Raw genomic sequence first — 57,252 nt, 5'->3', positions numbered from 1 at the left:
ATGCCGACGACCGCCGCCTGCCCGGCGTTCGCCTACACCCCGGCCCGCGGCGCGCCCGTCGTGGAGAAGCTCCTCGCCGCCGGCGCGATGCTCGTCGGCAAGACCAACCTCGACCAGTTCGCGACCGGGCTCACCGGGTCCCGCTCGCCCTACGGCGCCGTCGAGAGCGTCTACGGCGGCGGTCTCATCGCCGGCGGGTCGAGCTCCGGCTCCGCCGTCGCGGTCGCCTCCGGCGTCGTCGCGTTCGCCCTCGGCACCGACACCGCCGGCTCCGGCCGGGTGCCCGCCGCGCTCAACGGCATCGTCGGGCTCAAACCGACCCGCGGGCTGCTCAGCACCGCCGGCGTCGTGCCCGCCTGCCGGTCCCTCGACTGCGTCTCGATCTTCACGCTCGACGCCGCCGACGCCCGCACGGTCCTGGACGTGACGCGGGGACCCACGGCCGGGGACCCCTGGTCGCGGGCGGCCACCGGTGAAAGCCTCCCACCGGCGGCCGTCCGCCTCGGCGTCGCCCGCCCCGGCGCCCTCGACTTCGACGGCGACCACGGCCAGGCGGAGCGCTACGTCGCCGGCTGCCTCGCCGCCGCGCGGCTCACGTCCGCCACCACCCAGGTCGGCATCACGCCGCTGCTGACGGCGGGGGGTCTGCTGTACGAGGGGCCGTGGGTCGCCGAACGCCTGGCCGACCTCGAGGACTTCCTGCGCGAGCACGGCGCCGGCGTGCTGCCGCTCACCCGCGGCATCCTGGAGGGCGGTCACGCGTTCACCGCCGCCGACACCTTCAGGGCACAGCACCGGCTGCAGGTGCTCAAGGAGGAGACCGCGCGGCTGTTCGCCGCGATCGACGTGCTGATCCTGCCGACCGTGCCGACGACGTTCACCCTCGACGAGATCGCCGAGGAGCCGTTGCGCCGCAACGCGGTCCTGGGCCGCTGGACGCAGTTCGCGAACCTGCTCGACCTCGCCGTCGTCGCCGTGCCCAACGGGACCACACCCGACGGCCGGCCGGCGGGCCTGTCGCTGATCGGCCCGGCGTTCGCGGAGGGCACCCTGCTCGGGCTCGCCGCCGCGTTCATGGGCGAGGCGCCGCAGGTACACCATGCGAGACCGACGACCGTGGACCTCGCCGTCGCCGGTCATCACCTGCGCGGCGGGTCGCGCAACGCCGAGCTGGTCGCGCTCGGCGGGAGGTTCGTGCGCACCACCCGGACCGAGGCGTGCTACCGGCTGCACCTGCTGCCGACGGGCGTGCCCGGCCTCGTGCGGGTCGGTGCCGGGCAGGGCGCGCACATCGAGGTCGAGATCTGGCGGCTGCCGACCGCGGCGGTGGGCGCCCTGCTCGGCAGCGTCACGGCGCCGCTGTCGATCGGCTACCTGTCCACAGTGGACGGCACAACGGTGCAGGGGTTCCTGTGCGAGGCGTACGCGGCCGGCACCGCACAGGACATCACCGCGAGCGGGGGCTTTCGGGCACACCGGCAAGAGGAGGGACAATGAGTGCAAGCATCGGCCCGGTCGGCGGCGCCAGGCCCTACGCCTGGCCGTACGACGGCTCGGTCCCGGTCGAGCGCACGGCGCTGCTGTGCATCGACTGGCAGACTGACTTCTGCGGCCCGGGCGGCTACGTCGACAGCATGGGCTACGACATCGGCCTGACCCGCGCGGGGCTGCCGGCGACCGCGAAACTGCTCGACCACGTGCGCGGGCTCGGCATGCTCGTCGTGCACACCCGGGAGGGCCACGACCCGGACCTGTCGGACCTGCCGCCCAACAAACGCTGGCGGTCCGCGCGGATCGGCGCCGAGATCGGCGCGGCCGGCCCGTGCGGGCGGATCCTCGTCAAGGGCGAGCCCGGCTGGCAGATCGTGCCGGAGGTGGCGCCGGCACCCGGCGAGGTCGTCGTCGACAAACCCGGCAAGGGCGCGTTCTACGCCACCAACCTCGACCTGGTGCTGCGCACCCACGGCATCACCCACATCATCCTGACCGGCATCACGACCGACGTGTGCGTGCACACGACGATGCGTGAGGCGAACGACCGTGGCTACGAGTGCCTGATCCTGAGCGACTGCACCGGCGCCACCGACCCTTCCAACCACGACGCCGCCCTGCACATGGTCACCATGCAGGGCGGGGTCTTCGGCTGCGTCGCCACGTCTGCCGACGTGATCGCGGCGACCGTGTCTTCGTAGGAGCCTCGATGGCCACAGTGGACGCACTGCCAGGACCCTTCACCTTCGACCCGGCCACCACCGCCGTGCTCGTCATCGACATGCAGCGCGACTTCATGGAGCCCGGCGGCTTCGGCGAGACCCTCGGCAACGACGTCGCGCAGCTGCGCCGCGTCATCGAGCCGACGGCGGCGCTGCTGGCGGCCTGCCGCGCGACCGGCCTCACCGTCATCCACACCCGCGAGGGGCACCTGCCGGACCTGTCCGACTGCCCACCGGCGAAGCTGCACCGCGGCGACCCCAGCCTGCGCATCGGCGCGCCCGGCCCGATGGGCCGCATCCTCATCCGCGGCGAGCACGGCCACGACATCATCGATGAGCTCGCGCCGGCCCCCGGCGAACTCGTCGTCGACAAGCCCGGCAAGGGCGCGTTCTACGGCACCGAACTCGGCGAGGTGCTCACGGCAGCCGGGATCCGCAGCCTCGTCGTCACCGGCGTGACCACCGAGGTCTGCGTGCACACCACCGTGCGGGAGGCCAACGACCGCGGCTACGAGTGTCTCGTGCTGTCGGACTGCGTCGGCTCGTACTTCCCGCAGTTCCAGGAGGCGGGCCTGGCGATGATCGCCGCGCAGGGCGGCATCTTCGGCTGGGTCGCGCCCTCCACCTCGTTCATCGACGCACTGCAACCCTCTCTGCAGAGGACGTGAGGCATGTCCACTTTACGAGTCCCGTGGTGGGTCCGCGGCGACACCAACGCGTTCTTCGGCTTCGGCGTCAACGTGCTCGTCAACGTGCTGACGCTGACCTCGTTGTGCCTGTTCGTGGTGAAGCTCAGCGAGGGCGACGTCTTCCAGGCGATCCTGCCCGCGCTCGGCATCGCGCTCGTCGCCGGCAACGTCTACTACACGTTCCTGGCCCGGCGCCTCGCCCGCAGGGAGAACCGCACCGACGTCACGGCGCTGCCCTACGGGCCCAGTGTCCCCCACATGTTCATCGTCATCTTCGTCATCATGCTGCCCGTGTACCTGAAGACGAACAGCCCGACGATGGCCTGGAAGGCGGGCGTGGCCTGGGCGTTCATCATCGGCGTCATCGTCGTCATCGGGGCGTTCGTCGGCCCGTACATCCGCAGGTACGCGCCGCGGGCCGCGCTCCTGGGCACCCTGGCCGGCATCAGCATCACGTTCATCTCGATGCTGCCCGCCGCCCGCATGTGGGACCTGGCATGGGTCGCGCTGCCGGTGTTCGCGCTGCTCCTGATCGGCCTGCTCACCGACACGAAGCTGCCCGGCAACTTCCCGATCGGCCTCGCCGCGCTGCTCGTCGGCACCGCGATCGGCTGGGCCGGCGGCGCCATGGACGGCAACGCGGTCAGCGCCGCCGTCGACGACATCGGCTTCGCGCTGCCCGGCCTGCACCTGGACCTGCTCACCTCGGGCCTGTCCGACGTGGCGCCGCTGCTGGCGACCGCGATCCCGCTCGGCGTCTACAACTTCACCGAGGGCATGTCCAACGTGGAGAGCGCCGCGGCCGCCGGCGACAACTACAACCTGCGCAGCGTCCTGCTCGCCGACGGCGCCGGGGCGATCATCGGCGCGGCGCTCGGCTCGCCGTTCCCGCCCGCCGTCTACGTCGGGCACCCCGGCTGGAAGAAGGCCGGCGGCGGCAGCGGCTATTCGATGGCGACCGGCATCGTCATCGCGGTCCTGTGCTTCCTCGGCCTGTTCGGCTTCCTCGGGGCGATCTTCCCGCTGCCGGCGATCGTGCCGATCCTGCTGTACATCGGCCTGCTGATCGGCGCGCAGGCGTTCCAGTTCTCGCCCAGGGCGCACGCCGCGGCGGTGATCGCGGCGCTGATCCCCAACATCGCGCAGTGGGCCACCAGCCAGATCGACAACTCCCTCGCGGCGGCGGGCACCACCGCGGCGAAGGTCGGCGACGCGGCCCTGGCCGGCAACGGCGTCATCTACAGCGGGCTGCTGACCCTCGGGCAGGGCGCGATCCTCGCCGGGCTCGTCTTCGGGTCGATCGTCGCGTTCATCATCGACAAACGCTTCGTCCACGCGGGGATCTTCGCGCTGTCGGGGGCGGTCCTCGCCTTCGTGGGACTGATCCACGGGGAGAAGGTCGCCTGGAACGCCAACGGCCAGGTCGCGCTCGGCTACCTGTTCGTCGCGGTGGTGTGCGGGCTGTTCGCCCTGAGCCGCCCGGAGCCGCGGGCCAAGGACGCCGACGAGCTCGAACTGGACCGCCTGCACGGCGAGAGCGAGCCGGCCCTCGCCGCTGCCGCCCCCACCGATCCCCCGGCCACCGCGGTCCCGGCGGCCGGTCCTACGGCCTCCTCCACCACCGGTGAGCCGGCATCGGCGGTCTAGCCTCACCAACGGCGCGGTGGTCCCCTCCTACCCGGGGACCACCGCGCGAGGAACGTCGCGCAAGCCGCTTGCAGCAGAGGGGACCGCCGTGCGGATCGACCGGGACGACATCGTCGCCGAGGTGACGGCGGCCTTCGTGGCGTACGAGAAGGCGCTCGTCGCCAACGACACCGCCGCCCTGGCCGAGGCCTTCTGGGACTCGCCGGCCGTGGTGCGCTTCGGCATCGCCGACCGGCAGACCGGCGCCGGGGAGCTCCGGGCGTGGCGGGCCGCGCAGGCGCAGCTGCCACCGGGGCGGCGGCTGTTCGGCACCCGGGTCACCACGTTCGGCACCGACCTGGCGACCGTCACCACGATGTTCGACTACCCCGGCGGCGAGGACCGTCCCGGGCGGCAGTCCCAGACCTGGGTCCGCCTCCCGGAGGGCTGGCGCATCGTCCACGCCCACGTCTCGCAGTCGCAGTAGGCCCCCGCGTCACGACGCCCGCCGCCACCCGGCCCTGTCCCCGGTTCCTGCCCGGCAGACCGGTGGCGCCCGGCCACGCCCCTCGGTCCGAGCACGGCCTCGACGTCCGGCCACGCCCCTTGGCCCGGGCCCGACTTCGGCGCCCGGCCACGGCCCTTGGTCCGAGCACGGCCTCGACGTCCGGCCACGCCCCTTGGCCCGGGCCCGACTTCGGCGTGCGGCCACGGCCCCTTGGTCCGAGCGCGGACACGGCACCCGGACCTCGGTCGGCGGCTCAGTGCGCCGCTGAGAGGTGGCCCCGGCCCTGGTGGGTGAGCTGGTAGGCGGCGACCAGAAGCAGGGCGCCGCTGACGATGGCGTACAGGCCGATCGCCCACGCGATCGCGACGGCGCCGGCGGCCGGGCGGACCACGACGAAGAGGCCTGCGACCACGGAGATCGCGCCGACCAGGGCCAAGGTCCAGCCGCCGTGCTGGCGGGTGGCGAGCCACAGGTCGGCGACGCCGGTCACGATCGCCCACGCGCCGACGAGGACGGCGAGCACCACCACCGTGATTCCCGGCCAGACGAGCGCGAGCACGCCGGCGGCCAGGCCGAACAGCCCGGCGACCACCCGCGCCACGCGTGGTCCGGTGCCGTCGGCGAAGCCGGTGACCGGGTTCGTCGCGCCCGCGGAAGGGCGCATCGCGTGCACGATCTGCTCGATGCCGGTCGCGACCGCGAAGATCCCGAACAGCAGCGCGAGCGCGATCACCGTCACCCCGGGCCAGATGACCGCGAGGATGCCGAACACGATGGCGAGGACCCCGCGCACACCGAGCAGCCACGCTTCTCTTCTGAGCATCATGCCCTCCTAGCGAGTCGGTCTTCGAGTTCGTCGATCCGGTCGAGCAGGTCCAGCACCACGCCGACGGCGGCGTAGTTGAGCGTCAGGTCGTCGTGGAGCCGGCGGATGCGGGCCACGGTGGCCAGTTCCCGCACGGCGAAGCCGGGTGTGCCGCCCGGGCCGGCGGTGACCTCCACCAGCCCCAGCGTGACCAGCCGTGCCACGAGTTCGGGATGCAGCCCGGCCGCGGAGGCGAAATCCTCCAGGGGCAGCCGCGCCGCTCGTACGAGTGCAAAGCTCATGCCGTCACCTCCGCTCCGCTCCGGCGCCGGCCTGAGCCAATGCTGAGCCCATGATGAGCAACCCTCCGCTCCGCTCCGGGTAGCTCATGCCGTCACCTCCGCTCCGCTCCGGGTTGCTCGTGCGGGTTCCGGGGGTCGGTCGTGGACGCCGCGGCGAGTTCCGCGTAGAGCCGCCGCTCGCGCTCGGAGAGGTCCGGCGGGAGGACGATGTGGACCTTGACGTACAGGTCGCCGGCGGTGCCCCGGGGATTGGGCAGACCCTTGCCGCGCAGCCGCAGCCGGCGCCCCGACGACGAGCCGGGGGGCACGTCCATGCGCACCGGCCCGCCCGGCGTCTGGACCGGCACGGGCGCGCCGAGCGCCGCCTCCCACGGCGTGACCGGCAGCTCGACCATGATGTCCCGCCCGCGGACCCGGTACCGCGGATGCGGCGACAGCCGCACGACGAGGTAGAGGTCCCCGGGCGGCCCGCCGTCGCTGCCGGGCCCGCCCTGCCCGGCGAGCCGGACGCGTTGGCCGTCGGCAACCCCCGCCGGGATGTCCACTGTGTACTGCCGCGGCCGCCCGGCCGGTCCCGGCAGCGTGATCGTGCGCCGGCCGCCGTGGTAGGCGTCCTCGACGGCGACGGCGAGCTCGGCCTGGCTGTCCGCGCCGGCCTTTCCCGGCGCCCGGTCCCGTGGGCCCGGCTGGTTGTACGGGGGCTGACGACGCCGCTGCCCGGGCCCGGACCCGCCGAGGCCGTCGCGGAAGAGGCTGCCGAGCCAGTCGTCCGCGGTGCCCCCGCCCGAACCGCAGCTCGCGTCGTAGGCCCGGCGCCGCCGCGGGTCGGACAGCACCTGGTAGGCCTCGGCGATCGCCTTGAAGCGTTCCTCCGAGCCGGGTTCGCGGTTCACGTCCGGGTGGTGCAGGCGGGCGAGGTTCCGGTACGCGCGCCGGACGTCCTCCCGGCGGGCGTTCCTCGGCACGCCGAGGTCTGCGTAGTAGTCGCGGGTGTCAACCGTCATCGGTCCCCCCAACTGGTGCGCCGACCGTGTCGACGGGTGGCCGGCCCACAGCTTGCACCGCGGACCGGCCTCGCGTCGCGGCCCGAACGGCCGCGGTCTCAGCTCATGCCGCTGCGACCGACCTGCCCCGTGCTGCCGGTCCCGGTGCCGCCGGCCTGCTGGCTCGCCGGTCCGGGCCGGGACTGGCCCTCACGCATCTGCTTCGCCTGCGCCGCGGGCGTTTCCGCGGGGTCCTCGGGCCGGTTCCGCGACTGCTGCTCCAGCCGGCCGGCGCTCTGCGGGCCCGCACCGGCGCTCTGCTGTTCCAGACTGCGTTTCCCGCTCTGGGAAGCGCCCTTGACCGTGATACGGCGACTCTGCTCGCCGCGCGCCTTCGGCGCCGTGATGCTCAGCACGCCACTGTCGAGGTCCGCCTCGACCCGGTCTTCGTCGATGTCGCCCGGCAGCGCGACGAGGAACTCGAACTCGCCCTCCTGCCGCGCGTGGTGGTGCAGCGTGCCGGTGCGGCTGCGGGCACGGTAGCTGCCCGCCACCCGGATCTCGTTGTCTCGCAGGTCGATCCGTACGTCGGCGGCGTCGACGCCGGGGAGGTCCAGGTCGACCCTGTAGGCGTCGGCGGTCTCCTCGATGTCGACCGGCACGCCGCCGATGCGGGGCAGCGCCGCCGCCGGGAACGTGAACGCTCGGGGTCGGGTCACCAGGAATGCCATCAGGAGGTCTCCCAACGGTGAGGGGATGTACGCGGCCATGCTGGGCGCCGCCCGGGTGACGTCGTCCCACCCACCGCGGATGAGCGCGGGCAGTTCCGCCGTTCGCTCCCTGCTGGTGATGGTGCTTCACCTGTGCGCTGGGCAGCGTTCGCCGCATGTATGAAGACGTGTTCATCGCGGAGATCCGCGAGAAGACCGGCCTCGCCACCGCCGAGGAGACCCGGCGCGCGGTCCGGGGTGTGCTCCACGCCCTGGCCACCCGCCTGCCCGACGGCTGGGTGCACCACCTCGCGGCGGAGCTGCCACCGACGCTCGCCGAGCCGCTGTGGTCCTATCAGCACCTGTACGACCAGGAGGTGCACGTCGACTTCCTCGCCGACGTCGCCGCCCGCGCCGCGGTGCCGGCGGCCCTCGCCGAGCGCCTGGCCCGCGCGGTCTTCGCGGCCATCGCCAGCGCCGGCGACCCGGCCCTGCTGCGCCGCGTCTACGCCCCACTGACCAGCGACGTCCTGGCCCTGACCGAGTCCGACCGTTCCCTGCTGCCCGTCTGACCCAGCGAAGACCCCGTTCACCGTCCACCTGTCCACCAGCTCATCCGCGAACGGGGTCTTCGGCAAGCATCGACCGGTGGCGGTATCGTCGCTCGGATGGCGGCCGTATGCGGGATCGACGACTGTGGCGTGCTCGCGATCGGCCGGTGCCGGGACTGCGGGACCGCGTTCTGCATGTCGCACCAGGGCCGCAACCCCGCGACCGGCGACGGGTACGCCGCGCTGTGCGAGCCGTGCGCCACCCGCCGGCACGCCGCGACGGCCGGGACCAGCGACGTCGCCCCCGTGCAGCGCCCCGCCGACGAGCAGCGCTGGGTCATGTCCGGCCAGGCGGTGCGCGACCTGGTCGCGAAGGGTGTGCCGCCGCTGCCGGTGATCGAGCAGCGCCGCCGCACCGTGAAGCTGCGCTTCGGCGGCGAACGCGTCGAGATCGACGAGATCGAGGTCGGCACCGTGTGGGTCCTCGGCAGGTTCGAGTGGACCCAGCCGGTCGACGGCGTCGCCGAGACCCGCGAGCGGACCACCGGCCTCCTGGCGGAGCCCCGCGGCGGCTACCCGGTCACGGCGTTCCGGCACGCGGTCGCCCGCTGCCGCGTCACCGAGCTCGGCGCCACCCTGGTCCGCGACGGCGGCGCCGAACTGGAGACCCGCGCCTTCCCCCTGATCGCCAGAACCGCCCGCCGCCTCCTGCGCGAATGACGGATGCGCGACCGGCGAGGTGCGTGAACGGCGGGATGACGCAATGACACGCCCGCCGAGTTGACCCGTGCGGCGGCGGTACGCCAGTGTGGCAGCCATGCTCTCGTGGGGGCGCTTCCGGCGCTCGGCGCCCGACCTCGCCGCGGCCGGTCGCGTGCTGCTCTACCGCAGCAGCGTCGGCCTCGCCTACCTGGGCACGGTGCGCGCCGACGGCGGGCCGCGGGTGCACCCGGTCAGCCCGCTGCTCGTCGAGGACGGCCTCTTCGCGCTGCTGATGGTGTCCCCGAAGCTCGAGGACCTGCTCAGGGACGACCGGTTCGCGCTGCACACGTTTCCCTTGCACGACGGTGAGGACGCCTGCTACCTGACCGGCCGGGCCAGGTTCCCCCGGGACGAGGCGCTGCGCCGCAGTGTCGCCGCCGCGTTCCTGGCCGAGCGGTCCATGGCCGGCCCACCACCCGGCTTCGGGCAGAACGTCCTGGTCGAGCTGCTGGTCGGCACGTGCGTGCTCAGCCGGGAGGGTGAGCAGATCACCTGGGCGGCGGCCGGACCCCACCGGTTCGAGGTCGGCCGCCACCGCAGGGATCAGCGCCACGAGACGAGACCGTACTTCGTGCGGTAGGTCGTCAGCCGGCACGAGCCGGCGACCGTCGTGTCCGCCAGAGTCGGCTCGTGCCCGTCACGTGCGGCACTCGGATCACCGGATCGTGATAACGACACCCATCGCTGAACAGAGGTTCAGCCACTCGTGTCGCCCGACCTGGACTAGGCTCGCCCGGGTGATCGTCGTCCACGCCACCTGGCTCGACGGACACCTGTGTCTCTGGGCCGAGGACCCCGACCTGCCGCCCGCCCAGCGCCGCGGCGGCCGCCGCCCCAAGGTCGCCCCGCACCCGTTCGCCGTCCGCGGCCTCCGCCTCGACGCCGACACCGGCGTGCCGGCGACCAGAACACTCACCCTCCCCACCCGCGGCAACCTCCCGGAGGCGTCACCCGCGGCCCTCGGCCGGCTGGAATCCTCCGACGCCCCCCTCCAGCTCGGCGACTGGGCCGTCGACACCGTCGAATACGGCCCCGACGACGCCTACGCGCTGCTGCGCTCCACCGCCGTCGCCATCGCCGCCGACGACGGCACCGAGGACTTCGTCTTCGGCGACTCGGTGCGGGCCATGGCAACCGTCGCGTCCTTCGCCGCCTCCCTCGTCCGCCGAGGAAGAATGCTGCCCGGTCTCGTCGACGAGGAGGCCCGCTGGGTCCCCGTGCTGACCGGCAAGGACGCCGCCTACACGAGATCCCTCGCGCTGTCGCTGCCGCAGTCGGTGCTCGGCGCCTCCGGTACACGGGCCGCACTGCTCACCGAGCTCCTCGACACCCTGGTCGACGCCGCCGCGCGGGCCGTGCTGCCCGCCGCGACCCACCGGGTCACCGGCGTCGCCGGGGCCTGGCTGACCGCGCTCACCGGCACCGGCCGCACCGTTGCAGGACCGCCGGCCGAGCTCGACGCCCTCCGGCAAGACCTGCGGGCCTGGCAGGCCGACGCCGTCGGCGGCGCGGTCCGCGCCTGCTTCCGGCTCGTCGAGCCACCCGAGCCGGGCACCATCGAAGAAGCCCTCGCGGGCGACGACGAACCCGTGTGGCGCCTCGAATACGCGCTGCAGGCCGCCGACGAACCCAGCCTCGTCGTCGACGCCGGCACCGTCTGGCAGGCACCCGGCCCCCTCGAACTGTCCCAGTGGCAGGTCCCGGCACCGCAGGAGACCCTGCTCGCCGAGCTCGGGCGGGCCAGCCGCCTGTACCCGGCGCTCGAGGACTCGCTGCGCACCGCCATGCCCGACGGCCTCACCCTCGACACCGCCGGCGCCCATCAGCTGCTCAGCGAGCACGCGCCGCTGCTGGCCGGTGCCGGATTCGGGATGCTGCTGCCCGGCTGGTGGCGCAGACCCCAGGCCCGGCTCGGCGCCAGGCTCACCGCCCGCAGCCCCGCCACCCAGCCCGGCACCGTCGCCACCGCCAGCGCCGTCGGGCTCGGATCCGTCATCGACTACCGGTGGGAGCTCGCCATCGGCGGCGACGCGCTCACCGAGGAGGAACTGCGCCGGCTCGCCGGCCTCAAGGCACCCCTCGTGCAGCTGCGTGGGCAGTGGGTCGAGCTCGACCCTCGCCGCGTCGCCGCCGGCCTGGAAATCATGCGCAGGCAGGCACCTGCTGGTTCAGGGGACGCCGAGATGACCGTCGCCGACCTGCTGCACCTCGCCGGCGGCGACACCGAAGGCCCCGGCGGCCTGCCGGTCGTCGAGGTCACCGCCGACGGATGGCTCGGCGACCTGCTGTCCGGAGACACCGAACTGCGCGTCCCGGCCGCGGAGCCACCCCCCGCCTTCAACGGCAGTCTCCGCCCGTACCAGCTGCGCGGCCTGAGCTGGCTGAGCTTCCTCGAATCGGCCGGGCTCGGCGGCATCCTCGCCGACGACATGGGCCTCGGCAAGACCGTGCAACTGCTGGCGCTGCTGGCTCGCGACGCGCCCGGCCCGACGCTGCTCGTGTGCCCGATGTCGCTGGTCGGCAACTGGCAGCGGGAAGCGGCGAAGTTCGCGCCGGGCCTGCGGGTCCACGTGCACCACGGCGCCGAACGGGCCCGCGGCGCCGACTTCCGCGCCGCCGTCGCCGCCTCCGACGTCGTCATCACCACCTACTCGATCGCCGCCCGCGACGCGACCGCGCTGAAATCCCTGTCATGGCACCGGCTCGTCCTCGACGAGGCGCAAGCCGTCAAGAACGCCGCCACCAAACAGGCGACCGCCGTCCGCGGGCTCCCGGCCCGGCACCGCATCGCGGTCACCGGCACGCCGGTGGAGAACCGGCTCGCCGACCTGTGGTCCATCATGGACTTCGCCAACCCGGGCCTGCTCGGCAGCGCCACGAAGTTCCGCGAACGCTTCGCCGAGCCCGTCGAACGCCGCGGCGACGCCGAGGCCGCCGCCCGGCTGCGCCGCATCACCCAGCCCTTCGTGCTGCGCCGGCTCAAGACCGACCGCAGCATCATCTCCGACCTGCCGGAGAAGCTGGAGATGGAGGTGCTGTGCAACCTCACCCGCGAGCAGGCGTCGCTGTATCAGGCCGTCGTCGACGAGATGCTCGGCAAGATCGAGCGCAGTGAGGGCGTCGCCCGGCGCGGGCTCGTCCTCGCGACCATGACCCGTCTCAAGCAGATCTGCAACCACCCGGCGCACGCCATGCGCGACGGCAGCCGCCTCGCCGGGCGCAGCGGCAAGCTCCTGCGCCTGGAGGAGATCCTCGACGAGGTCCTCGCCGCCGGGGAACGGGCCCTCGTCTTCACCCAGTACGCGGAGTTCGGCGGCATGCTCCGCGCCCACCTGTCCGCCCGGCTCGGCCGCGAGGTCGCCTACCTGCACGGCGGCCTCGACAAACCCGCCCGGGACGCGCTCGTCGCCCGCTTCCAGGCCGCCGCGCCGTCCTCGCCGCCGGTGTTCGTGCTGTCGCTCAAGGCCGGCGGGACCGGCCTCACCCTGACCGCCGCCAACCACGTCGTGCACGTCGACCGGTGGTGGAACCCGGCGGTCGAGGACCAGGCCACCGACCGCGCGTTCCGGATCGGGCAGCGCCGCGCCGTGCAGGTCCGCAAGTTCGTCACCGCCGGCACCGTCGAGGAGAAGATCGCCGCGATGATCAACGAGAAGCGCGGCCTCGCCGCGAAGATCGTCGGCACCGGCGAGCAGTGGCTGACCGAACTGTCCACCAGCGAGCTGCGCTCCCTCCTCGCCCTGGAGGCGGGCGCGGTCGTCGAGTAGCGCCCTTCCGACGGACTAGACTGCACCGATGTTCGTGATCACGCTCAGCTATCTGGTCGACGTCGAGCAGATCGACGAGGCGATGCCCGCGCACCGCGAGTGGCTCGACGCGCAGTATGAGGACGGCGTCTTCCTCGCCTCCGGCGCGCAGGTCCCGCGCAAGGGCGGCGTCATCCTCGCCGCCGGGCTGCCCCGGCTGGAGCTGGAGGCGCGGCTGTCGCTCGACCCGTTCATGCAGAAGAACCTCGCCGCCTACGAGGTCGTCGAGTTCGTCCCCCGCGTGGTCAGGCCCGGCCTGGAGGCCCTCCAGGCATGACGACCCCGGACTACTGGGGATCCCGGACGGTCAAGGTCGAGGGCGGGATCCGGGCCCGCAGCACCCGCGGCGACATCGGCGAGAGCTGGTGGAGCAAGCGTTTCCTCGGCGTCCTCGAGTCGTTCGCGCTCGGCACCCGCCTCACCCGCGGCCGCAACTACGCCCGCGCCGGGCAGGTCCTCACCCTGACCGTCGAGCCCGGCACCGTGGCCGCGGTCGTGCAGGGGTCGCGGCCCACGCCGTACCAGGTGAGCATCGCCCTGCGCGTCTTCGACGACGACGTGTGGCGGCGGGTCGAGGCCGCCCTCGCCGCGGAGGCCCTCGGCGCCGCGAAGCTCCTCGCCGGCGAGATGCCGCCGCACGTCGAGGACGTGTTCGCCGCCGCCGACGCACCGCTCTTCCCCAACCGCGTCCACGACCTCACGATGCGCTGCTCGTGCCCCGACGCCGCGGTGCCGTGCAAGCACCTCGCGGCCGCCTTCTACCTCCTCGCCGAGCGCTTCGACGCCGACCCGTTCCAGATCCTGCTGTGGCGGGGCCGGAGCCGCGACACGCTCCTCGCCGGCCTGCGCGCCCTGCGCACCGGCGTCGTCCACGCGGGCACCGATGCCGCGCCCGCCGCGCCGGTCCTGACGGGCGCCGCGCGGGTCCTCGCCGACATGGACGAGCCGGAGGTCGAGCTGGAGCGGTTCTGGTATCCGCCGGTGCCGCTCGCCGATCCGGAACCCGCCGCGGTGACCGGACGGGACCTCCTGCTGCGCCAGCTGCCCACCCCGCCGGCGTCGCTGGGCGGCCGGGACCTGCTCACCGCATTGCGCGGCTGGTACCGGTAGGTCCGTTCACGTTCGGGTAGGGTCGCGGACATGACCGGTCCGTACCCGCCGCAGCAGCCGGATCCGCTCCAGCCTGGGCAGTCCGCCGGACCGGACGCCGACCCGCTACCGCCCGGCACACCGCCGCTCCCGGGCCCGCCGCCGCAGCCCGCCGCACCACAGCAGCCGCCCGCACCGCAGCCATTTGCCGCACCGCAGCCATTTGCCGCACCGCAGCCATTCGGAGCCCCCCAACCGTTCGGTGCACCGCAACCGTTCGGAGCCCCGCCACCCGCAAGCGCCCCACCCGCAAGCGCCCCACCCGCAAGCGCCCCACCGGCCGGCGCACCGCAGCCGTACGGGACCCAACAACCACCCGGCGCACCGCAGCCGTACGGAGCCCAACAACCACCCGGCGCACCGCAGCCCCCGTTCGGAACCCAACCACCCGGCGCACCGCAGCCGTACGGAGCCCAACCGCCCGGCGCACCGCAGCCCCCGTACGGGACCCAACCACCCGGCGCGCCACCGCAGCCGTTCGGGGCCCAACAACCGCTGGGCGGGCCGCAGCCGTACGGGAGCGGGCAACCGCACGGCGCGCCCCCGCGGGACAAGCTGGTCGTCCCGCTCATCGTCATCGTCGTGACGCTGCTCCTGCTGTGCCTGGCCGGTGCCGCCGGCGCCGTCTACTTCCTGCGGGAGGAGCCCGGCGCCGACAAGACCTCCGAGATCGTCGGCGGCTGACCGTGCGGCGGCGTGCCACGGTCGCGGCGCTGTGCCTCGCGGCGGCCCTCGCCGGCTGCGGTGCTCCCGCCGGCACCGACGGCGACCTCGTCAACGGCTGGTCGGCGCTGCCCGCCGCCTCGTACTCCCCGCCCGCCGTCGGCGCCTGCCTGAAGGGCGCGGCCGGCGCGTTCGAGCCGTCGGCGGCGCCGCTGCAGGCAGGCGACTGCGCCGAGCCGCACGCCGTCGAGGTCGTCGGCGGCGGCCCCGTCCCCGACGCCGCCGCGCCGCCCGCCTGGGACAGCGACGCCAGCCGCGCCGCGTACGTCGAGTGCGACAAGGCCGCCACCGCATACCTCGGCGGCGACTGGCGCACCGGCCGGCTGTTCCCCGTCTTCCGCATGCCGGCGGCGGCCGTCTGGCAGGCCGGCGGGCGGCATTACCTGTGCGGGATCGCCGAGGCCGCCGACGACCTGTTCGCGCCCCTGGACCGCACCGGCAGCGTCAAGGGCGGCATGAGCGGCGAGGCCCGGGACAAGCCGCTCGCGCTCACCTGCGTCCAGCTGTCCGGCGGCGACATTTCCGGCAAGGGCTTCTACGGCACCGTCGACGGTGTCAAGCCGGTCGACTGCGGCGCTCCGCACGACACGGAGTTCGTCGGGGCGTGGACGGCCCCCGCCGGCGACTACCCGTCGCAGCAGCGGCTCAAGGAGCTCGCCGGGGACGCCTGCTACCTGAAGATCGCCCAGTTCCTCGGGATCTCGCAGACCGCGCTGTACCAGCGGGGCGACATCTACACGTTCTGGACCGGCCTCACCGCGAACCAGTGGGCGCTCGGCGACCGCACGGCCCACTGCTTCCTGAACGTGTCGACGAAGACGCCGCTGCGGGCCTCGATCCGCGACCTCGGCACGAAGAAGCTGCCATGAGGTGCCGGCGCTGCCCGGACCCCTGCTATCCGGCGGAGCCGGTGATCGCCTGGCGGAACACCTTCGAGCGGTGGGCGTAGTTGTCGAAGCGGCCGTAGCTGGGCGCCGCCGGCGACATCAGCACGACGCCACCCGCGGGGGTCACCTTGCGGGCGAGGGCGACCGCTTCGACGAGGCTGTCGCTGACGTACGTGGTGAGCAGCGGCAACCCTTCGAGGAGGCCGACGAGGCGCGCCCCGCTGTCCGGCATGCCGATCACGGTCGTCGGCGCGGTGGCGGCGGCGAAGTACGAGCGCAGCGGCGAATAGTCGACGCCTCGGTCCTCGCCGCCGAGCAGAACCGTCAGCGGCCGGTCGCGGAACGCCTCGATCGCGTGGATCGCCGCCTGCGGGATCGTGGACAGCGAGTCGTCGACGAACGTGAGCCCGGACGGGTCCTCGATGCGTTCGAGGCGGTGCGGCAGCCCGGCGAACGCCCCGAGCGCCGCCTCCAGGTCCGGTGCCGACGCCACCACGTCGACGCCGTGGGCCCGCAGGACGCCGAGGGCGATGCAGAGGTTGGCCTCGTTGTGGGTGCCGAGCAGGCGCAGCGCCGTGCGGGGGAACAGCCGCGTGCCGCCGAGGCGGAACACGCCGTCGCGGACGTGGAAGGAGTCCTCGCCGCCGACGACGTGCAGCGGCAGGCCGGTGAAGCGGCGGCCGAGCTCCTCCAGCACGGACGTGGACCCGGCGTGCACGACCACGGCCTCGGGGCCGTTGGCGACGAGGTTGAGCTTCACCCGGTAGTACTCGTCCTCGCCGCCGGTCCAGTCCAGGTGCTCCGGGAACAGCGACGTGACCGCCGTGACGCGGGGCGAGTCGTCGAGGTCGGCACACTGGTACGCCGACAGCTCCAGCACATAGGCGGGCGCGGCCGGCAGGTCCAGCACCGGGATGCCGATGTTGCCGCCGAGCTCGTTGGGCCGGCCGGCGGCGGTGAGCAGATGGCTGACGAGGCTGCTCGTGGTGCTCTTGCCCTTGCTGCCGGTGACGCCGACGGTCTCGGCGCGGTGCGCGGCCATCCACAGGGCGGTGCCGCCGGTGACCCTGACCCCGGCCTCGCGCAGCAGCACCATCCACGGGTGGGTCTGCGCGACGCCGGGCGAGCGGACGATGACGTCGGCGGCGCGCAGCGCGTCGAACCCGGCGGGTCCTGCGTGCAGCGGCGCGAGCGCGGCGAGCTCCGGCGACCAGTCCTTGGTGAGGAAGTTCTGCCGGTCGTCGACGGCGACCAGCGACGCGGGCCCGGCGGGCGCGATCGCGCGGACGGCGGCGACGCCCTCCCGGCCGGTGCCCCAGACGGCGACGCGCCGGTCGCGCAGGTCAGCGAGCTGCACCGAGACCCTCCAGGGCGGCGAGGTAGACCGGCGGGACCAGGTTGGGTCCGTCGCCGCGGAACGTGGCCTCGACCTCGGCGTCCGGCGGCAGCGCCGCCCCCGCGGTCAGCTCGGCCGTGAGCGCGGAGACGATGAGGGTGTCCTTCCACTCGTCCTGCTCCGCGAGGAGGCGCAGCGCGACACGGGACTCCTCGATCTCGCCCACGCACTCGAACGGCTTGTGCGCGGTGAGGCCCATCAGCTCGCGGTACCCCGGCAGCTGCGTGGCGTCGGCGAAGATGTCGGTGCCGAAGATGCCGAGCAGGCGCTCCCGGCCGGTGAACGGTGCCATGGCGAGGAACACGAACCGGCACTTCGGGCAGTGCCCGCACCACCGCTCGGTCGCGTCGCGCTGCTTGAAGGCCGCGTTGCAGCTGGTCACGACGCCGTCGTAGGCGGTGAACTTCGCGAACAGCGCGGCGATGTGCAGCTCCGACAGGCCGCGCAGCAGCGAGAAGTACGCCTCCTGCAGGCCGGCGTGGGCGAGCAGCGCGTCGCGGAGGTGCGCCTCGGCGGGCAGGCCCTTCGACCACTGGTGGTTGATGTCGCGGCCGAGCCACTCCAGGTTGGGCACGGAAGCGGAGGCCTCGTTGGACATGACGACCGGCCCGAGTCCGTGCATGAGCGAGGCGGCGACCGCGATCAGCGAGTTGATCGCCGTGACCGGGATGTGGCCGTTGTACGCGCCGGCGGCGTTCAGCTCGCGCATGCGCGGGTCGAGGGCGCGGCGCACGGTGCGGACCGGCTGCGGCGACACCGCCATGACGCTCTTGATGATCGGGTTGGGGTTGACCGCGAACAGGACCGGGTCGAGGCCGGCGCGCTGCAGCGCCTCCATCGTGACGATCGAGTCCTTGCCGCCGCCGACCGCGGCCAGGGGCGGGCCGACCGGCTCGTGGAGCTCGGCCGGCGGCTCGGCGTAGGGGCCGGGGACGATGTCCAGGTCCAGCACGTAGGCGAGCTTGTTCTGGTACGCGAACTCGCCGAGGCCCTCGCGGTACAGCGCGAACACCCACGGCAGCGCCTTCTCGGCGAGCGGGAACCCGAGCTCGACCCGCTCTGGCGCGGCGATCTTGTAGTAGGACGTCGACGCCGCCACGTACAGCAGGTCCAGGACCCGATCCAAGACCCGGTCCAGGGCCGGCGGCACGACCGACGGCGGCCCGAAGTCCACGGTCTCGGTGAGCACGAGGTCACCGAGCGCGTAGTGGAAGCGGGCGACGCCGGTCGACGGGTCGAACTCCCGACCGGGGAAGCGCAGCGCTTCGACATTCACGCGGGATCTCCTAGCTTCGCGACGCGGACCGGGCAATCCTAGCCGCCGCCCCGACCTCGCCGGTCGCTGTCCGCGGTCGGGTTCCCGCCTGCCCTCCGTCACATCGACGATCACCGAACGTGACCGGGATCGCTCTCGATGGCGCGAACACGTACGCTCTGGCCATGCGTGCCCAGGGGCAGGTCGCGGGTTCGGCGGCGTCGGCGTTGACGCTGCGTGAGTCCCGCGGCAGCTGGGTGATCCCGCCCCCGTGAGCTCCACGGTGGCGGGGCGAGTGACGGCAACCCCGCCGTCCGCTGCCGGACGCACAGACTCTGGGGGCTATGCAGCGTGGGACAGATGCACTACGGCGAGCCGGTCAACCCGGCATCGGGCAGGGCGAGTGTGCCGGGTCCGCCCGGCGGGCCAGGAGGGCCGAGCGGTCCTTTCGACGGTGACGGGCCGCCCACCGGCCGCGCTTCCGTAGGACGGGCGGGTGTCGGCCGGGCCGGCGTGCCCTCCCCCGGCGAGCCGGTGACCGGGCGGGCCTCGATCCCGGGCCCGGGCCCGGCGCCGGACCTCTCGAAGGGTCCGATGCGGGGCTCGGCGCAGGTGCCGGCGCAGGGTGCGGTGCGGGCCTCGGCCCCCGTGCAGGGCTCGGCGCGCGTGGTTGCGCCCGCCGCCGCGGCCGACGTCCCCGAGGGCCGGCCCGCCGCCGGATCCCGCGCGAAGAAGCGCCGCCGGCGCAACATCATCATCGCGTCGCTCGCCGCGTTCATCATGCTCACCGGCATCGGGCTGGTCGCCGGCACGTACTACTTCGACGCCGTGGAACTGCCCGACGACATCGCCCTGGACCAGTCGACGTCGATCTACTACGCCGACGGCCCGCTGATGGCCCGGATCGGCAGCAAGAACCGCACGCTGGTGAAGTTCGAGGACATCCCGGAGCACGTGCAGCACGCCGTCGTCGCGGCGGAGGACAACTCGTTCTACACCAACGACGGCGTCGACTACATGGGCGTCGCGCGTGCCGCGTGGAACAACGTCACCGGCGGCGAGCTGCAGGGCGCGTCGACGATCAGCCAGCAGTACGCCCGCAAGTGGGCGACCCTCGAAGGCGTCACCTACGGCCGGAAGGTCCGCGAGGCGATCATCGCGCTCAAGCTGAACCAGCAGTACAGCAAAGAGCAGATCATGACGATGTACCTCAACATCGTCTTCTTCGGCCGCGGGGCGGACGGCATCCAGGCGGCGTCGTACGCCTACTTCAACAAGCCGGTCAAGGAACTGACGATGACCGAGGGCATGGTCATCGCCGGGATCATCAAGAACCCGAACGGCAACAACGAGAAGGGCAGCCCCTTCGACCCGACGGTCAACAAGGAGGAGTCACAGGGCCGCTTCGACTACATCAAGAAGCAGATGGTTGCCCTGAAGTTCATGTCCGAGACCGACGCGGCGAAGCTCGGACTGCCGGAGACGGTGATCACCCAGGCGCAGAACCGGGCCAACAACACCGTCGCCAACACCTCCCTGGACAAGCCCGAGGGCCTCGCCGTGCACCACGTGCTGGAGGAGGTCGCGGCGCTGACCGACCCGAAGACCGGCGCGCTGCTCTACGAGGACGTCGACCCGCAGGGCAAGAAGAACTTCGACAAGATCCGCAACGGCGGCCTGAGGATCATCAGCACGATCGACTCCCGCATCCAGCAGGTCGCGGTGCAGGAGGCGAGCACGCAGAGCAAAGACTCCAACATGTACAACCAGAAGGACAACCTGCAGGCCGCCCTGGTCGCGGTCGAGCCGGGCACCGGCGCGGTCAAGGCGTATTACGGCGGCGACAAGGGATCCGGCAACGACTACGCCGGCTTCTACCGGGATCCGGTGCTGAGCGACGGCGAGCCGAACTGCTGCGGCGGCCATCCGCCGGGCTCGACGTTCAAGGTCTACACCCTCGCCACCGCGCTGATGGCCGGGTACAGCATCGACTCCTACTGGAACGGCGTGCCGCAGGACTTCCCGGGCCGCACGGCGGCGCTGAAGAACCAGGTGAAGAACGCGACCGAGGGCACCATCCCGGACTGCAAGTCGAAGTCGGGCACGTGGTGCACCCTGGAGGAGGTCACCGTCGACTCGCTCAACGTCCCGTTCTACGCGATCACCCTGCAGCTCGGCGCCGACAAGGTGATCGACACGGCGCGCGCCGCCGGGATCGCCAGCATGTGGGCCACGGTCAAGGTCGACGGCAAGGACGTGTCGCAGCGGCAGGACCTGATCAAGCTGTCCGGCAAGGACGTCCGGCAGCACTTCGACAACGAGGTCGGCTTCGGCCAGTACCCGATCACCGTGCTGGACCACGCGGGCGGCATGGCCACCTTCGCCGCCCGTGGCATGGCGGCGAAGACCCACTTCCTGAAGGAGATCTGGAAGGACGACACGCGCACCTTCGCCGAGGTGCTGAAGCCGACCCGCATCCCCGGCTTCAGCGAGCAGATGGCCGACGACCTCACCACCGTCCTGCAGGGCGTGCCGAAGCACTACAGCCTGAAGGCCGCGCACGGCTACGCGCTGGCCGGCAAGACCGGCACCTGGCAGCTGGGCAACACCACGGACAACGCGCACGCCTGGATGGCCGGCTACGTCCCTTACGACAAGGCGAAGAACGCCCCTGGCCTCGCCGCCGCCGTCTGGGTCGGCAACAAGGGCAAGGAGGTGCCCATCGAGTTCAAGGGCGGCGCGAAGATCATCGGCGGCAAGCTGCCCGGGCCGATCTGGCGGGACTTCCTCGACGGGGCGCTGACCAAGGTGAAGATGCCGAAGGTGTCGTTCCTGCCCTCGAAGGGCGTCGGCGACAAGGACGTCGGCACCGGCATCTCGCCGAGCGCGGGCACGCCCGTCGACCCGGCGAACCCGACCCCGAACCCCAACCCGAACCCGAGCCAGCCGAGCACCAGTCCGAAGCCCAGCCCCAGCACGAGCTCGAGCAAGCGCAACTGATCCCTCCGGCGCACCGGCGGCCGCGCACTCCTCAGGGGTGCGCGGCCGTCGCGCGTCCGGCGCGGGCGCACCGGGCGGACCGGGTCACGCTCGCCAGGTGGCGATGATCGTCTCGGCCTCGTCGGCGACCTCGTCGGCCTCCAGGTCGTCGGTGTCCAGGACGGCGTCGACGCGGCCACGCAGGTCGTGCCGGGCGGTGAGATAGGCGCCGAGCTGGTCCAGGCGCCACGTCTGCGGGCCGTCGTCCTCGTCGTTCTCGACCCGCTCGATGAGCACCGGCGCCGACACGTCCAGCAGCAGGTGGCGTACGTCGTGGCCGCGGTCCCGCAGGCCGTCGAACAGCTCGCGCAGCACCGGGTCGCGCAGGACGGTCATCGGCACGATGAGCGGGTCGGCGCCGCGGGTCTGCCACGCGGCGGCGGTGACCGTGGCCGAACGCCAGGCCGGCAGGTCCTGGTAGTCGCCCGGCTTGAGCAGCCCGACGGTGCGCTTGAGGACCCAGCCGATGCGCTCCGGATCGAACGCGCGCGCCTTCGGGTCGCGGCGGCACAGCTCCTTCGTCAGGGTCGTCTTCCCCACGCCGAAGGGCCCGTTGATCCAGACGATCACGGGTCCCAGCTTTTCACGGTGCGACGCCCCTGCCCAGGTACGGCACGCGCGGGCTGCCAGGTTCTTCGCAGCGGACGCCGAGCCGGATGGCAGGCCCGGGCGCGATAAATGAGTCATGGACATCTTGACCCTCCCCCAGCGCTCCGCCTCCGGCCTCGACCACGTCACCGTGCTGCTGGTCGCCGGCGGCACCCGCTTCGCCGACCTGACCCGCTTCCTCCCCCAGGACTGGACGGTCGTGCGGCACACGACGCACGAGCCGGTGGTCCGCGATCCGGACATCGTGGTGCTCGACGACCCCGGACCGAGGGCGGTGAGCGCCGCGTGCCTGCGGCACCCGGCCTCGGCGATCGTGGTGGTGCTCAGCCCGTACAGCGACCATCACGAGGTCGTCGACGTGCTCGAGGCGGGCGCCGACGCGTGTGTGCGTTCCAACACCACTGCCGTCGTCGCGGCGCATGTGGAAGCCTGCCGGCGGCGCCAGGCCGCATAGGGTATTTGGCGTTTCCGGCAACATATTCCAGAGAGCGCTTTCAAAGGGTTTCGCGATTGACAATGCGCAAGTCATGGCCCACTCTGAATCGTGTCTTGAGAGCGCTCTCAGGCCGATTGGCGGCCAGGGTGACCAGCCGATCGTCCAGGCGAATCGTGATCAGGGTGTAACCGGTGTGAGGGTGCGGCGGGCGGCGGAGCGGCATGCTTCGTCGCCCGTCCCTTTTTGTGCGCCATACCATCGGGCGACTTCAGTCATGATGTGTCCGGCAGACAGATATGGGGGAAAGCGCAGATGGTGATGTCGGGGCGGGATCGGCCCACGCTGGAGAACGTCGCACAGCGTGCCGGGGTGTCGCGGGCCACCGCCTCCCGCGTGGTCAACGGCTCCACCTCCGTCGCACCGCACATCCGCGACAAGGTCCTGAGCGCCGTCGACGCCCTCGGCTACGTCCCCAACCAGGCGGCGCGCAGCCTGGTGACCCAGCGGACCGACTCGATCGCCCTCGTCGCGTCGGAGACGACCAGCCGGGTGTTCTCCGACGACCCCTTCTTCGCCGCCGTGATCCGCGGGGTCAGCCTCGAGCTGGAGGCCGCCGACAAGCAGCTCGTGCTGATGATGGTCGGGCCGTCCGGGCCCAGCCACGACCGGGTCGAGCGCTACGCGACCGGCGGCCACGTCGACGGCGCGATCATCTTCTCCATGCATGGCGCGGACCCGCTGCCGGAGCGGCTGAGCCGGGCGGGCGTGCCGGTGGTCTGCAACGGCCGGCTGCTGACCCAGTCCCAGGTGCCCTATGTCGACGTCGACAACGAGGACGCGGCCCGCACCGCGGTGCACCACCTGCTGGACACCGGCCGCCGCCGGGTCGCGACCATCGCCGGCCCGCAGGACATGAGCGCCGGCATCGACCGGCTCAAGGGCTACCGCTCGGCGATGCAGGACGCCAGCCGGCGCTCGATCGTCGCGGTCGGCGACTTCACCCGGCAGTCCGGCGCCCTGGCGATGAGCCAGCTGCTCGCCGACGACCCCCAGCTCGACGCCGTGTTCGCCGCGTCCGACGCGATGGCCGACGGCGCGCTGCGCGCCCTGCGCCAGAACGGCCGCCGGGTCCCCGACGACGTGGCGGTCGTCGGGTTCGACGACATGGAGTTCGCCCGCGACACCGAGCCGCCGCTCACCACGGTCCGCCAGCCGATCACCGACATCGGGCGCACCGTCGCCCGGCAGGTGCTGCGGATGGCGGCCGGCGAGCAGATCGAGCCGGTGCTGCTGCTGCCGACGGAGCTCATCAAGCGCGAGTCGGCCTGATGCAACGGCCCGGAATAGGGCATGGTGGGACAGGTGAGACTCGCGACCTGGAACGTGAACTCGGTCAGGGCCCGGCTCCCCCGGCTCCTCGAGTGGCTCGGCACGGCCGCGCCTGACGTGCTCTGCCTGCAGGAGACCAAGGTCGGCGCGGACGGCTTCCCCACCGAGGAGGTCGCCGCGCTCGGCTACGAGGTCGCCGCGCACGGCGAGGGCCGGTGGAACGGGGTGGCCCTGCTGTCCCGCGTCGGCCTCGACGACGTGGTGCGGGGCTTCGAGGGCGACCCCGGCTGGGGCGGCGAGCCGACCGGCGAGGAGGGCCTGTTCGACTCGCCCCGCATCGAGGCCAGGGCCGTCTCCGCGACCTGCGGCGGTGTCCGTGTCTGGTCGGTGTACGTGCCGAACGGCCGCACCCCGGAGTCGGCGCACTACACGTACAAGCTGCGCTGGCTGGAGGTGCTGCGCTCCCGCGTCGCCGATGAGCTCGCCGGCACCGACCGGCTCGTGGTCTGCGGCGACTTCAACGTCGCGCCGACCGACGCCGACGTCTTCGACCCGCGGGCCTTCGTCGGCGCCACCCACGTGACCGCGCCGGAGCGCGAGGCACTCACCGCGCTGCTGGAGGCCGGGCTGCGCGATGTCGTGCCGGCGCCGATGAAGGGGCCGAACCCCTTCACCTACTGGGACTACCGTGCCGGGATGTTCCATCAGGACAAAGGCATGCGGATCGACCTCTTCTACGCGAGTCCGGCGGTCGCCGACGCGGTCAAGGCGGCGTCCATCGACCGTGAGGCACGCAAGGGCAAGGGCCCGTCGGACCACGCCCCCGTCGTGGTGGACATCGATCTTTGAGTACGCTCCGTGACCAGGACACCCTGCCCGGACGGTACTGTTAAAAGTGAAACGATCAAGTAAAGTGATGGATGGCCCCAAGGCCTCCTGATGTGCGTGCTTCGTCCACAACAGAGCGTGATCACACCGTTACCATGAGCCGGTAATTCGCCCTTTTCGGGGGTGTATGATCCAAAAGTCGTTGTGCTTGGATCACGCCCTCATCACGGCCCGGCGTGGACTTGGTTACAGGACGGGGGGTGACCCTTGACGATCGGCCGAACGGGAGACAGGGTTCCTCCCAACGGAGGCGACACACCAAGTCGGCTTCGTGCACGCTCTGCCCGTGGACCGAACCTGCGGATAGGGCACCAGGAGTCCACGAAGACACAGCCGATCGGCTGCTGACTGCCACGGGCCCCGGTCTGGCCGACGCGCGGTTCCATGCTGCGACGGTCATGGCTGTCGGCTGTGCAAGGCGGGCAAGCGGCCGGGGAGAGGGGCGCCACGCCCATGACTATGGGACCCGTCACGTCCAAGAGCGACGAGCAGGTGCCGAGTGTCGAAGAGGCGACCAGCACGCCGCCTGGTGTCACCGCCAAGGCCATCGAGGGGCGTTCGCTCGGTCAGATCGCCTGGACCCGCCTGAAGCGCGACAAGATCGCACTGTCGGGCGCAGGCCTCATCGTGTTCCTCGTGCTCGTCGCGATCTTCGCACCGCTGATCAACAAGGTGTGGGGACACCCGATCAACGAGTTCCACCAGGACAAGATCAACCCCAACCTCGGCGGCATCCCCGAGCCCGGCACCTGGGGCGGCATCAGCAGCGAGTTCCTGCTGGGCGTCCAGCCGGTCACCGGCCGCGACCTGTTCTCGCAGATCATCTACGGTGCGCGGGTCTCGCTGCTGGTCGCGCTGTCCGCCACGATCGTCGCGGTGATCCTCGGCGTCGTGCTCGGCATCTGCGCCGGCTACTTCGGCGGGTGGATCGACACCGCGGTCAGCCGCCTGATGGACCTGATCCTGGCGTTCCCCTACCTGCTGTTCTCGATCGCGCTGATCTCCGTCGTGCCGGTCACCACGGCCTGGCGCATCGGCGTGGTCGTCGGCGTCATCTCGTTCTTCAGCTGGCCGTACATCGGCCGGATCGTGCGCGGTCAGACCCTGTCACTGCGGGAGCGGGAGTTCATCGAGGCCGCTCGCAGCGTCGGCGCCGGGCCGGTGCGGATCCTCTTCCGCGAGCTGCTGCCCAACCTGGTCGCGCCGATCCTCGTCTACTCGACGCTGGTCATCCCGACCAACATCGTGTTCGAGGCGTCGCTGTCCTTCCTCGGTGTCGGCGTACTGCCCCCCACTCCCTCGTGGGGCCGCCTGCTGTCCGACGCCGTGGGCTTCTACGTGTACGACCCGGTGTACATGTTCGTGCCGGGCCTCGCGATCTTCATCATGGTGCTCGCCTTCAACCTGTTCGGCGACGGCCTGCGCGACGCGCTCGACCCCAAGGCCAACCGCTAACCCCCGTCACCAGCGCTGCCACGCCCTGGCACCCCGCGCCCGGACCGGCTCCCGCACCAGGGATCCGTCCCGTGCCACCCCGGATCTCCACTCGCACAGCAGCACAGCTCGGACGGCCCGTCCCTCGGCGGGTCGCGCCAAACAAGGAGGGAAACCTAGTGAGAATGAGGACAGGGGCATTGGTGGCCGGTTCGGCTGCTGTCGCCCTGGTGTTGTCCGCCTGTGGGTCGGGCGGCGACGACAAGACGCCCAGCACGGGCGAGAGCACCACTGGTGTGTCGGGCTTCAACGCCGCCACCAAGGGCATCGTCAACCCTTCCACCAAGAAGGGCGGCACGCTCAAGCTCGCCAACCACTCCGACGCTGACTCGTGGGACCCGGTCCGTGCGTACTACGCATGGGTCTGGAACTTCCAGAAGGGTTACTACGTCCGGACCCTCCTCACCAACGCGTCGAAGCCGGGCGAGGACGGTCTGAAGCTCGAGCCCGACCTGGCCGAGAAGCTGCCGGAGATCACCGACGGCGGCAAGACCTACACGTTCAAGCTGAAGTCGGGCGTCAAGTTCGAGGACGGCTCGCCGATCACCTCGAAGGACATCAAGTACGGCATCGAGCGCGTGTTCGCTCAGGACGTGCTGTCCGGTGGCCCGACCTACATCGTGGACGTGCTGGACCAGGGCCAGAAGTACCCCGGCCCGTACAAGGACACCGACCCGGACAAGCTGGGCCTCAAGTCCATCGAGACCCCGGACGACACCACGGTCGTCTTCAAGTTGAAGGAACCGCTGTCGGACTTCAACTACCTGCTCGCCATGCCCGGCTCCGGCCCGGTCCAGAAGGCGAAGGACACCGGCGACAAGTACGGTGACAAGCCCGTCTCGACCGGCCCGTACAAGTTCCAGTCGTTCGAGCCCGGCAAGAAGGCCGTGCTGGTCCGCAACGAGAACTGGGACGCCAAGACGGACACCATCCGCGCGGCGCTGCCGGACCAGATCGACCTCAGCATCGGCACGGCTGTCGAGGAGATCGACAACCAGCTGATCAGCGGTGACATCGACATCGACACCGCGCAGACCGGTGTTCAGCAGGGCGCGCAGCCGAAGATCCTGCTCGAGCCGACCAAGAAGGCCAACGCGGACACGCCGACCACCGGCTTCATCCGCTACTTCTCGATCAACACCAAGGTCCCGCCGTTCGACGACATCCACTGCCGCAAGGCCGTGCAGTACGCGACCGACAAGATCACGATGCAGACCGCTCGTGGTGGCGCGGACGCCGGTGGCGACATCGCCGTGAACATGCTCCCGCCGAACATCGCGGGACACGACCCGGCGCTCGACCCGTACAACACCAAGTCGGGCAAGCCGCAGATCGACAAGGCCAAGGAAGAACTGGCCCTGTGCAAGAAGCCGAACGGCTTCGACACGGTCATCGCGACCCGTAACGCGGGCAAGGAGCCGAAGACGGCCGAGGCGCTGCAGGCCGCGCTGAAGAACGTCGGCATCAACGCCCGTCTCGACCCGACCGACGCGTCGCTGTACTTCCGCTCCACCATCGGCGCGCCGTCCAACACGCACGCCAAGGGCTACGGCCTGATGATGGCCGGCTGGGGTGCCGACTTCCCGACCGGTTACGGCTTCCTGTCGATCCTGGTCGACGGCCGCTCGATCTCCCCGTCTGGTAACAACAACTACGCGGAGCTCAACAACCCCGAGGTCAACAAGCTGATCGACGACGCCAAGGCCGCGACCGACCCGAAGGCCGCCGCGGACATCTGGGGCAAGATCAACAAGATCGTCATGGACGAGGCCGTCATGGTGCCGTTCGTGTACGACAAGGCCCTGAACTACCGCAACCCCCGCCTGACGAACGTCTTCGTCACGGAGTACTACGGCATGTACGACTTCAGCAGCCTGGGCGTCTCCAGCTGACGAGGTCGCACCTGACCGAGCAATGCCAGTAAGCCGGTAACCCGCCCTTCCGAGGAAACGAAGGCAGGTGAAGGCCACGGCGCCGGCCGGTGAGACGGGAACCCCGTCGAGCCGGCCGGCGTCAGGCCGCACACGTGATCAACTACATCCTGCGCCGCCTGGTCACGGCAGTCGCGCTGCTCGTGGCCGTCTCGGCCGTCACCTTCCTGATCTTCTTCGCGATCCCGAAGGCCGCCGGTGCCGACCCTGCCGAGATGTACGTCGGTAAGTCGGCGACCCCGCGCGACGTCGAGGCGACCCGGATCAAGCTCGGGCTCGACAAGCCGATCTACATCCAGTACGGGCGCTTCCTGAAGGGCATCGTCGCCGGCCGCGACTACAACAACGGCCCGAGCGTCACCCACTGCTCCGCGCCCTGCTTCGGCTACTCCTTCCGCACCGACCGCGAGGTGTGGCCGCTGCTGATCGACCGGCTCCCCGTCACCATCTCCCTCGCCCTCGGCGCCGCCGTCATCTGGCTGCTCTTCGGCGTCGCCGGTGGCATCATCTCGGCCCTGAAACGCGGCTCGATCGCGGATCGCACAGCGATGATCATCGCGCTCGCCGGCGTCTCGCTACCCATCTACTTCACAGGCCTGGTCGCCCAGCAGCTCTTCGTCCATACCTGGCCGATCTTCCAGGGCGGCGAGTACATCAACTTCAAGGACGACCCGGTCGGCTGGGCCAACAAGCTCTTCCTGGCCTGGGTCACCCTCGCGCTGCTCTTCGCCGCGCAGTACACGCGACTCACCCGCGCGCAGATGCTCGAGACCATGAGCGAGGACTACGTCCGCACCGCGCGCGCCAAGGGCCTCAAGGAGCGGGTCGTGGTCGGCAAGCACGCGATGCGCTCCGTGCTGACCCCGATCGTCACGATCTTCGGCCTGGACCTGGGTGGCCTGCTCGGCGGCGCGATCCTCACCGAGAGCGTCTTCAGCCTCCCCGGCATCGGCCGGCTCAGCATCGACGCGGTGAACGTCAAGGACCTGCCGATCATCCTCGGCGTCACGCTGTTCGGCGCGTTCTTCATCGTCATGGCCAACCTGCTCGTGGACCTGCTCTACGCCGTGATCGACCCGCGGGTGCGGCTCTCGTGACCCTGCCGCAGCCCCGCCCCGATCGACCCGGCACCCCTGGAAAGGAGTGAGCATGTCCACCAGCCTGCTCAAGGACGGCGAGCCGACCCCGCTCGGCTCCGGCTCGGCCGCGGAGTCCTTCCTCGACGTACGCGACCTGCGCATCCACTTCAAGACCGACGACGGCGTCGTCAAGGCCGTCGACGGCCTGACGTTCCAGCTCGAGCGCGGCGAGACCCTCGGCATCGTGGGCGAGTCCGGCTCCGGCAAGAGCGTCACCAGCCTCGGCATCCTCGGCCTGCACCGGCGCGGTTCGGCGAAGATCTCCGGTGAGGTCTGGCTCGACGGAGAGGAGCTCATCGGCGCCTCGCCGGAGCGGGTCCGCTCCCTGCGCGGCGCGAAGATGTCGATGATCTTCCAGGACCCGCTGACCGCGATGCACCCGTACTACACGGTGGGCAAGCAGATCATCGAGGCCTACCGGGTGCACCACAAGGTCAGCAAGGCCGACGCCCGCCGCCGCGCCGTGGAGATGCTCGACCGGGTCGGCATCCCCCAGCCGCAGAAGCGCGTCGACGACTACCCGCACCAGTTCTCCGGCGGTATGCGCCAGCGCGCGATGATCGCGATGTCGCTGGTCAACAACCCGCAGCTGCTGATCGCGGACGAGCCGACCACCGCGCTGGACGTGACGGTGCAGGCGCAGATCCTGGACCTGATCCGCGACCTGCAGGCCGAGTTCAACTCCGCGGTCATCATCATCACGCACGACCTCGGGGTGGTCGCCGAGGTCGCCGACGAAATCCTGGTCATGTACGGCGGCAAGTGCGTCGAGCACGCGACCGCGCAGGACATCTTCCGGCGGCCGGAGCACCCGTACGCCTGGGGCCTGCTGTCCTCGATGCCCCGCGTCGACCGGGAGGTGCGCGACCGCCTCGTGCCGATCAAGGGCAACCCGCCGTCGCTGATCAACCTGCCGAACGGCTGCTCGTTCCACCCGCGCTGCCCGTACGTCGAGCGCAACGGCATCCCTTGCAAGACGGTCGAGCCGACCCTGGTGGAGGGCACGGCCGACCACGGCGTCGCGTGCCACATCCCGCCCGCGGAACGGCAGGCCATCTTCAAGTCGGACATCGCCCCATCCCTCTGAGGAGCACGACAGTGTCGACGAGCACCCAGTCCCAGCCGGCCCCGGCACCGCAGCGGGGCGGCGACAATCTCCTCGAGGTCCAAGGCGTCGAGAAGCACTTCCCGATCCTTCGGGGCGCGTTCTTCAAGCGCAAGGTCGGCGCCGTGCGCGCCGTCGACGGCATCGACCTCGCCGTCAAGAGCGGCGAGACGCTCGGCCTGGTCGGCGAGTCCGGCTGCGGCAAGTCCACCACCGGCCGGCTCATGACCCGGCTGCTGGAGCCGACCGGCGGCAAGGTCATCCTGGAAGGGCGGGACATCTCGCACCTCGGGGTCTCCCAGATGCGCCCCCTGCGGCGCGAGATCCAGATGATCTTCCAGGACCCGTACTCGTCGCTGAACCCGCGGCACACCGTCGGCTCGATCGTCGGTGCCCCGCTGCAGGTGCAGAACATCAAGACCCCGCACGGGCAGAAGCGCGAGGTCCAGCGGCTGCTGGAGCTCGTCGGCCTCAACCCCGAGCACTACAACCGCTACCCGCACGAGTTCTCCGGCGGTCAGCGCCAGCGCATCGGCATCGCCCGGGCCCTGGCCCTGCAGCCGAAGCTCATCATCGCCGACGAGCCGGTCTCGGCCCTGGACGTGTCGATCCAGGCCCAGGTCGTCAACCTGCTCGACGACCTGCAGCGCGAGTTCAACCTGACCTACGTGTTCATCGCGCACGACCTGTCCGTGGTCAAGCACATCTCGGACCGGGTCGCCGTCATGTACCTGGGCAAGGTCGTCGAGGTCGGCCCCCGCGACGGGCTCTACAGCACGCCGCTGCACCCGTACACGTTCGCGCTGCTGTCGGCGGTGCCGGTGCCCGACCCCGACCGCCGCGACAAGGCGCAGCGGGAGCGGGTCCTGCTCACCGGCGACGTGCCCAGCCCGATCGACCCGCCGTCCGGCTGCCGCTTCCGGACCCGGTGCTGGAAGGCGCAGGACATCTGTGCCCAGGAGGAGCCGCCGCTGCGCGAGCTGCTGCCGGGCCAGACCGTCGCCTGCCACTTCCCGATCACCGACGAGGAGCGCTCCGCCAAGGGCGCGCAGGCCGCCCGGGCCGCCGCCGCGGAGATCCCGGTCGCCGCGTCGACGGATCCCTTCGCGGAGCCGATCGCATAACGGGATCGACGGTGCCGGGGAACCACCAAACGGTGGTTCCCCGGCATTTCTCTGGAAACATTGGAGCGAATCGCTCCCGGTGCTCGAAAATCTTGAACAAATGCCTTCCGCCGGCGAATGTTTTTCGATCTCATATCCACATCCCCTCGAACCGGGAGGACATGTGGGATTCAACAAGAGGTTCACGCGCGCAGCGGTCATCACCGCGGCGTTGACCGTGACCACGGCAGGCTTGTCTGCCCCGGCAAGCGCCGAAGCCGTAGCCAACACGGAATACACCGTGGTGGCCGCGGACAACGTATCCGCCGGTGACGCGGCCGCCGCCATCGCCAAAGCCGGTGGCAAGGTTGTCGCGACGAACGACACGGTGGGGATGTTCACCGTGCTGGCACCGCAGAGTGGTTTCGTCGAGAAGGCGGCAGCCTCCTCGAAGCTCGTCGGCGCCGCTCACCGCACCGCCATCGGCAAGGCGCCCAAGAAGCAGCAGCCGAGCAACATCGAAAAGGAAGCGCAGGCCGCGGCAGCGGCGGCGAAGAAGCCCGCCGGTGGCAAGAAGCCCGCCACCGCCGGTATGGACCCCTTGGACGACAAGCTGTGGGGTCTCAAGACGGTCCGGTCCGACCTTGCCCGCAAGGTCAACGCCGGTGACAAGCGCGTCACCGTCGGCGTCCTGGACACCGGCGTCGACGCGTCGCAGCCCGACATCGCCCCGAACTTCAACTGGGCGCTGTCGAAGAACTTCGCGCCGGACAAGGTCGACATCGACGGCCCGTGCGAGGTCGCCAGCTGCCTCGACCCGGTCGGCACCGACGACGGCGGCCACGGCACGCACGTCGCCGGCACCATCGGCGCGGCGGCGAACGGCTTCGGCATCTCCGGTGTCGCGCCGAACGTGTCGATCGTCGAGCTCAAGGGCGGCCAGGACTCGGGGTACTTCTTCCTCGAGCCCGTCGTCAACGCGCTCGTCCACGCGGGCCAGAACGGCCTCGACGTGGTCAACATGTCGTTCTACGTCGACCCCTGGCTCTTCAACTGCACCGCCAACCCGGCCGACTCGCCGGCCGCGCAGGCGGAGCAGCGCACCATCATCCGGGGCATGTTCCGGGCACTGACCTACGCGCACTTCAAGGGTGTCACGCTGGTCGGCGCGCTCGGCAACAACCACGAGGACAAGGGCAAGCCCCGCACCGACATCTCCAGCCCGGACTACCCGGCGGACGCCGCCTACGACCGGCCCATCGACAACGCGTCCTGCTGGGACCTGCCCGTCGAAGGCCCGTTCGTCATCGGTGTCTCCTCCCTCGGCCCGTCGCTGAAGAAGTCGGACTTCTCCGACTACGGTCTGGAGCGCATCGGCGTCTCCGCGCCCGGCGGCTGGTTCCGTGACGGCTTCGGCACGGACACCTTCCGCACCAACGAGAACATGATCCTCTCCACGTACCCGAAGAAGGTGCTGCAGGAGGAGGGCTCGGTCGACGCGGACGGCAACGTCCTGCCGGAGGCCGAGGGCCTGGTTTACAAGGAGTGCACCGCGGCAGGCAAGTGTGGCTACTACACCTGGCTGCAGGGCACCTCGATGGCCTCGCCGCACGCGGCCGGCGTCGCGGCGCTCATCGTCAGCGCGCACGGCAGCAAGCACGGCAAGGACTTCGGTCTCGAGCCGTGGAAGGTCGAGTACATCCTGTACCAGACCGCCGCCGAGCGCGCCTGCCCGACCCCCCGCCTGCAGACCTACCTGCAGGAGGGCCGCTCCGAGGAGTTCAACGCCCTCTGCGAGGGTGGCGAGCAGTTCAACGGCTTCTACGGCTTCGGCATCGTCGACGCCTACGCGGCCGTGACCACCAGGACCTGGTGGGAGCACCGCTAGTTTTCCCGGCCGCCTGGTGGCGTCATCTGTCTCGCGCCACCAGGCGGCCGCCCAGCAGGGCGTCGACCTTGCTCACCAGGGCGCTCGGCCGGATCGGTTTTGACGTGGTAGCCGGTGGTCGTCCTCGGCTACCAGTACCGTCGCGGCGGGCGCTTCCGGATCCTGCTCCATCGCCCCAGCTTAAGATCCTCTCCGTGGCGTATGAGGCGGCTTCGAGCCGATACCAGGACATGCAATACCGGCGCAGCGGTCGGAGCGGCCTGAAGCTCCCGGCGATCTCGCTCGGCCTGTGGCACAACTTCGGGCACGCCCGCGCGTACGAGACCCAGCAGGCGATCGTGCGTCGTGCCTTCGACCTCGGGGTCACCCATTTCGACCTGGCCAACAACTACGGGCCGCCGCCGGGATCCGCCGAGCTCAACTTCGGGCGGATCCTCGCCGAGGACCTGCTCCCCTACCGGGACGAGCTGATCATCTCCACGAAGGCCGGCTATGACATGTGGGACGGCCCCTACGGCGAGTGGGGTTCCCGCAAGTACCTGACGGCGTCGCTGGACCAGTCGCTGCGGCGGATGGGCCTGGAGTACGTCGACATCTTCTACTCCCACCGGCCGGACCCGGACACGCCCCTGGAGGAGACCATGGGCGCGCTGGACCGGGCCGTGCGGGCCGGCAAGGCGCTCTACGTGGGCATCTCCAACTACACGCCTTCGCAGACCGCCGAGGCGGCGCGGATCCTGCGGGAGCTGGGCACGCCGCTGCTCATCCACCAGCCGCGGTACTCGATGTTCGACCGCTGGATCGAGGAATCTCTCCTCGATGTGCTTTCTTCCGAGGGCGTCGGGTGTATTCCCTTTTCGCCGCTCGCCCAGGGGCTGCTGACGGACCGCTACCTTTCCGGCATTCCGGACGACTCTCGGGTGCGCACCAGCCGGTTCCTCAACGAGAGCGACCTGACCCCGACGCGGCTGGCCACCATCGAGGCGCTCAACGAGGTGGCCCGCGGGCGGGAGCAGAGCCTGGCGCAGCTCGCCCTGGCATGGGCGTTGCGCGACCCGCGGGTCACCTCACTGATCATCGGGGCGAGCTCGGTGACGCAGCTGGAGCAGAACCTGGGGGCACTGTCCGCTGCGCCGCTGGAATCCGACGAGCTCGACCGCATCGACGCGCTGCTAGCTGAGTAGCCCGTTCAGGGTCGCGATCACGGGCTGGAGGGCGGCGGGCACCGCGCCGTCCTTCGCCACGACCTCGTGGCCGCCATAGGTGATGCTGTACGTGTAGCCGTCCATGACGTTGGTGCTGCCGCTCTCCTTGGGCAGCTTCGCGAACCCGACCCCGTCCAGGGTGCTCTTGAGGGTCGTCACCTCGGCCGGGGTCAGTTTGCCCTCCTTGGTGCCGGCCTTGGTCGTCAGCGTCCACGCGCCGTCGGGGCGCACCACGAGGCGGTCGTTGGTGCCGGCCAGGCCCCCCTGACGGGTGAAGACCAGCAGCGTGTCACCGGCGTTCTGGCTCGCGCCCGCGCTCGCGCTGCTCGGCGCGCTCGCCGGGGCGCTGGTGACGGCCGGCGCGCTGCCGGCGTCGGCGGTCGTGTCCCCTGCGCCGTCCGCGCAGCCCGTCAGGGCCAGCGTGAGCAGGGCGGCGACGGCGATCGGGGTCCTCGACTTCATCGAAGGTGTCTCCATCTCTCTTGGACTTTCCGGTCGTGGTTCGGGTTCCCCGTGACGTGTTCCGTACTACCTGGGTGGTAACTCGCTCGTTTCTTGTCGTACCCCCACGACATGATTGCCCCATGCACCTCGACCCGTACCGTCACGTCCTCGCTCTCCCCGGCGTGCGGTCGCTCATGGTGCTGGCACTGCTGGCCCGCATCCCGATCACCGCCGTCGGGGTCACGATGACGCTGCACGTCGCGCAGGACCTCGATCGCGGCTGGGGCGCCGCGGGGCTGGTCGGCGCCGCCCTGACCGTCGGCACCGCCATCGGCGGCCCACTCAACGGCCGCTTCGTCGATCGTAAGGGCCTGCGCCCAGTGCTGGTCGTCACGACCGTCTGCGAGGCCCTCTTCTGGGCGGTGGCCCCCTCCCTGTCCTATCCGGCGCTGCTGGTCGGCGCCTTCGTCGCCGGCGTCTTCTCGCTGCCCGTGTTCTCCGTCGTCCGCCAGTCCCTCGCGGCGCTCGTCCCCGCCGAGCAGCGCCGCCAGGCGTATGCCCTGGACTCGATGTCGACCGAGCTGTCGTTCATGTCCGGCCCGCCGGTCGCCATCCTGCTCATGAGCAGCCTGTCCGGCCGCGTCACCATGTGGACGATCGGCGCGTGCCTCGTGCTCGCCGGGACCGCCCTCTTCCTGACCAACCCGCCGGTCCAGGCCCCCACCGACCCGGACGCCCCTGCCTGCGCCCCCGCCACACCGGTGCGCCGCCGCGACTGGGTCACCGCACGGTTCCTCGCCGTCTGCGCCGCCACGGCCGCCACCACGATGGTCCTCGCCGGCACCGACCTCGGCATCGTCGCCATGCTCCGCGAAACCGGCAAGGTCCAGTTCATCGGCGGCGTCCTGGCCGCCTGGGGCGCCTATTCGCTGATCGGCGGCTTCGTCTACGGCGCCATGACCCGCGCGGTGCCGCTCGTCGCGCTCCTCGGCGGCCTCAGCCTCTTCACCATCCCCATCGGCCTCACCGGCGACCGCTGGTGGCTGCTCTTCCTCGCCCTGCTGCCGGCCGGCGCCCTCTGCGCCCCCACCCTCAGCGCCAGCGCCGACCTGGTCAGCCGCCTGGTCCCCTCCCCCGCCCGCGGCGAGGCCATGGGCTGGCACGGCTCCTCCATGACCGTCGGCCTGGCCATCGGCTCCCCCCTCGCCGGCTGGGCCATCGACAGCGGGTCGCCGGGGTGGGGATTCGTGGCGGTCGGCTCGGTCGGCCTGCTCATCACGGGGGTGCTGCTCGCCCTGCGCCGCGGCAGCGCTCCGCTCGACCCGACCCCCGCCGGCCCACCCTCACCGGCCGCCACCCTGGCCGCCGCCACAACACCGGCCGCCCCCGCACCAGCCGCCTCGTAACCACGCCAGGCCAGCCGCTCCAGCGCATGGCCTGCGCCGCCGCCCGCCACCGTCAGCGGGCCAGGCCAGGCCAGGCCGTCGTGCGCCGCGACCGTGCTTCCGTCGACCGAGCCCGACCAGTCCGCTCTCGCCGGGGGTTTGCGTGATCCGGAAGAGTTGTTGCCGCTCTGGCGACAACGAGTCTTCCGGATCATGCGGGCGGCGGGTGTTCCACGAATGGGGTGTACCGGGCGGTTCGGGGGTTTGACGGACGCGGTGTCCACGGGCGGAGCCGCTCGTGACTTAACAGTTAAAGAGGTCTGCGGTGAGCGCGGGCGACCGTGTTCTCAGAGGGTGGGTGAAAGGTGTGGATCGTCAGCTTTTGGCCGAGTTCGGCGGACGAGTGGTCCGTTAAATCTTTGTGTTGGCACGTTTCGGGCAGGCTTCGCGCCGCGACGGTGCGGGAGCGGCTCGGTGGATCACCGAGCGTGTGCCGGCGGCGAGCGAAGCCGGCGGTGTGAGCACGCGCAGGGGCGCACGGAAGCACCCAGGGGCGCCGGATTGTCCGGAAGGGGACCGTTTCGGGATAGGGATCGACCACAACGGTGGATGCCGGACCGGCACGGAAGGCTGATTCAGGCGGCGTCGCCCGGTGGTGCGAATTCGGCCGGTGCGCCGGTGGGTATACGGCAGGCGAACGGAGTCTTGCCGCCGCTCAGACGGTGCGGCGTGCATCTTGCACGGCCCGGTGGGCGGCGCCGGTACGAGCGCGGCAACGGACGCCCGCGGCATCGGTGGGCGTCGTTGGACGAATGCGGTGTGGAGATCGAGATGGGAGGCGGACGTGTACTTCGTCACCCGTGACGGAGTGGGCGCAGGGCTGGACGGACCGAGTATTGCCTGGTCAGAGTGGCTGGATGCCGTCAAGTCGGATGAGTTGACGGGGTGTGGCACACAGGACGGAAGCCCGGACTACGGGTATCCAGGAGTGGGACCCATCGATGGGTCCTGTCCGGATCGACCGATAGGAGAGGTTTTGCTGGCAGTGAGGACAGCGACGGACGCGATCACGGGAAGGACCGTGACGGTCACGGAACGTATCCGTCGGGTGGAGACCGCTGGCATGGGCAACTCTCCGGAAAACTCGTCATCAATGGGGGTGAATCGGGCTATATTCACCCCGCTGCCTGCCATATCCAACGGGTCCGGCGACAAACGAGATGGTTGCGTCCGTCACTCAGCGCGGTACGATCCGCCAGAGCCGCCATGCGGTCGTCGGTGTGGAACCCCCTCCGCATCGCACCGCTCGTGGCACACCCGACGGAGGGCGATCTTGACTATCTGCTGCCCGCTTGCAGCAAGCGCGCCGGACGATCAGGCTGCGATGCGCACCTTGGCATCGCCATCCGTGGGGTCAGCAGATCGTGTGAGGTTCGCATGAGCACGGCGATGCAGGTCCGGCTTCGGCACTGGCCCGGAATGAAGGTCTCCTGGCTCGGCGCGGGTGCGGTCGTCCATTCGGGCGACGAGCCCAGCCCGGGCGCGGCGGCGCTGGTCGTCTCGCCGCACGGCTCGACCGAGTGTGCGGTGGTCATCAGCTCGCACACCGTCAAGCTGCAGCCCGCGATGGTCGAGGAGCTGGCCGAGGTACTGGCCAACGGCCTCCCGCGCGGCTTCACCGCGATGCGCTTCGTGGCGTGGGACGGTGCCTGCGCCACCAACGAGCGGCCGGCCGCGGCGCACATGATCGCCATGCGGCTCGGCATCGACGTGATCGCGGCCGCCGGGCCGCTGCTGGGCGTGCCGGGAGGGTCGCTGTTCGCGCCGATCGGGCGTGGCGAGCACCGGCCGGGTGGGTTCTGGCGGTTCCGGGCGGGCGCGCAGCCGCAGCGGGTCGGCTGGCGGTTCCCCGCCCCGCACTGGGAGCAGGACCTCGGCGAGGTGCCCGAGTTACCCGGTGACCTCGTCCTCGACCAGATTCCCGCGGGTCTGTGGCTGCACCGCCGCCGCGTCGGCAGCGTGACCGACCTGGCGTACTCGGTTCCGACGGACCACGCGAATCCCGCGATGATCCTGTCGCACCCGAATGAGGAGCCGCTGCACCGCGACGAGCTCATACGGGCCGTCTCCGTCATCCCGGCACTCGCAGCCGATCGGTGCGTCTTCACGCCGTACGGGCAGCGCCCGCTGCAGGACGGGCCCGTCGGGCCGGTCGTCGCCGACGTGCTGGGCCGCGCCGTGCACGTGCGTACCGGCCTGCCGTTGTGCGCGCCGGCAGGGCAGCGTGCCGTCGTCACGATCGACCAGAAGGGCCTCCCCCGCTGGCGGACGTTCGCCCGGGAGCTGTGGCACGCGCCGCGCAACGGCGCGCCGCGTCCCGTCGACTGGGTCAACCCGTGCCCCGACGTGCTCGACACGCCAGCGGGTGCGGCCACGTTCACGCTCGGCAGCGGCTGGGTCCTCGAGGTCGTCCAGGCGGGTGTGTGGATCCGCCCGGAGCACCTGACCGATCCCGCCGACTGGATCCGCGGGCTGCCGGTCGACGTCAACCGGTGCGCGGTCATCGTCGGCGCGCCCAACGCCCCGGAGCTGCCGCCGCCGGGTCATCTGATGGCGGATGTACTGGAGAAGCTGCCCGTCGACGCGCGCAAGCGCGCCTACCTGGCCGTGCCTCGCGGTGCCGCGCCCAACGTCTTCATCCTCGCGACGGCGCTGCGGGACTCGCTGCCGGAGCCGGGTGAGGTCGAGCTCGTCGCTCCGAGCGCCGCGCAGACGTCGACGACGGGTTCGTTCCCGGCGATCGGCTCAACGGACCCGCTCCCGGCGACCGGGTCGTTCCCGGCGGCGCACCGCCCCGACGGACCGTTCCTGGTCAACGGGCGGCCGGCCAACGGGCACCCGTCCGGCGCACACCCGACGGTGTCCCGGCCGGCGCACGCGTCGTTCGACCGGGAGATGTCTCAGGACGGCCCGCAGGACCCGTACCGCAACGGCTACGACGACCAGCGCACCGGCTCCTTCGAGCCGCTGACCAGCCCGGAACGCCGCAACGGCAGCGAGCACCGCAACGGCGCCGAGCCCCGCACGGGCAGCTTCGCACCGGTCGAGCCCCGCACGGGCGGCTTCGCACAGGTCGAGCCTCGCACCGGTGGTTTCGCACCGGTCGAGCCGGCCAGCGGGTCGTTCGCCGCCCCGCGCAACGGAGCCGACCCCCGCAACGGAGCCGACCCTCGCAACGGCGCAGAGCCGCGCAACGGCGGCGATCTCCGCAACGGTGCCGACCCGCGCAACGGCAGCGACCCTCGTACCGGCGCGGACCCGCGCAACGGCGGCGACCCCCGCAACGGTGGCGACCCCCGGCTCGGGGCGGACCCGCGCAACGGGCACGACGTCCGCAACGGCCACGACGTCCGCAGCGGTGACCCGCGGACCGGGGCGTTCGCGCCGGTCGACCCGCCCACCGGGGCGTTCGCGCCGCTGAGCCCGAACGGGACCAACGGCCACCACGCCCCCGGCGGCTTCGCCCCGCAGCACCCGGGTCAGCACGGCCCGCAGCATCCCGGACAGCAGCACCCGGGTCAGCACGGCGGTCGACCGGCCGAGAACGGTCGCGGGTTCGCCAACGGACGGGCGGAGAGCACCACGGCGTTCCCCGCCGCCGCGCCCGAGGGCTACCGCGGCGCGCCCGAGCCGATGCGCAACGGCTCCCACCCGGAGCTCAACGTCGCGCCGCCGCGGACGTACCACCGCGAGCAGCAGGCGTACGACACACCCGGCCACGACCCCCAGGGCCTGCAGGGCCGGCCGGCGAACGATGGCTACCGCTTCGACGCCCCGAACTACGACGAGCACCACTTCGACCTGCCGACGCCCCCCGGGCAGCGCGCACCGGTCCAGCGGATGCCCGCGCACGACGAGGCCGAGGACGCCACGGGCGGGGTCGAGGACACGTCGTCGATCCGGGCCGGCCGGGAGATCCGCTCGCACGGCAAGAAGGCGAAGGCCACCCGCGCCGACGACAAGACCAGCACGCAGGAGCTCGACCGGCTGCTCGGGTTCTTCGACGAGATCCGCCGCGCGAAGGCGTGGGACGAGGACGCGCCGGGCTCGGTGTCGGAGGAGTCGACGGCCCGCCGCGCGGCCGCCGGTCAGCCGCCCGCTGGACCCAGGCGCGCCCGCTAGGCGGCTCGAAACGCACGTACGGCCACGAACGGCCCGGTTCCCGAGCAGGGGACCGGGCCGTCGTGTTTTCGCGCGAACGTGGGTGGCCGACTAGGATCGGCCGGTGCTCGACATCATGCTGCCGCATTACGGCGACGTGGAGCTGCTGAAGCTCGCCGTCAACAGCGTCATCGCGCAGACCGACGACCGGTGGCAGCTCACCGTCCTGGACGACAGCACCACCGACGGCATCCCCGAATGGTTCGCCGCACTGGGGCACGAGCGCGTGCGGTACCGGCGGAACCCGGAGAATCTGGGGGTGACCGGCAACTTCCAGCAGTGCGTCGATCTCGCCACCGAGCCGTTCATGGTGATCATGGGCTGTGACGACGTGATGCTGCCCAACTATGTCGCGTCGGTGCACGCGCTCGTCGACGCGCACCCGGACGCGGTGCTGGTCCAGCCCGGGGTCGAGGTGATCGACGCGCGCGGCGACGTGGTTCGGACCCTCGCCGACTCGACGAAGCGCCGGGTGTACGCGCCGAAGATCGACGGCACCGTCGTCATGTCGGGCGAGGAGCTCGCGGTGAGCCTGCTGCGCGGCAACTGGCTGTACTTCCCGTCGCTGTGCTGGCGCACGTCGCAGATCAAGGCGGTCGGGTTCGACCCGTCGCTGAAGGTGATCCAGGACCTCGCGCTGATCCTGGAGCTCGTCGCCCGCGGCGGGTCGCTGGTGGCCACGGACGACGTGTCGTTCCGCTACCGGCGGCACGGCTCCAGCCTGTCGTCGTCGTCCGCGGTGACCGGCGGCCGGTTCAGCGAGGCCCGTGAGTTCTTCCTGGCCGCGGCGGCGCGGATGGACGCGCGCGGCTGGCACCGGGCGGCCAGGGCGGCGCGCTGGCGGCTGTCGTCGCGCATCCACGCCCTGACCATGGTGCCGGCGGCCGCGAAGCAGCGCAGCGGCAGCAGCGTCGGCGTCCTGACGCGATACGCGCTGGGCCGCTGACGACGCAGGGCAAAGAAGCGGAGAGGGTGGGAGTCGAACCCACACGGGCGTGAGCCCAACGCCGTTTTCGAGACGGGTGCCGGCACCTATCGGCTGGCCTCTCCCCGCGACCATACGACAGTGCGAAGTCATCTTCGACGCAATAATTCACCACGGCGTTCACCGGTGGGGTGAGCCGGCCATGGCCGAGGGTGATTCGCTCGTCGTGGGCCGGGTACCCGTCGCATCATGGACGAGGCGGGCGCCGAGCGCGCCGACGGCCAGCGCCTGGACCTCGACGGGGTCGGTCACGGTGCGCAGCTGGTCGGACAGGTCGAGCAGAAATGCCCGGCGTTCCTCGGCGTCCCGCAGTTCGTCCTCGATGGCCCGCCGCCGTGTCACGTCGGCCGCCACCCCGACCAGCCGGTCAGGCCGCGGCGGGTCGCCCTCGAAGTACGCCCGTGCGGTGACCGCCACCCACCGGTACGAACCGTCGCCGCGGTCCACCCGGATCTCCTGGCTGAGCAGACGGGTGCCGGCCGGGTCGAACGCCGCGGCGACCGCCCCGGCGTACCGGTCCCGATCGTCGGGGTGGATCATCGAGGTCAGGGCCGCGGCCAGGTTCAGCACCCCGTCGGGCGGCAACGCGAACAGCTCCAGCATGCGCGCGTCGGGTTCGCCGTGATCGCGCTGTGCGTACCAGACGAACGTCCCCATCCCGGCCGCGTCGAGCGCCAGCTGGAGGCGTTCCTGTTCGGATCGCTGCATCGCCCCGCTCCGCTCGTGACCGGGGGCAATGCGCCCGACCGCCCAAGTATGCCCGCGACGCCCGGCTGGTCAGGTGGTCGGTTCGTCCGACGTACGACGGGGCAGCGCGGCGGTGTGCCCGTAGAAGTTGCGAATCTTGACGACGACCCGGTCGTATTCGTCGAGATCGATGGGTTTGGTGACGTAGGCGTTGGCGTGCGAGCCGTAGCTACGGATCACGTCGTCGTCCGCCGCGGACGTGGTGAACACGATCGTCGGGATGGACCTGAGGTCGCCGTCGGCCTTGATCTCGGCGAGGGCCTGCCGGCCGTCGACGCGGGGCATGTTCAGGTCCAGCAGGATCAGGTCCGGCCGCGGGACGTCACCGTACGGAGGCTGACGCCGCAGAAACGCGAGCGCCTCACCGCCGTCGGCGACGTGGTGCAGCCGGCTGGCGATGCGGTGCTCGGCGAACGCGCTTTCCACGAGCGCGACGTCGCCGAGGTCGTCCTCGACCACGAGCACCTGCAGCTGATCATCGGTCATTGGCTCGTTCCTTCACGCCGTCGCCCACCATCGCGCCCGCCGATCACGACTGCCGAGGTCCGGGGCGGCGTCCCCCAGACGCCAGAACTGTATCCCGATCACATACCCCGGCAGATCCGGGCGACCGGGTGCCGTCGACACCGGGCGCCGGCCGTCCGGCGCGTCCAGCGTCGCGGTGGTCGGTGCGAGGTGTCGCCGGGTGTGCCGGCTCCGTGCTCGAACCAGGCGCAGCCGCGCTTCGACGCAGCGGTGCGACCGGGCGCGACGGTACGGTGACTGCCATGGGCGAGGTTGAGGTCGTTACCGAGTCGGAGCGGGCGGCGCGGCTGCTGGCCGCCGAAGCCGGCGCGATGGAGTTGTTCGCCGAGGTGGAGCGGCGCGGGCTGATCGCGGCCGGCCGCCGTGACCGGCAGGTCAGCGACGAGATCCGCGACCTCGCGGGCAGCATGTTCGGCGTGCGGACGTACTGGCACAAGCGGATCGTCCGGTCCGGGCCGCACACGCTGCAGCCGTACAAGGAGAACCCGCCGGACCGCGTGATCGAGGCCGACGACATCGTGTTCGCCGACTTCGGGCCGGTCTTCGACGGGTGGGAGGCCGACTTCGGCCGCACCTTCGTCCTCGGCGACGATCCGGTGAAGCACCGCCTCAACGCCGACCTCGCGACGATCTTCGCCGCCGGGCAGCGGTTCTTCCTGGACCGGCCCGACATCACCGGCGAGCAGCTGTTCACCCACGTGCGGCAGCTCGTCGCAGACGCCGGCTGGGAGATCGGCATCCCCCACACCGGGCACACCCTCGGCGAGTTCCCGCACGAACGCATCGAAGGCGACAAGGTCACGTACTACATCACGCCGGGCAGCGACCAGCCGCTGCGCCGCGCCGACGCTGCCGGGCGCGCCTGCCACTGGATCCTCGAGCTCCACCTCGTCGACCGCGAGCACGGGTTCGGCGGCTTCTACGAACAGCTCCTCGACCTCCAGCACCGGCCCGCGGCGCGATGAGCGCGACGAGGACGGCGGCGCGATGCGGGAGCTCAGCGGCTGCGGGCGCCGCCGTTGTAGACGATGACGTCGTCGCGGGCGCCGTACTCGGCGAAGGTGGCGAGGGCCTCGGCGCGCAGGACGTCGGTGCGCACCTCGACGCCGCGGGCCCGCAGTTGCTCCTTCCAGTCGGGGCGCATCGGGCCCTCGTCGAAGCCGGTGAGGTGTTCGACCTCGTCGCCCTCGCCGGCGACGACGAGACGGGCGACGCCTGACCACAGGACGGCGCCGTAGCACATGGCGCACGGGCGCCAGTTGACGGCGAGTTCGACGGCGCCGCGGTCCGGGCCGCCGAGGTTCCACGTGCCGAGGTGCGCCTGGGCGAGGGACAGCGCGACGACCTCCGCGTGCATCCCCGACAGGCCGCTGGCGAGGACCAGGTTGACGCCGACGGCGATGATCTCGCCGGTACCGGCGTCGGTGACCACGGCGGCGAACGGCCCGCCGGTGCCCTCGCGGTGGTTGCGGCCGGCGAGGCGGTGCGCGACCCGCATCCGCTCCTCGACGCCCGGCAGCACGGGGTCGACGTGGGCGAGCTCGGCGGCGACCCAGTCGGGCAGCTGCGCGCCGAACCTGGTGGTGGTCATCTCCATGGCGGACCTCCTTATGCGGTGAAGAAGTGGCTGAGGCCGAGGCCGCGCAGGCCGCGCCGGTACGCCACGGAGCTGCGGTCGGCGGGGATGTTGACCTCGATGCGCGGGTCGAGGGGCAGGTTCTCCGGCTGCTGCACCTCGACGATGCGCCGGTCCTCGGTGAAGATCCGCAGGTTGAAGTCGAAGATCTCCTGCGCCGGCTGGCCGGTGTCGAAGTCCTTCGCGATCGGCGCGAACATCCGGGTGCGGCGCGCGGAGACCGGCGAGGCGGCGTTCATGATGCACAGCCGGCCGCCGTCGGGGAAGTGCACGACCAGGGTCGCGGTGAACGGCAGGTGCAGCGCGAACCGGCGCAGCCACAGGAAGCCGGGCGGCGCCGGGTTCGGCACGCCGTGCGGGACGTTGGGCACGGTGGACCGGTAGTCGACGGTGAACCCGTCCGCGGTGGTCACCGGGTTGTAGGCGGGGACCTCGACGTTGTCCGGGTCGCCGAACGTGTCGAGGTGCACGAAGCCGAAATGCGCGACGTCCAGGAAACCCTCGACCTGCCGGCCGGCGAACGCGGCCACGTCGAACGGCGGGCACGTCACCCGCTGGAACCCGGGCTCGTCCCAGCCCGGCATCGGCGGCACACCATCACCGGAGCCGGCCAGGCTCGTCCAGATCAGCCCGTACCGCTCGACGACCGGATACGTGCGCAGGTGCAGCCTCGCCGGGATCTTCGCCGCCGGATGCGCGGGCACCGCGACACACGCCCCACCGGCGCCGAAGCGCAGCCCGTGATAGGCGCAGGCGATGGCGGTACCGTCGCCGACACCGAACGACAAGGGCACCCCTCGATGCGGGCAGAGATCGTCGGCGACGACCACGGTGTCAGCGGCGCGGTAGACGACCAGTCGGGCGTCGAGCAGCGTCGCCGCGACCGGGGCGTCGCCGACGTCCGCGCTGCGGGCGACCGGATACCAGCCACGGGCGAGGATGGCCCAGTCCGCGGGCTCGAAGGTGCAGTTGCGGGGCAGCGGACCGGCGGCGGCGCGCGCCGGTACGGCGTCGATGATGGTCATGGCGAAGGCTCCGTCCGGAGGGCAGGGTGGACCGCGGTTTCAGCGCTGCGGTTGCCTGCCGTGCGCGACCCGGCCACGGGTCCACGCGCTCTGGTGGGTGCGGCGGCGCACATCGGTCACCCGCACTCACCCCCTCGACACCTCGTCCCGGCCCATGCTCCGCGTGCGGCGTTTCACCGACGTTTCCGCGGTGTTGGATCCTGTACGCACGGCGGCACGCTCACAGCGGCCGGATCCGGTCCGGGAGGTCTTGGTTGCACGGGCGAACCCGGAACGGCACACCGCGGACACCCCGTTGCGGTGCGGTACAGGCATGCCCGCCACAGAAGCCCAGGTGATCCCGCCGATGACGGACCCGCGCCGGCACGCGGGCATGCCCTGGGCGCAGGCGTACGCCACGGCGTGGCAGGTCGCGCGGCCGCTCGCGCCGGTATGGCTGCCGGTCGGCGACGCGGTGCGGCAGCCGCTCGCGGCGCCGGTCGAGGCGCGCACGGCGGCGCCGGCCTTCGACGCCGCCGCGATGGACGGCTACGCCGTCGCCGGCGCCGGGCCGTGGCAGGTCGTCGGCCGGATCCTCGCCGGCGGTCCGGACCCGGTGCCGCGGCTCGAACACGGCGACGCGGCCGAGATCGCCACCGGCGCCCGCGTCCCCGCCGGCGCGGAGGCGGTGCTGCCGTACGAGGACTGCCACCGGTGCGGCGACATCGTGTCCGGTCCGCGGACCGCGCGGACCCACATCCGCCGGGCCGGCGAGGACACGGCGCCCGGCGATCTGCTCGCACCCGCCGGGCGGGTGTTCACGGCGACGGCGGCCGCGGCCGCCGCCCAGGTCGGCGTCGAGCGGGTCCGGGTGCGTCCGCGGCCGGGCGTGGACGTGCTCGTCACCGGCGACGAGGTCGTCCTGCACGGCCGTCCGGGGCCGGGACAGGTCCGGGACGTGTTCGCACCCCTCGTCGCCGCCGTCACCGACCGGGCCGGCGGTGAGCTCCGCTCGTACCGCCGCGTCGACGACGACCCGGCGGCGTTGCGGACGGCGATCGACGCCGCGGAGGCGCCGGTACTGGTCGTCACCGGTTCGTCGTCCGTCGGCGTCGCGGACCACCTCCACGGCGTCCTCGACGATTGTCCGGCGACCTGGCACGTCGACGGGGTGGCCTGCCGTCCCGGGCATCCCCAGGCGCTCGCCCGCACCGCCGGCGGGCGGTGGGTCGTCGGCCTGCCCGGCAACCCCTACGCCGGGCTGGTCGCCGCGCTCACCCTCCTCGAGCCGCTGCTGGCAACCCTCGCCGGCCACCACCGCCGCCCGCTGCCGGCGGCCCCGGTCTCCGGCACGGTCACACTCTTCCCCGGCGGATGCCGGATCGTCCCGGTCGAGACGACCGGCGACGGTGCCCGCATCCTGCCCGGCGCACGGTCGGCAAGCCTGCGCGCCGCCGCCGCAGCCGACGCGCTCGCCGTGCTCGACGCGGGCTGGACCGCCGGCACGGCGGCGCCGTTGCTGCGCCTCCCGTAGCGCCACCCGCGGTGCGCGTCGCACCCGACCACTACGGCAGCGCCACACCCACCTCGGTCGACTTGATCAACGCGACCGCGGCGGCGCCTTCAGCGAGGTCGAGGTCCTCGGCGGCGTCCCTGGTGATCGCCGCCGTCACCGTCGCCCCACCGTCGATGGTCAGCTTGACGGTCGTCATCACCACGCCGTGCTCCACGGCCGTGACGGTGCCGGCCAGCTGGTTGCGGATGCTGATCCGTGGCACCGCGGCGGCGGCGACCGCGACCTCGGTCGACTTCACCAGCACCAGCACGGCCGTGCCCTCGTCCAGGGTCAGGTCCCGCGCGGACTCGGCGGTGATCGCGGCGGTGACCTCCTGCCCGCCGTCCAGCCGCACCTTCACGGTGCTCATCGCCTCGCCGGACGCGACACCTGCCACGGTCCCGGCGAACTGGTTACGGATGCTCAACCGCACACGATCACCCCTTCTGCTCCCGTCCCCGGTCACGTCCACCGTAGCCGTGGCCCGGGCGGCGAGCCGGCGGATCCGGTGGTTACCGGGGTCAGGCCCTGCGCACGGCGACGGCCAGGAACCGATGGGGCGGGTCGTCGTAGCCGGTGATCCAGCACCTCCGTCCACCGTTGTGCCTGCTCACTGCTCAGGTCGGCGGTCATCGCGCTGCCCCGTTCATCACTCCATCATGCAGATGCGGGGCCGATGAGACCAGGCTCTCGAAGACGCCAGCCTCCTGACCGGTTTTGTGCCGCAGATGCGGTCGATAGGGTGACCTGGTGACCGTGTTCCGGATCAGTGAGGCAGCCGAGCTGCTCGGCGTGAGCGCGGACACCGTCCGGCGTTGGGTCGACGCCGGCCGGCTGCCCGCCATCCGGGACGACAACGGCCACCGGCTCATCGACGGTGTCGACCTCGCCCAGTTCGTCCGGACCCAGAGCGCCGACCCCAGCGTGCGGGCCGACGGGTCCTCGGCCCGCAACCGGCTGCGCGGCATCGTCACCGCGGTCGTCAAGGACACGGTGATGGCGCAGGTGGACATCCAGGCCGGGCCCTTCCGGGTGGTGTCGCTGATGAGCCGGGAGGCCGTCGACGAGCTCGACCTGCAGGTCGGGTCGGTGGCCATCGCAGTGATCAAGTCGACCACGGTCGTGGTGGAGCGCTCCACCCCCGGCCGTCGCGAATAAGGGAGGAACAGCTCGTGACATCCCGTTGGATCCGCACCACCCTCACGGCACTCACAGCCGTGACCGTCGTGGGGCTCAGCGCCTGCGCCGACGATACGAAGACCGCCGGCCCGCAGCCGTCCGCCCGCAGCGCCAGCAGCGCCGCGACGGTCACCGGTGACGTCACGGTGTTCGCGGCCGCGTCGCTGACCGAAACGTTCAAGGCGATCGGCAAGGACTTCGAGACCGCCAACCCCGGCGCGAAGGTCACGTTCAACTTCGCCGGCAGCTCGGCCCTCGCCACCCAGATCAACCAGGGCGCGCCCGCCGACGTGTTCGCCTCGGCGGCGCCGGCCAACATGAAGACCGTCACCGACGCCGGCGGCGGTGAGGGCACCGCCACCACGTTCGTGAAGAACCAGCTGGTCATCGCGGTGCCGAAGGGCAACCCGAAGGCGATCAAGGGGCTCGCCGACCTCACGAAGCCCGGCGTCAAGGTGGCGTTGTGCGCCGAGCAGGTGCCGTGCGGCGCCGCCGCGAAGAAGGCCCTCGACACCGCCGCGGTCAAGCTCACCCCGGTGACCCTGGAGCAGGACGTGAAGGCCGCACTGTCGAAGGTGAAGCTGGGCGAGGTCGACGCGGCGCTGGTGTACCGCACCGACGCGAAGGTCGCCACGGCGGACGTCGACGGCGTCGAGTTCCCCGAGTCCGCCGGTGCGATCAACGACTACCCGATCATCGTGCTCAAGAAGGCCAAGAACGCGGCCGGCGCGCAGGCATTCGTCGCCTACGTCCTGTCGGACAAGGGCAAGGCCGTGCTCACCGCCGCCGGCTTCCAGGCCCCGTAGCACCGACGATGCCGATCGTGGACGACACCGGGGCGGCGCGGCCGGCGAAGGTCGCGCCGCCCCGGCGGCAGCGGATCCCTGTCGGACTGCTGCTGCCGGCCGGGCTCGGCCTGCTGTTCCTCACCTTCCCGCTGATCGGCCTGCTGGTCCGCGCGCCCTGGACCACGCTGCCGCGGCGGCTCACCGAGCCGGGCGTGCTGACCGCGCTGTGGCTGTCGCTGCAGTGCGCCAGCCTCGCCACCGTCGCCTGTGTCCTCCTCGGGGTGCCGCTCGCGTGGCTCCTCGCCCGCGTCGAGTTCCCCGGCCGGCGCCTCGTCCGGGCGCTGGTCACCGTCCCGCTCGTGCTGCCACCCGTCGTCGGCGGCGTCGCGCTGCTCCTCGTCTTCGGCCGCAGAGGACTGCTCGGCGAATGGCTCGACACCACATTCGGCATCACGTTCCCGTTCACCACGACCGGCGTCGTCATCGCCGAGGCGTTCGTGGCGATGCCGTTCCTCATCATCGCCGTCGAAGGGGCCCTCCGCGGCGCCGACAGCCGCTACGAAGAGGCCGCCGCCACCCTCGGCGCCGGCCGGTGGACCACGTTCACCCACGTCACGCTGCCGCTCGTCGCGCCCGGCATCGCCGCCGGGGCGGTGCTGTGCTGGGCCCGCGCGCTCGGCGAGTTCGGGGCGACCATCACGTTCGCCGGCAACTACCCCGGCACGACACAGACCATGCCGCTCGCCGTGTACCTGGCCCTCGAAACCGACCTGGATGCCGCGATCGTGCTCAGCCTGATCCTGCTCACCGTCTCCGTCGCCATCCTCGCCGGACTCCGCGACCGCTGGATCACCAGCCCATGACCGACGACATCGGCACCAACGGCGCGGCGGTCGACGCGCACATCGTCGTCGACCGCGGCACGTTCCGCCTCGACATCCGGCTGCGCATCGACGCCGGGCAGGTCGTCGCGCTGCTCGGCCCGAACGGCGCCGGCAAGACCACCGCGCTGCGCGCCCTCGCCGGACTGCAACCACTCACCGCCGGGCACGTCACCGTCGACGGCGCCGACCTCGACCGCCCCGACCGGCGCCGCTACACCCCGCCGGAACGCCGCCCGATCGGCGTCGTCTTCCAGGACTACCTGCTGTTCCCACACCTGACCGCGCTGGACAACGTCGCCTTCGGCCCCCGCCGGCACGGCGTCGACCGGCGCACCGCCCGCGAACAGGCCGCCGGCTGGCTCGCCCGGGTCGGGCTCACCGAGCACGCCCGGCGCAAACCGCGCCAGCTCTCCGGCGGACAGGCCCAGCGGGTCGCCCTCGCCCGCGCGCTGGCCGTACACCCGGCGCTGCTGCTGCTCGACGAGCCCCTCGCCGCCCTCGACGCCCGCACCAGGCTCGACACCCGAGCCGAACTGCAACGGCACCTCGCCGAACACCGCGGCGCCGCGCTACTGGTCACCCACGACCCGCTCGACGCGCTCGTCCTCGCCGACCGGCTCGTCATCGTCGAGGACGGCCGCGTCGTGCAGGAAGGCGACGCCGCGACCATCACCGCCCAGCCCCGCACCGACTACGTCGCCCGGCTCGTCGGCCTCAACCTGTACCGCGGCCACGCCGACGGCCACACCGTCGTCCTCGGCGACGGGTTCAGCCTCACCGCCGGCGACCGGCTCGACGGCGACGCGTTCGTCGTGTTCCGGCCCTCCGCGGTCGCGCTGCACCCGACCCGGCCCGACGGCAGCCCCCGCAACACGTGGGCCGCCACCGTCACCGGCATCCAGCGCCACGGCGACAACCTGCGCATCCAGCTCACCGGCCCGATCACCGCCGCCGCCGACGTCACCCCGGCCGCCGCCGCGCACCTGGACCTCTCCCCCGGCCAACCGGTGTGGGCCGCGGTCAAGGCCAGCGAGACACACGCCTACCCGGCCGGCGGGGCATGATCTCGACTATTCCTACCTGGTGGATATAGAATTTGGTCACAGCGACCCCCATCGCTGGAATCTGTCTCGCACCCGGAAGGCACGAGTCATGAGCGACAACACCCCCGCACCACCGCCCGAGGTCTCCCGCGCCAACCGCCTCGCCCTCTCCGAGGACTGGGCCGCGACCGCCGTCGGTCTGATCCTGCTCGTCCTCATCCTCGCCGGCGTCATCACGAAGGGCCTGGTGCCCTGATGTCCACGACCGACGACACCACAACCCCCACCACCGGAGCGACCACCGAGCCCGCCACCGCTGCGGCGCCCTGGCCGTGGACCGTGCTCGGGCTGGTCATCCTCCTCGGCCTCGCCATCGGCACCCGCTGGCTCGACCACCACATCCCGCTCGACGTGAAGGGCAAGAGCTACGCCAAGTACGTCACCGCGATCGAGTACCCCGTGTACGCGATCGTCCTGGGCCTGCTCGGCAATGTGGTGCTGACCCTGCTCGGCATCCGCGACCGGGTCGCCGCCGCGTTCCGCACCGAGTTCTTCATCAAGACCGGCCTCGTCCTGCTCGGCGCCTCCAGGGGCCTTCCCCACCTTCGTCCTGCCGGTGCGGCTCGACGAGCGGGACCCGCCCGCCGAGGTACAGCAGCACGGCAGCGAGCCGCGCACCCGTGGTTTCGCACCGGCGGTTTCGCCTCCGTCCCGACGGCGCGAGCCGTCCCATCCGGTGACCTCCCGAGCCGGCCGCCGGCGGCAGACGAACTCGCGGTCGCCCGCCGCGGCGACGGACGCCACGCCCGGGGTGGTCAGCGCCGTTCCGGCCGCCCGGCCAGGGCCGTCCGGCCGGCGAGGACACCGTCGCTGACCGCGCCGACCAGCGCCCCGGCGACGAGCAGCGCACCGCCGAGCCCGGCGGACCAGTCTTTGAGGTCGACGTTGTAGACGATGTTCGCCGACCAGGGCACGAGGCCGGGAGTGCTGAACACGGCGAGCACCCCGAACGAGGCGATGCTCGCGACCGGTGTGGCGAACAGCGCCGCCAGCAGCAGCCCGACCCCCAGCACCAGGCACCACTCGGCGAGGAAGGCCGTCGCGTCGATCGACCAGTGCAGCATCGGCAGGACCGGCAGCGGGCTGGCCACGGCGGCGACAGCGAGACCCGACACCCACAGCAAGCGGGCCGGCTGGCGAGGACGTGACCGGGTCGCTTCCAGGCTCGCGGCACGACCGACCAGGCAGCGGCTGACGACCGCGGCAGGCAGCAGCATGAGCAGCATCGCCACCGTGTCGAGCGTCGCGCTGCCCTTCGGGCCGAACTGCAGCCCCAGCGCCGACACGCTGAACCGCGACGCGCCCGCCACGCCGACCCAGACCAGCGCGTACGCGGCAACGGCACGGCCGGTCACACCGTGCGCCTTGGCGTACACCCACAGCAGCCGCCCACCGGCACCTGAGATCACGCTGCCGTCCCGCACGTCAGGATGTCGCGCTTGTGCTGGCTGAACCACTGACCGCGTTCAGCGCCGGACATCGCGGTGAACCGGGCGACGCCTTCGGCGACCTTCTGGTCGTCCGCGACGATCGCCGCGGTCGCCACCTCACCGGGGAAGTTGCCGCCGCCGGTGGGCAGACCGTTCACGGTGAGCCACCAGTGGTAGAGCAGCACGGCGGTGCGCTGCCCGGGCGGCGGCGCCGACCCGTCGGTGGTCGCCGCGACGCACGGGGCGAAGAAGAGACCGGTTCCGAGATATGCGGGAAAGGCCCGCTCGTCGATGCTGTGTGCGGGCATCGTGAAATGCTCCGCCAGCGGCACGACGACGAAGCCGGACCCGGCCGGCACCGGTCGCCCGGCGAACTTCGCCGAGTTCGGCAGCAGCTCGGCGCTCTGCACGAAGGTGACGTCGGTGAGGTCCACGCCGTCCAGCCGGGCGATGCCGGACGTGAGCAGCCGCCGGTACTCGTCGGCGAGATGTTCGTGAGCCCGGTCGACGCAGGTCCGGGGAGGCCCGTCGGTGCATACGGCCGCGTACGCCGACGGGAGGTCGGCGCGGGCACCGGCGACCGTGAACATGGCGGCCAGGGCGAACCCGGCGACGACCGCCGAGCCGTAGGCGGTCCTGCCGGCTGCGAGGGTCCAGGCCAGCAGCGCCACGCCCACTGCGAGCGCCAGGATCGTCTTCGACACGAGCAGCTCGGCGGGCACGGTGAGGTAGTCACGGGGCGTGTCGTCCATCGGCAGCAGATCCTGGAAGAACAGGTTGTCGGTGTACACGTCGGTGTACACCACCCACATGTACGCGATGTACGGCACGACGGCGGCCACGACAGGCGCGAGCAGCGGCGGGACGAACCGGCCGCACACCGCGCCGGTGCCCACCGCCGCGAGCGCCGAGGCCGGCAGCGGCAGCATCTCCAGGATGTCGGCGTGACCGCTGACCGCCTCGGGCGCCGTCCGGATGGCGACGTATGCGATGTCCGCCAGGTAGCCCGCCAGGCCGCCGCAGAGGACGGTGACCAGACCGGGCGCGTAGACCCGCAACCGGGTCCGCGACGACGTCGCCAGCAGGTGCTCGTAGCGCCCCCGCCGCGGCGCGGCAACGGTCCAGGCCGTCGCGGCGGCGATGAGGCATGAGCCCCACAGCGCGGCCCAGCCGACGGTCGCGCTCGTGTTCGGCCAGTGCCCGACCCACCGCTCCGATCGTTCGCTGATCGTGGCGACGCCCTGCAGCGCGACGAGGACCGAGACCCCGGCGAAGAGCGCGATGCGGCCGCGGATGAACCCGTGCGGCACGCGCATCGTGATCATGCGGTGCCTTCCAGGACCGCCTGGAAGCCCTGACGCAGGCCCTTGAGCCCTTCGGGCGCGCCGGCGGCTCCGGCGAGCTCCCGCGGGTTTCCGGTCCACCGCACCGAGCCGGCGTCGACCACCACGATGGTCTCGGCCAGCGCTTCGACGTCTTCGAGCAGGTGGGTGGCGATCACCGTGACCTTGTGCGAACGCAGCTGCCGAATCAGCTCATGGAACCCGTCGCGCTGCTCTGGGTCGAGGCCGGCGGTCGGCTCGTCGAGAATCAGCACCTGTGGGTCGGCGGCGATCGCCGCCGCCAGGCCTGCCCGGCGAAGCTGACCGCCGGAGAGCTCCCGCAACCGAACCTTCGCCTTCGCCCGCAGGTCCACGACGCGGAGCACCTCGGCGACGCGGTCCGCGACATCGGCCGCGGGCACTTCCTTGAGCCACGCCGCATACGCGACGAACTCGGCCGTCGTCATGTGCGGCGGGAAGCCGAACTCCTGTGGCAGCCAGCCGACGGTGCGCAGCACCCGGCGCCCGGCACGGGAGCGGCCATCGATGTCGTCGGACGCGAACCGCACGCTTCCCGACGTCGGCCTGGCCGCTCCCGCGAGCATTCTCATCAAGGTCGTCTTTCCCGCGCCGTTGCGCCCGAGCAGAACATTGGCGCCGACCCCGAGAGTGAGGTCCACATTGCTCAAGACTGTCTTCCGGCCGTACTTGAAGGACAGCGTCTTGACCTCAAGCACTCGGGAGTCGTTCATGAATTACCCTGGGTTCTACTCGGCGTTAGGGTGGCGTCGCCGCCGACATTGACGTGGCTGGTGGAGACGACCACCAACATCGAGATCGCCCCGAAAATCGGGGTTCGCGATCCGCCGTAGCCGTCCGCAAGAGAGGACCAGCCGGCAACTGCGCCACATCCAGACAAAATTGGCGAGGGTTGAGAGGCGCTGCCCTCGACCGTCACACGAAGTAGAGCTTACAAATCCCGGGAGGGTGGCGCGAACCGGCCTGCCTCAGTGCTATTTGCACTGAAGATTCTCTATGCCTTACGGGACACCGCACCGCGCCACGATGTGGTATCGCCGATGCGGAAAGGACCGCTGCTCAGAGGCCGGTCCCGAAACCTCCGGAACCAGCCTCTGAACTGCACATATGTGGCGCCCTTGGGAGGGATCGAACCTCCGGCCTCTTCGTTCGTAGCGAAGCGCTCTCGTTCCGCTGAGCTACAAGGGCATGGTGGTGCGCGGAAAGTGAGGGGATCGAACCCCCGCGGGGTCGTCCCCCGTCGACGGCTTAGCAAGCCGCAGCCTTACCTCTCGGCCAACCTTCCAGGTGGAACCGGGCCCGGCGGGGAGGTAGCAGGGCCCCGCCGGGCCTATCGGTTCAGCGCTGGGTGAGTGCGTGCCACGTCGGGACCGACGGCTGGACACGCAGCACCATGCCCGCTTCGGCGGGGGTGCGGTCGCCCTTGCGCTGGTTGCAGGCCGTGCAGGCCGCAACGGTGTTCTTCCAGGTGTTCCGCCCGCCCCGGGACCGGGGCAGGATGTGGTCGATGGTGGTGGCGTCCTTGTCGCAGTAGCCGCACCGGCGGCCGTCACGGGCGTGGACCCCGGCGCGGGACCAGGCCGGCCCGCTGCCGAAGCGCCAGCGGGTGACGACGTAGGACACGAGCCGCACGACCTTCGGCATCGGGTAGACCCCGATGAGCCGGTCGGGCTCGGACTCGTGCACCACGGCCACCTCACGCAGCAGCATGCGCACCGCGTGGCGGAGGGTGACCCGGTGCAGGGGTCCGAGGTCGGCGTTGAGAACGAGTACCGCGGTCACCGGGCCTCCCTTCGCTGTCTGCTTCCCAACTGATACCAAACGATCTTGCGTGCCGTGAGCGGGATTCGAACCCGCACTTATCCCATTTTGAGCGGGACGCCTCTACCGGTTGGGCTACCTCGGCGAATGGTCGTGCAATGCTATTCGGGCACAAAAAAGCCGCCCATTGTCGTGGGCGGCGGAAGAGGAGGGAACAAACCCTATCCTCGCCACCGTCCAGGACGCTCAGAGCGGGCCGACAGGCCGCTGAGCAGCGTCTTTTCCCAGGCTCGGGACGCGCCTGATCGACCGACGGGCATCGGTCGTAGCTCGCTTCGCTCTGCCATTGCGGTCTCCCTTCGCGTTCGTAGTGGATCTTGATGTTCCTCGTTGATGTATGCAAAGATACGACCCCGGCGCCGCCGCGGCAACCATTTTAAAATCCAGCGGCGCCGGCGGTCCTTCAGGCGGCGGCCGTGTAGTGCGCGAGGTACAGGTCCATCTCGTCGGTGGACTCGTCGCCCTCGTTGACGCTGAACCAGAGGGCGTTCTCGAGCCAGAACCGGTGGATGAACTGTTCGAAGCTGTCCGCGGCGTGGACCATGTTGGCGACGAGGGCGCCGGGGTCGACCTCCTCGAGGCCGACGATCTCCAGCAGCCACGGCGAGGCGATCACGAACGGTTCGACGCCGGACCGCAGGTACAGGTACCAGATGACGGCGTCCTGCTGATCGCGCAGGAACCGGACGAGCTGCGCGGCGGGCTCCACGGGGCTCGGCACGGGCCGGGGCGCCAGGTCGAAGTCGCAGCCGGTGCAGGACGGGATGGCGTCCATGAGGACCTGGCTGCTCATGAAGCGTTTGAACGCGGCGGGCAGCTCGACGTGCGCGGCGAGGGCGCCGAGGTCCATGGCGCGCAGCGGGTCGTGGGGCGCGTCGGGGACCAGCCAGCTGAAGGTGCCGTCGAAACGTGACTGGTCCACTACCGGCAGGCTCTCGGTGGGGTACAGCTCGTAGGTACCCATGCTTGCCCGGGCGCTGCCCAGGTCCGTGCCCCACCAGCCGCGCGGAAAGTCGATCGTCATGTGTCGCACGGTACGACGCCGCCTGGTGTTCTTCCGTCGCCTATCGGACCAAGACGAGCGCGTTTCAGGTCACGATGTACTGGCCGGCTCCAGGTCCGGGATCTGCGGAAGTACGCCGAGGTAGCTGAGCTTCTCCACGATCGCCTCGGCGGTGAAGGGCTTGATGACGTACTCGTGCGCGCCGGCGGCGAGGGCGCGCACGATCTGCCCGTGTTCGCTCTCGGTCGTGACCATCATCAGGGTCATCTGCCGGAGGTGCTTCTGCTTGCGGACCGCCATCACGAACTCGAGGCCGTTCATCTCCGGCATGTTCCAGTCGATCAGGGCGAGCCCGGGTTGCAGGTCGTGGTCCCAGATCTGGTCGAGGGCGTCCTTGCCGTTGGTGGCCTCGCGGACCTCGAAGCCCAGCGGCAGCAGGATCCGTTTGAGGATGCCCCGCATGGCACGCGAGTCGTCGATGACCATGGCGAGCTTCGTGTCCATTCAGACTCCGGCAGGTTGGTAGGTGGTCGTCTCGTACGGGTCGGTCGTCGTGTCGATCTTCGTGTGGAAGAGGGGGTCGGCGGCGAGGATGGCGCGGCGGACGTCGAGGAGTTCGGTGACGCGTTGCTGGATGACGGCGGAGCCGA

52 protein-coding genes and 4 tRNA genes (1 of these 56 only partly in view) are annotated in these 57,252 nt (G+C 71.4%); 34 read left to right on the top strand and 22 right to left on the bottom strand.

Annotation, left to right across the window (positions count from 1 at the left end; all coding sequences use genetic code 11):
- The 5 genes from atzF to hpxZ all read left to right on the top strand — a co-directional run.
- Positions 1-1,497 carry the 3' portion of an allophanate hydrolase gene (atzF, locus tag ABZS58_RS17105; RefSeq protein ID WP_354782353.1) on the top strand. The gene continues 243 nt to the left of window position 1, outside the view, so 1,497 of the gene's 1,740 nt are visible here — the last part of the coding sequence; the start codon falls outside the window, past its left edge; it ends in the stop codon at positions 1,495-1,497.
- Positions 1,494-2,192 carry an isochorismatase family cysteine hydrolase gene (locus tag ABZS58_RS17100; RefSeq protein WP_354782351.1) on the top strand — a complete coding sequence of 233 codons (699 nt, stop codon included), beginning with the start codon at positions 1,494-1,496 and terminating at the stop codon, positions 2,190-2,192. The genes atzF and ABZS58_RS17100 overlap by 4 nt, the downstream gene beginning before the upstream one ends.
- Positions 2,193-2,200: 8 nt before the next feature.
- Complete coding sequence (locus tag ABZS58_RS17095) at positions 2,201-2,881, top strand: isochorismatase family cysteine hydrolase (protein ID WP_354782349.1); 681 nt, start codon at positions 2,201-2,203, stop codon at positions 2,879-2,881.
- A gap of 3 nt (positions 2,882-2,884) precedes the next feature.
- Complete coding sequence (locus ABZS58_RS17090) at positions 2,885-4,549, top strand: regulator (RefSeq protein WP_354782347.1); 1,665 nt, start codon at positions 2,885-2,887, stop codon at positions 4,547-4,549.
- A gap of 88 nt (positions 4,550-4,637) precedes the next feature.
- On the top strand, positions 4,638-5,015 hold the full coding sequence (hpxZ, locus tag ABZS58_RS17085; protein WP_354782345.1) for an oxalurate catabolism protein HpxZ: 378 nt from the start codon (positions 4,638-4,640) through the stop codon (positions 5,013-5,015).
- A 274-nt stretch (positions 5,016-5,289) separates the two neighbouring features.
- On the opposite strand, the gene ABZS58_RS17080 is transcribed toward hpxZ, so the two are convergent.
- The 4 genes from ABZS58_RS17080 to ABZS58_RS17065 form a co-directional block, all read right to left on the bottom strand.
- The gene (locus ABZS58_RS17080; protein WP_354782343.1) at positions 5,290-5,859 is read right to left on the bottom strand and encodes a DUF308 domain-containing protein; all 570 of its coding nucleotides are present in this window, start codon (positions 5,857-5,859) and stop codon (positions 5,290-5,292) included.
- The gene (locus ABZS58_RS17075) at positions 5,859-6,143 is read right to left on the bottom strand and encodes a chaperone modulator CbpM (protein WP_354782341.1); all 285 of its coding nucleotides are present in this window, start codon (positions 6,141-6,143) and stop codon (positions 5,859-5,861) included. Before ABZS58_RS17075 ends, ABZS58_RS17080 begins: the two co-directional genes overlap by 1 nt.
- 92 nt (positions 6,144-6,235) lie before the next feature.
- Entirely contained in the window at positions 6,236-7,147 is a 912-nt protein-coding gene (locus ABZS58_RS17070) for a J domain-containing protein (protein ID WP_354782339.1), read from the bottom strand.
- Between the two features lie 98 nt (positions 7,148-7,245).
- On the bottom strand, positions 7,246-7,857 hold the full coding sequence (locus tag ABZS58_RS17065) for an Hsp20/alpha crystallin family protein (RefSeq protein WP_354782337.1): 612 nt from the start codon (positions 7,855-7,857) through the stop codon (positions 7,246-7,248).
- Between the two features lie 155 nt (positions 7,858-8,012).
- On the opposite strand from ABZS58_RS17065, the gene ABZS58_RS17060 reads away from it, so the two are divergent.
- The 7 genes from ABZS58_RS17060 (at position 8,013) to ABZS58_RS17030 (ending at position 15,696) form a co-directional block, all read left to right on the top strand.
- On the top strand, positions 8,013-8,408 hold the full coding sequence (locus tag ABZS58_RS17060; protein WP_354782335.1) for a DUF2267 domain-containing protein: 396 nt from the start codon (positions 8,013-8,015) through the stop codon (positions 8,406-8,408).
- A gap of 96 nt (positions 8,409-8,504) precedes the next feature.
- Positions 8,505-9,107 (top strand): hypothetical protein, encoded by a 603-nt coding sequence (locus tag ABZS58_RS17055; RefSeq protein ID WP_354782333.1) that lies wholly within the window; start codon positions 8,505-8,507, stop codon positions 9,105-9,107.
- Between the two features lie 97 nt (positions 9,108-9,204).
- Positions 9,205-9,729, top strand: coding sequence for a pyridoxamine 5'-phosphate oxidase (locus ABZS58_RS17050; RefSeq protein ID WP_354782331.1), 525 nt, complete (start codon positions 9,205-9,207; stop codon positions 9,727-9,729).
- A gap of 157 nt (positions 9,730-9,886) precedes the next feature.
- Positions 9,887-12,916 (top strand): DEAD/DEAH box helicase, encoded by a 3,030-nt coding sequence (locus ABZS58_RS17045; RefSeq protein ID WP_354782329.1) that lies wholly within the window; start codon positions 9,887-9,889, stop codon positions 12,914-12,916.
- Positions 12,917-12,944: 28 nt separating this feature from the next.
- A complete protein-coding gene (locus ABZS58_RS17040; RefSeq protein ID WP_354782327.1) occupies positions 12,945-13,232 on the top strand; it encodes a YciI family protein in 288 nt (95 codons plus the stop codon).
- Positions 13,229-14,065, top strand: coding sequence for an SWIM zinc finger family protein (locus ABZS58_RS17035; RefSeq protein WP_354782325.1), 837 nt, complete (start codon positions 13,229-13,231; stop codon positions 14,063-14,065). The genes ABZS58_RS17040 and ABZS58_RS17035 overlap by 4 nt, the downstream gene beginning before the upstream one ends.
- Positions 14,066-14,790: 725 nt before the next feature.
- Positions 14,791-15,696 (top strand): septum formation family protein, encoded by a 906-nt coding sequence (locus ABZS58_RS17030; RefSeq protein WP_354782323.1) that lies wholly within the window; start codon positions 14,791-14,793, stop codon positions 15,694-15,696.
- Between the two features lie 25 nt (positions 15,697-15,721).
- On the opposite strand, the gene murD is transcribed toward ABZS58_RS17030, so the two are convergent.
- Positions 15,722-17,071 (bottom strand): UDP-N-acetylmuramoyl-L-alanine--D-glutamate ligase, encoded by a 1,350-nt coding sequence (murD, locus tag ABZS58_RS17025; RefSeq protein ID WP_354782321.1) that lies wholly within the window; start codon positions 17,069-17,071, stop codon positions 15,722-15,724.
- On the bottom strand, positions 17,058-18,386 hold the full coding sequence (locus ABZS58_RS17020; protein ID WP_354782319.1) for a hypothetical protein: 1,329 nt from the start codon (positions 18,384-18,386) through the stop codon (positions 17,058-17,060). The genes murD and ABZS58_RS17020 overlap by 14 nt, the downstream gene beginning before the upstream one ends.
- 573 nt (positions 18,387-18,959) lie before the next feature.
- Here ABZS58_RS17020 and ABZS58_RS17015 point away from each other — a divergent pair.
- On the top strand, positions 18,960-21,365 hold the full coding sequence (locus ABZS58_RS17015; protein WP_354782317.1) for a transglycosylase domain-containing protein: 2,406 nt from the start codon (positions 18,960-18,962) through the stop codon (positions 21,363-21,365).
- A gap of 84 nt (positions 21,366-21,449) precedes the next feature.
- Here ABZS58_RS17015 and ABZS58_RS17010 read toward each other — a convergent pair whose 3' ends face one another.
- Entirely contained in the window at positions 21,450-21,974 is a 525-nt protein-coding gene (locus ABZS58_RS17010) for an AAA family ATPase (protein WP_354782315.1), read from the bottom strand.
- 115 nt (positions 21,975-22,089) lie between these two features.
- On the opposite strand from ABZS58_RS17010, the gene ABZS58_RS17005 reads away from it, so the two are divergent.
- The 10 genes from ABZS58_RS17005 to mgrA all read left to right on the top strand — a co-directional run bounded on the left by ABZS58_RS17005 (position 22,090) and on the right by mgrA (position 34,510).
- On the top strand, positions 22,090-22,467 hold the full coding sequence (locus ABZS58_RS17005; protein WP_354782313.1) for a hypothetical protein: 378 nt from the start codon (positions 22,090-22,092) through the stop codon (positions 22,465-22,467).
- A gap of 300 nt (positions 22,468-22,767) precedes the next feature.
- Positions 22,768-23,778, top strand: a complete 1,011-nt coding sequence (locus tag ABZS58_RS17000; RefSeq protein WP_354782311.1) for a LacI family DNA-binding transcriptional regulator — start codon at positions 22,768-22,770, stop codon at positions 23,776-23,778.
- Positions 23,779-23,811: 33 nt separating this feature from the next.
- On the top strand, positions 23,812-24,627 hold the full coding sequence (locus ABZS58_RS16995) for an exodeoxyribonuclease III (RefSeq protein ID WP_354782309.1): 816 nt from the start codon (positions 23,812-23,814) through the stop codon (positions 24,625-24,627).
- A 492-nt stretch (positions 24,628-25,119) separates the two neighbouring features.
- Positions 25,120-26,121: an ABC transporter permease gene (locus ABZS58_RS16990; protein WP_354782307.1), complete on the top strand. Its 1,002-nt coding sequence runs from the start codon at positions 25,120-25,122 to the stop codon at positions 26,119-26,121.
- A 209-nt stretch (positions 26,122-26,330) separates the two neighbouring features.
- A complete protein-coding gene (locus tag ABZS58_RS16985) occupies positions 26,331-28,052 on the top strand; it encodes an ABC transporter substrate-binding protein (protein WP_354782305.1) in 1,722 nt (573 codons plus the stop codon).
- A gap of 134 nt (positions 28,053-28,186) precedes the next feature.
- A complete protein-coding gene (locus ABZS58_RS16980; RefSeq protein WP_354782303.1) occupies positions 28,187-29,188 on the top strand; it encodes an ABC transporter permease in 1,002 nt (333 codons plus the stop codon).
- A gap of 52 nt (positions 29,189-29,240) precedes the next feature.
- On the top strand, positions 29,241-30,317 hold the full coding sequence (locus ABZS58_RS16975) for an ABC transporter ATP-binding protein (RefSeq protein ID WP_354782301.1): 1,077 nt from the start codon (positions 29,241-29,243) through the stop codon (positions 30,315-30,317).
- Between the two features lie 11 nt (positions 30,318-30,328).
- The gene (locus tag ABZS58_RS16970) at positions 30,329-31,459 is read left to right on the top strand and encodes a dipeptide ABC transporter ATP-binding protein (RefSeq protein WP_354782299.1); all 1,131 of its coding nucleotides are present in this window, start codon (positions 30,329-30,331) and stop codon (positions 31,457-31,459) included.
- Between the two features lie 163 nt (positions 31,460-31,622).
- Positions 31,623-33,326, top strand: coding sequence for a S8 family serine peptidase (locus tag ABZS58_RS16965; protein ID WP_354782297.1), 1,704 nt, complete (start codon positions 31,623-31,625; stop codon positions 33,324-33,326).
- A gap of 230 nt (positions 33,327-33,556) precedes the next feature.
- On the top strand, positions 33,557-34,510 hold the full coding sequence (gene mgrA, locus ABZS58_RS16960; protein WP_354782661.1) for an L-glyceraldehyde 3-phosphate reductase: 954 nt from the start codon (positions 33,557-33,559) through the stop codon (positions 34,508-34,510).
- On the opposite strand, the gene ABZS58_RS16955 is transcribed toward mgrA, so the two are convergent.
- Positions 34,499-34,993, bottom strand: a complete 495-nt coding sequence (locus tag ABZS58_RS16955) for a hypothetical protein (protein WP_354782295.1) — start codon at positions 34,991-34,993, stop codon at positions 34,499-34,501. The two genes, mgrA and ABZS58_RS16955, sit on opposite strands and share 12 nt — an antisense overlap.
- Positions 34,994-35,115: 122 nt before the next feature.
- On the opposite strand from ABZS58_RS16955, the gene ABZS58_RS16950 reads away from it, so the two are divergent.
- From ABZS58_RS16950 to ABZS58_RS16940, 3 genes are all read left to right on the top strand, one after another.
- Positions 35,116-36,381, top strand: coding sequence for an MFS transporter (locus tag ABZS58_RS16950; protein ID WP_354782293.1), 1,266 nt, complete (start codon positions 35,116-35,118; stop codon positions 36,379-36,381).
- A gap of 1,416 nt (positions 36,382-37,797) precedes the next feature.
- Positions 37,798-40,542: a hypothetical protein gene (locus ABZS58_RS16945; protein ID WP_354782291.1), complete on the top strand. Its 2,745-nt coding sequence runs from the start codon at positions 37,798-37,800 to the stop codon at positions 40,540-40,542.
- Between the two features lie 103 nt (positions 40,543-40,645).
- On the top strand, positions 40,646-41,527 hold the full coding sequence (locus ABZS58_RS16940) for a glycosyltransferase (RefSeq protein ID WP_354782289.1): 882 nt from the start codon (positions 40,646-40,648) through the stop codon (positions 41,525-41,527).
- An 18-nt stretch (positions 41,528-41,545) separates the two neighbouring features.
- Here ABZS58_RS16940 and ABZS58_RS16935 read toward each other — a convergent pair.
- The 3 genes from ABZS58_RS16935 to ABZS58_RS16925 form a co-directional block, all read right to left on the bottom strand.
- Positions 41,546-41,631, bottom strand: a tRNA-Ser gene (locus tag ABZS58_RS16935).
- Positions 41,632-41,686: 55 nt separating this feature from the next.
- On the bottom strand, positions 41,687-42,274 hold the full coding sequence (locus ABZS58_RS16930) for a PAS domain-containing protein (RefSeq protein ID WP_354782287.1): 588 nt from the start codon (positions 42,272-42,274) through the stop codon (positions 41,687-41,689).
- A gap of 69 nt (positions 42,275-42,343) precedes the next feature.
- Positions 42,344-42,799, bottom strand: a complete 456-nt coding sequence (locus ABZS58_RS16925; RefSeq protein ID WP_354782285.1) for a response regulator — start codon at positions 42,797-42,799, stop codon at positions 42,344-42,346.
- 281 nt (positions 42,800-43,080) lie between these two features.
- On the opposite strand from ABZS58_RS16925, the gene ABZS58_RS16920 reads away from it, so the two are divergent.
- Positions 43,081-43,803 (top strand): M24 family metallopeptidase, encoded by a 723-nt coding sequence (locus ABZS58_RS16920; protein WP_354782283.1) that lies wholly within the window; start codon positions 43,081-43,083, stop codon positions 43,801-43,803.
- A 32-nt stretch (positions 43,804-43,835) separates the two neighbouring features.
- On the opposite strand, the gene ABZS58_RS16915 is transcribed toward ABZS58_RS16920, so the two are convergent.
- Positions 43,836-44,435, bottom strand: coding sequence for a nucleoside deaminase (locus tag ABZS58_RS16915; RefSeq protein ID WP_354782281.1), 600 nt, complete (start codon positions 44,433-44,435; stop codon positions 43,836-43,838).
- Between the two features lie 11 nt (positions 44,436-44,446).
- Positions 44,447-45,499: an aromatic ring-hydroxylating dioxygenase subunit alpha gene (locus ABZS58_RS16910; protein WP_354782279.1), complete on the bottom strand. Its 1,053-nt coding sequence runs from the start codon at positions 45,497-45,499 to the stop codon at positions 44,447-44,449.
- Positions 45,500-45,812: 313 nt separating this feature from the next.
- On the opposite strand from ABZS58_RS16910, the gene ABZS58_RS16905 reads away from it, so the two are divergent.
- A complete protein-coding gene (locus ABZS58_RS16905) occupies positions 45,813-47,012 on the top strand; it encodes a molybdopterin molybdotransferase MoeA (RefSeq protein WP_354782277.1) in 1,200 nt (399 codons plus the stop codon).
- A 31-nt stretch (positions 47,013-47,043) separates the two neighbouring features.
- Here the strand turns inward: ABZS58_RS16905 and ABZS58_RS16900 are convergent, their stop codons facing one another.
- Positions 47,044-47,466 (bottom strand): TOBE domain-containing protein, encoded by a 423-nt coding sequence (locus ABZS58_RS16900; RefSeq protein ID WP_354782275.1) that lies wholly within the window; start codon positions 47,464-47,466, stop codon positions 47,044-47,046.
- 317 nt (positions 47,467-47,783) lie between these two features.
- Here ABZS58_RS16900 and ABZS58_RS16895 point away from each other — a divergent pair, with 317 nt between their 5' ends.
- The 6 genes from ABZS58_RS16895 to ABZS58_RS16870 all read left to right on the top strand — a co-directional run bounded on the left by ABZS58_RS16895 (position 47,784) and on the right by ABZS58_RS16870 (position 51,878).
- Positions 47,784-48,191 (top strand): helix-turn-helix domain-containing protein, encoded by a 408-nt coding sequence (locus tag ABZS58_RS16895; RefSeq protein ID WP_354782273.1) that lies wholly within the window; start codon positions 47,784-47,786, stop codon positions 48,189-48,191.
- A gap of 14 nt (positions 48,192-48,205) precedes the next feature.
- Entirely contained in the window at positions 48,206-49,018 is an 813-nt protein-coding gene (gene modA / locus ABZS58_RS16890) for a molybdate ABC transporter substrate-binding protein (protein ID WP_354782271.1), read from the top strand.
- A gap of 17 nt (positions 49,019-49,035) precedes the next feature.
- Positions 49,036-49,863, top strand: coding sequence for an ABC transporter permease (locus ABZS58_RS16885; protein ID WP_354782269.1), 828 nt, complete (start codon positions 49,036-49,038; stop codon positions 49,861-49,863).
- Complete coding sequence (locus ABZS58_RS16880) at positions 49,860-50,948, top strand: ABC transporter ATP-binding protein (protein ID WP_354782267.1); 1,089 nt, start codon at positions 49,860-49,862, stop codon at positions 50,946-50,948. Before ABZS58_RS16885 ends, ABZS58_RS16880 begins: the two co-directional genes overlap by 4 nt.
- 88 nt (positions 50,949-51,036) lie before the next feature.
- The gene (locus tag ABZS58_RS16875; protein ID WP_354782265.1) at positions 51,037-51,183 is read left to right on the top strand and encodes a hypothetical protein; all 147 of its coding nucleotides are present in this window, start codon (positions 51,037-51,039) and stop codon (positions 51,181-51,183) included.
- Positions 51,183-51,878, top strand: a complete 696-nt coding sequence (locus ABZS58_RS16870; protein ID WP_354782263.1) for a hypothetical protein — start codon at positions 51,183-51,185, stop codon at positions 51,876-51,878. Before ABZS58_RS16875 ends, ABZS58_RS16870 begins: the two co-directional genes overlap by 1 nt.
- Positions 51,879-52,392: 514 nt before the next feature.
- Here the strand turns inward: ABZS58_RS16870 and ABZS58_RS16865 are convergent.
- From ABZS58_RS16865 to ABZS58_RS16830, 8 genes are all read right to left on the bottom strand, one after another.
- Positions 52,393-53,742 (bottom strand): hypothetical protein, encoded by a 1,350-nt coding sequence (locus tag ABZS58_RS16865; RefSeq protein WP_354782261.1) that lies wholly within the window; start codon positions 53,740-53,742, stop codon positions 52,393-52,395.
- The gene (locus ABZS58_RS16860) at positions 53,739-54,491 is read right to left on the bottom strand and encodes an ATP-binding cassette domain-containing protein (protein WP_354782259.1); all 753 of its coding nucleotides are present in this window, start codon (positions 54,489-54,491) and stop codon (positions 53,739-53,741) included. The genes ABZS58_RS16865 and ABZS58_RS16860 overlap by 4 nt, the downstream gene beginning before the upstream one ends.
- A 397-nt stretch (positions 54,492-54,888) precedes the next feature.
- Positions 54,889-54,966: transfer RNA gene (locus tag ABZS58_RS16855), tRNA-Arg, on the bottom strand.
- 11 nt (positions 54,967-54,977) lie between these two features.
- Positions 54,978-55,063, bottom strand: a tRNA-Ser gene (locus ABZS58_RS16850).
- Positions 55,064-55,116: 53 nt separating this feature from the next.
- Positions 55,117-55,560, bottom strand: a complete 444-nt coding sequence (locus ABZS58_RS16845; RefSeq protein WP_354782257.1) for an HNH endonuclease — start codon at positions 55,558-55,560, stop codon at positions 55,117-55,119.
- A 50-nt stretch (positions 55,561-55,610) separates the two neighbouring features.
- Positions 55,611-55,684: transfer RNA gene (locus ABZS58_RS16840), tRNA-Leu, on the bottom strand.
- A 318-nt stretch (positions 55,685-56,002) separates the two neighbouring features.
- A complete protein-coding gene (locus ABZS58_RS16835; RefSeq protein ID WP_354782255.1) occupies positions 56,003-56,623 on the bottom strand; it encodes a hypothetical protein in 621 nt (206 codons plus the stop codon).
- 69 nt (positions 56,624-56,692) lie between these two features.
- Complete coding sequence (locus tag ABZS58_RS16830; RefSeq protein ID WP_354782253.1) at positions 56,693-57,106, bottom strand: response regulator; 414 nt, start codon at positions 57,104-57,106, stop codon at positions 56,693-56,695.
- Between the last annotated feature and the right edge of the window lie 146 nt (positions 57,107-57,252).

This window comes from Dactylosporangium sp. NPDC005555 (genome assembly GCF_040605635.1).
Lineage (GTDB): Bacteria > Actinomycetota > Actinomycetes > Mycobacteriales > Micromonosporaceae > Dactylosporangium.
Note: the sequence above shows the minus strand (reverse complement) of the source record. Positions and strands in the feature narration are given on the sequence as shown.

Bases quoted from the DNA above. Each gene is read 5' to 3' on its own strand.
- ABZS58_RS17100 (WP_354782351.1), top strand. From the start codon at position 1,494: ATGAGTGCAAGCATCGGCCCGGTCGGCGGCGCCAGGCCCTACGCCTGG.
- ABZS58_RS17095 (WP_354782349.1), top strand. From the start codon at position 2,201: ATGGCCACAGTGGACGCACTGCCAGGACCCTTCACCTTCGACCCGGCC.
- ABZS58_RS17090 (WP_354782347.1), top strand. From the start codon at position 2,885: ATGTCCACTTTACGAGTCCCGTGGTGGGTCCGCGGCGACACCAACGCG.
- ABZS58_RS17080 (WP_354782343.1), bottom strand. From the start codon at position 5,859: ATGCTCAGAAGAGAAGCGTGGCTGCTCGGTGTGCGCGGGGTCCTCGCC.
- ABZS58_RS17075 (WP_354782341.1), bottom strand. From the start codon at position 6,143: ATGAGCTTTGCACTCGTACGAGCGGCGCGGCTGCCCCTGGAGGATTTC.
- ABZS58_RS17070 (WP_354782339.1), bottom strand. From the start codon at position 7,147: ATGACGGTTGACACCCGCGACTACTACGCAGACCTCGGCGTGCCGAGG.
- ABZS58_RS17065 (WP_354782337.1), bottom strand. From the start codon at position 7,857: ATGGCATTCCTGGTGACCCGACCCCGAGCGTTCACGTTCCCGGCGGCG.
- ABZS58_RS17060 (WP_354782335.1), top strand. From the start codon at position 8,013: ATGTATGAAGACGTGTTCATCGCGGAGATCCGCGAGAAGACCGGCCTC.
- ABZS58_RS17055 (WP_354782333.1), top strand. From the start codon at position 8,505: ATGGCGGCCGTATGCGGGATCGACGACTGTGGCGTGCTCGCGATCGGC.
- ABZS58_RS17050 (WP_354782331.1), top strand. From the start codon at position 9,205: ATGCTCTCGTGGGGGCGCTTCCGGCGCTCGGCGCCCGACCTCGCCGCG.
- ABZS58_RS17040 (WP_354782327.1), top strand. From the start codon at position 12,945: ATGTTCGTGATCACGCTCAGCTATCTGGTCGACGTCGAGCAGATCGAC.
- ABZS58_RS17035 (WP_354782325.1), top strand. From the start codon at position 13,229: ATGACGACCCCGGACTACTGGGGATCCCGGACGGTCAAGGTCGAGGGC.
- ABZS58_RS17015 (WP_354782317.1), top strand. From the start codon at position 18,960: ATGCGGGGCTCGGCGCAGGTGCCGGCGCAGGGTGCGGTGCGGGCCTCG.
- ABZS58_RS17005 (WP_354782313.1), top strand. From the start codon at position 22,090: ATGGACATCTTGACCCTCCCCCAGCGCTCCGCCTCCGGCCTCGACCAC.
- ABZS58_RS17000 (WP_354782311.1), top strand. From the start codon at position 22,768: ATGTCGGGGCGGGATCGGCCCACGCTGGAGAACGTCGCACAGCGTGCC.
- ABZS58_RS16990 (WP_354782307.1), top strand. From the start codon at position 25,120: ATGACTATGGGACCCGTCACGTCCAAGAGCGACGAGCAGGTGCCGAGT.
- ABZS58_RS16975 (WP_354782301.1), top strand. From the start codon at position 29,241: ATGTCCACCAGCCTGCTCAAGGACGGCGAGCCGACCCCGCTCGGCTCC.
- mgrA (WP_354782661.1), top strand. From the start codon at position 33,557: ATGCAATACCGGCGCAGCGGTCGGAGCGGCCTGAAGCTCCCGGCGATC.
- ABZS58_RS16955 (WP_354782295.1), bottom strand. From the start codon at position 34,993: ATGAAGTCGAGGACCCCGATCGCCGTCGCCGCCCTGCTCACGCTGGCC.
- ABZS58_RS16950 (WP_354782293.1), top strand. From the start codon at position 35,116: ATGCACCTCGACCCGTACCGTCACGTCCTCGCTCTCCCCGGCGTGCGG.
- ABZS58_RS16945 (WP_354782291.1), top strand. From the start codon at position 37,798: ATGAGCACGGCGATGCAGGTCCGGCTTCGGCACTGGCCCGGAATGAAG.
- ABZS58_RS16930 (WP_354782287.1), bottom strand. From the start codon at position 42,274: ATGCAGCGATCCGAACAGGAACGCCTCCAGCTGGCGCTCGACGCGGCC.
- ABZS58_RS16925 (WP_354782285.1), bottom strand. From the start codon at position 42,799: ATGACCGATGATCAGCTGCAGGTGCTCGTGGTCGAGGACGACCTCGGC.
- ABZS58_RS16920 (WP_354782283.1), top strand. From the start codon at position 43,081: ATGGGCGAGGTTGAGGTCGTTACCGAGTCGGAGCGGGCGGCGCGGCTG.
- ABZS58_RS16915 (WP_354782281.1), bottom strand. From the start codon at position 44,435: ATGGAGATGACCACCACCAGGTTCGGCGCGCAGCTGCCCGACTGGGTC.
- ABZS58_RS16910 (WP_354782279.1), bottom strand. From the start codon at position 45,499: ATGACCATCATCGACGCCGTACCGGCGCGCGCCGCCGCCGGTCCGCTG.
- ABZS58_RS16905 (WP_354782277.1), top strand. From the start codon at position 45,813: ATGCCCGCCACAGAAGCCCAGGTGATCCCGCCGATGACGGACCCGCGC.
- ABZS58_RS16880 (WP_354782267.1), top strand. From the start codon at position 49,860: ATGACCGACGACATCGGCACCAACGGCGCGGCGGTCGACGCGCACATC.
- ABZS58_RS16875 (WP_354782265.1), top strand. From the start codon at position 51,037: ATGAGCGACAACACCCCCGCACCACCGCCCGAGGTCTCCCGCGCCAAC.
- ABZS58_RS16870 (WP_354782263.1), top strand. From the start codon at position 51,183: ATGTCCACGACCGACGACACCACAACCCCCACCACCGGAGCGACCACC.
- ABZS58_RS16865 (WP_354782261.1), bottom strand. From the start codon at position 53,742: ATGATCACGATGCGCGTGCCGCACGGGTTCATCCGCGGCCGCATCGCG.
- ABZS58_RS16860 (WP_354782259.1), bottom strand. From the start codon at position 54,491: ATGAACGACTCCCGAGTGCTTGAGGTCAAGACGCTGTCCTTCAAGTAC.
- ABZS58_RS16835 (WP_354782255.1), bottom strand. From the start codon at position 56,623: ATGACGATCGACTTTCCGCGCGGCTGGTGGGGCACGGACCTGGGCAGC.
- ABZS58_RS16830 (WP_354782253.1), bottom strand. From the start codon at position 57,106: ATGGACACGAAGCTCGCCATGGTCATCGACGACTCGCGTGCCATGCGG.